Source organism: Pseudonocardia sp. DxW, assembly GCF_058448985.1.
Map to the genome: position 1 here is coordinate 56,476 of NZ_JBZFLK010000013.1, position 55,130 is coordinate 111,605.

The 55,130-nt window shown below is 73.9% G+C and carries 57 protein-coding genes (2 of these 57 only partly in view); 27 read left to right on the forward strand and 30 right to left on the reverse strand.

All coding sequences use genetic code 11. The annotated features are described in order from the left end of the window. The 3 genes in view from ACVJO7_RS20600 to ACVJO7_RS20610 are tightly spaced (at most 49 nt apart) and all read left to right on the forward strand, a layout consistent with a single transcriptional unit that may run on beyond the window. On the forward strand, positions 1-803 hold the 3' portion of the coding sequence (locus tag ACVJO7_RS20600; RefSeq protein ID WP_491674237.1) for an HpcH/HpaI aldolase/citrate lyase family protein. Its footprint begins 22 nt before the window's first position; only the last 803 of its 825 coding nucleotides appear in the window; the start codon falls outside the window, past its left edge; it ends in the stop codon at positions 801-803. A 49-nt stretch (positions 804-852) separates the two neighbouring features. Continuing rightward, positions 853-1,773 carry a LysR family transcriptional regulator gene (locus ACVJO7_RS20605; RefSeq protein ID WP_491674238.1) on the forward strand — a complete coding sequence of 307 codons (921 nt, stop codon included), beginning with the start codon at positions 853-855 and terminating at the stop codon, positions 1,771-1,773. A gap of 37 nt (positions 1,774-1,810) precedes the next feature. After that, positions 1,811-3,040, forward strand: coding sequence for a CoA transferase (locus tag ACVJO7_RS20610; protein WP_491674239.1), 1,230 nt, complete (start codon positions 1,811-1,813; stop codon positions 3,038-3,040). A gap of 96 nt (positions 3,041-3,136) precedes the next feature. Here the strand turns inward: ACVJO7_RS20610 and ACVJO7_RS20615 are convergent, their stop codons facing one another. The 7 genes from ACVJO7_RS20615 to ACVJO7_RS20645 form a co-directional block, all read right to left on the reverse strand. Further along, the gene (locus tag ACVJO7_RS20615) at positions 3,137-3,511 is read right to left on the reverse strand and encodes an Lsr2 family DNA-binding protein (protein WP_344017883.1); all 375 of its coding nucleotides are present in this window, start codon (positions 3,509-3,511) and stop codon (positions 3,137-3,139) included. An 18-nt stretch (positions 3,512-3,529) separates the two neighbouring features. Beyond that, on the reverse strand, positions 3,530-4,075 hold the full coding sequence (locus tag ACVJO7_RS20620) for a hypothetical protein (protein WP_358486014.1): 546 nt from the start codon (positions 4,073-4,075) through the stop codon (positions 3,530-3,532). A gap of 260 nt (positions 4,076-4,335) precedes the next feature. Continuing rightward, positions 4,336-4,881, reverse strand: coding sequence for a 2Fe-2S iron-sulfur cluster-binding protein (locus ACVJO7_RS20625; protein ID WP_491674336.1), 546 nt, complete (start codon positions 4,879-4,881; stop codon positions 4,336-4,338). A gap of 2 nt (positions 4,882-4,883) precedes the next feature. After that, entirely contained in the window at positions 4,884-6,353 is a 1,470-nt protein-coding gene (locus tag ACVJO7_RS20630) for a phenylacetate--CoA ligase family protein (protein ID WP_491674240.1), read from the reverse strand. Then, on the reverse strand, positions 6,350-7,165 hold the full coding sequence (locus ACVJO7_RS20635; protein WP_344017887.1) for an SDR family NAD(P)-dependent oxidoreductase: 816 nt from the start codon (positions 7,163-7,165) through the stop codon (positions 6,350-6,352). Before ACVJO7_RS20635 ends, ACVJO7_RS20630 begins: the two co-directional genes overlap by 4 nt. A gap of 74 nt (positions 7,166-7,239) precedes the next feature. Further along, complete coding sequence (locus ACVJO7_RS20640; RefSeq protein WP_344017888.1) at positions 7,240-8,004, reverse strand: SDR family NAD(P)-dependent oxidoreductase; 765 nt, start codon at positions 8,002-8,004, stop codon at positions 7,240-7,242. A 3-nt stretch (positions 8,005-8,007) separates the two neighbouring features. Continuing rightward, positions 8,008-9,117, reverse strand: coding sequence for an LLM class flavin-dependent oxidoreductase (locus ACVJO7_RS20645; RefSeq protein ID WP_344017889.1), 1,110 nt, complete (start codon positions 9,115-9,117; stop codon positions 8,008-8,010). Positions 9,118-9,417: 300 nt separating this feature from the next. Between ACVJO7_RS20645 and ACVJO7_RS20650 the strand changes: the two genes are divergently transcribed. Genes ACVJO7_RS20650 through ACVJO7_RS20665 form a run of 4 tightly spaced genes read left to right on the forward strand, consistent with a single transcriptional unit; the run spans position 9,418 to position 13,318 of the window. After that, entirely contained in the window at positions 9,418-10,560 is a 1,143-nt protein-coding gene (locus ACVJO7_RS20650; RefSeq protein ID WP_491674241.1) for a thiolase family protein, read from the forward strand. Continuing rightward, entirely contained in the window at positions 10,557-11,807 is a 1,251-nt protein-coding gene (locus tag ACVJO7_RS20655; RefSeq protein WP_491674242.1) for a cytochrome P450, read from the forward strand. Before ACVJO7_RS20650 ends, ACVJO7_RS20655 begins: the two co-directional genes overlap by 4 nt. Further along, positions 11,804-12,592, forward strand: a complete 789-nt coding sequence (locus tag ACVJO7_RS20660; RefSeq protein ID WP_344017894.1) for an SDR family NAD(P)-dependent oxidoreductase — start codon at positions 11,804-11,806, stop codon at positions 12,590-12,592. Before ACVJO7_RS20655 ends, ACVJO7_RS20660 begins: the two co-directional genes overlap by 4 nt. 54 nt (positions 12,593-12,646) lie before the next feature. Further along, positions 12,647-13,318, forward strand: coding sequence for a TetR/AcrR family transcriptional regulator (locus ACVJO7_RS20665; RefSeq protein WP_344017895.1), 672 nt, complete (start codon positions 12,647-12,649; stop codon positions 13,316-13,318). 13 nt (positions 13,319-13,331) lie between these two features. Here the strand turns inward: ACVJO7_RS20665 and ACVJO7_RS20670 are convergent, their stop codons facing one another. Then, on the reverse strand, positions 13,332-14,645 hold the full coding sequence (locus ACVJO7_RS20670) for an aspartate aminotransferase family protein (RefSeq protein ID WP_491674243.1): 1,314 nt from the start codon (positions 14,643-14,645) through the stop codon (positions 13,332-13,334). A gap of 92 nt (positions 14,646-14,737) precedes the next feature. Here ACVJO7_RS20670 and ACVJO7_RS20675 point away from each other — a divergent pair, with 92 nt between their 5' ends. Beyond that, entirely contained in the window at positions 14,738-15,658 is a 921-nt protein-coding gene (locus ACVJO7_RS20675; RefSeq protein WP_491674244.1) for a LysR family transcriptional regulator, read from the forward strand. A gap of 4 nt (positions 15,659-15,662) precedes the next feature. Here the strand turns inward: ACVJO7_RS20675 and ACVJO7_RS20680 are convergent, their stop codons facing one another. From ACVJO7_RS20680 to solA, 5 genes are all read right to left on the reverse strand, one after another. After that, the gene (locus ACVJO7_RS20680; protein ID WP_491674245.1) at positions 15,663-16,829 is read right to left on the reverse strand and encodes a GDSL-type esterase/lipase family protein; all 1,167 of its coding nucleotides are present in this window, start codon (positions 16,827-16,829) and stop codon (positions 15,663-15,665) included. Positions 16,830-16,959: 130 nt separating this feature from the next. Then, positions 16,960-17,388, reverse strand: a complete 429-nt coding sequence (locus tag ACVJO7_RS20685) for a PPOX class F420-dependent oxidoreductase (RefSeq protein WP_491674246.1) — start codon at positions 17,386-17,388, stop codon at positions 16,960-16,962. Next, on the reverse strand, positions 17,385-17,891 hold the full coding sequence (locus tag ACVJO7_RS20690) for a MarR family winged helix-turn-helix transcriptional regulator (RefSeq protein WP_491674247.1): 507 nt from the start codon (positions 17,889-17,891) through the stop codon (positions 17,385-17,387). The genes ACVJO7_RS20685 and ACVJO7_RS20690 overlap by 4 nt, the downstream gene beginning before the upstream one ends. A 57-nt stretch (positions 17,892-17,948) precedes the next feature. Next, positions 17,949-19,178, reverse strand: a complete 1,230-nt coding sequence (locus ACVJO7_RS20695; protein WP_491674248.1) for an aromatic ring-hydroxylating oxygenase subunit alpha — start codon at positions 19,176-19,178, stop codon at positions 17,949-17,951. Beyond that, positions 19,171-20,364 (reverse strand): N-methyl-L-tryptophan oxidase, encoded by a 1,194-nt coding sequence (gene solA / locus ACVJO7_RS20700; protein WP_491674249.1) that lies wholly within the window; start codon positions 20,362-20,364, stop codon positions 19,171-19,173. Before solA ends, ACVJO7_RS20695 begins: the two co-directional genes overlap by 8 nt. 115 nt (positions 20,365-20,479) lie before the next feature. Between solA and ACVJO7_RS20705 the strand changes: the two genes are divergently transcribed. Beyond that, complete coding sequence (locus tag ACVJO7_RS20705; protein ID WP_344017903.1) at positions 20,480-21,373, forward strand: LysR substrate-binding domain-containing protein; 894 nt, start codon at positions 20,480-20,482, stop codon at positions 21,371-21,373. A gap of 23 nt (positions 21,374-21,396) precedes the next feature. Here the strand turns inward: ACVJO7_RS20705 and ACVJO7_RS20710 are convergent, their stop codons facing one another. Beyond that, the gene (locus tag ACVJO7_RS20710; RefSeq protein ID WP_491674250.1) at positions 21,397-22,302 is read right to left on the reverse strand and encodes an enoyl-CoA hydratase-related protein; all 906 of its coding nucleotides are present in this window, start codon (positions 22,300-22,302) and stop codon (positions 21,397-21,399) included. A 56-nt stretch (positions 22,303-22,358) separates the two neighbouring features. Between ACVJO7_RS20710 and ACVJO7_RS20715 the strand changes: the two genes are divergently transcribed. Next, positions 22,359-22,973, forward strand: a complete 615-nt coding sequence (locus ACVJO7_RS20715; RefSeq protein WP_344017905.1) for a TetR/AcrR family transcriptional regulator — start codon at positions 22,359-22,361, stop codon at positions 22,971-22,973. Positions 22,974-22,981: 8 nt separating this feature from the next. On the opposite strand, the gene ACVJO7_RS20720 is transcribed toward ACVJO7_RS20715, so the two are convergent. From ACVJO7_RS20720 to ACVJO7_RS20730, 3 genes are all read right to left on the reverse strand, one after another. Next, a complete protein-coding gene (locus ACVJO7_RS20720) occupies positions 22,982-24,268 on the reverse strand; it encodes an acyl-CoA dehydrogenase family protein (protein WP_491674251.1) in 1,287 nt (428 codons plus the stop codon). Between the two features lie 14 nt (positions 24,269-24,282). Further along, the gene (locus tag ACVJO7_RS20725; RefSeq protein ID WP_491674252.1) at positions 24,283-25,347 is read right to left on the reverse strand and encodes a phosphotransferase family protein; all 1,065 of its coding nucleotides are present in this window, start codon (positions 25,345-25,347) and stop codon (positions 24,283-24,285) included. A 119-nt stretch (positions 25,348-25,466) separates the two neighbouring features. Further along, the gene (locus tag ACVJO7_RS20730; RefSeq protein WP_491674253.1) at positions 25,467-25,709 is read right to left on the reverse strand and encodes a hypothetical protein; all 243 of its coding nucleotides are present in this window, start codon (positions 25,707-25,709) and stop codon (positions 25,467-25,469) included. A 236-nt stretch (positions 25,710-25,945) separates the two neighbouring features. Between ACVJO7_RS20730 and ACVJO7_RS20735 the strand changes: the two genes are divergently transcribed. Beyond that, positions 25,946-26,986, forward strand: coding sequence for a LacI family DNA-binding transcriptional regulator (locus ACVJO7_RS20735; protein ID WP_491674254.1), 1,041 nt, complete (start codon positions 25,946-25,948; stop codon positions 26,984-26,986). Here ACVJO7_RS20735 and ACVJO7_RS20740 read toward each other — a convergent pair. Continuing rightward, the gene (locus ACVJO7_RS20740; protein ID WP_491674255.1) at positions 26,934-27,620 is read right to left on the reverse strand and encodes a response regulator; all 687 of its coding nucleotides are present in this window, start codon (positions 27,618-27,620) and stop codon (positions 26,934-26,936) included. The genes ACVJO7_RS20735 and ACVJO7_RS20740 overlap by 53 nt on opposite strands. Next, complete coding sequence (locus ACVJO7_RS20745; protein ID WP_491674256.1) at positions 27,605-28,795, reverse strand: sensor histidine kinase; 1,191 nt, start codon at positions 28,793-28,795, stop codon at positions 27,605-27,607. Before ACVJO7_RS20745 ends, ACVJO7_RS20740 begins: the two co-directional genes overlap by 16 nt. 159 nt (positions 28,796-28,954) lie before the next feature. Between ACVJO7_RS20745 and ACVJO7_RS20750 the strand changes: the two genes are divergently transcribed. The 5 genes from ACVJO7_RS20750 (at position 28,955) to ACVJO7_RS20770 (ending at position 35,753) form a co-directional block, all read left to right on the forward strand. Continuing rightward, the gene (locus tag ACVJO7_RS20750) at positions 28,955-29,650 is read left to right on the forward strand and encodes an ABC transporter ATP-binding protein (RefSeq protein WP_491674257.1); all 696 of its coding nucleotides are present in this window, start codon (positions 28,955-28,957) and stop codon (positions 29,648-29,650) included. Then, complete coding sequence (locus tag ACVJO7_RS20755) at positions 29,647-30,948, forward strand: ABC transporter permease (protein WP_491674258.1); 1,302 nt, start codon at positions 29,647-29,649, stop codon at positions 30,946-30,948. The genes ACVJO7_RS20750 and ACVJO7_RS20755 overlap by 4 nt, the downstream gene beginning before the upstream one ends. A gap of 488 nt (positions 30,949-31,436) precedes the next feature. Then, positions 31,437-33,485 carry a DEAD/DEAH box helicase gene (locus ACVJO7_RS20760; RefSeq protein WP_491674337.1) on the forward strand — a complete coding sequence of 683 codons (2,049 nt, stop codon included), beginning with the start codon at positions 31,437-31,439 and terminating at the stop codon, positions 33,483-33,485. Positions 33,486-33,701: 216 nt separating this feature from the next. Further along, positions 33,702-34,628: a dicarboxylate/amino acid:cation symporter gene (locus ACVJO7_RS20765; RefSeq protein ID WP_491674259.1), complete on the forward strand. Its 927-nt coding sequence runs from the start codon at positions 33,702-33,704 to the stop codon at positions 34,626-34,628. A gap of 129 nt (positions 34,629-34,757) precedes the next feature. Then, positions 34,758-35,753, forward strand: a complete 996-nt coding sequence (locus ACVJO7_RS20770) for an LLM class flavin-dependent oxidoreductase (RefSeq protein ID WP_491674260.1) — start codon at positions 34,758-34,760, stop codon at positions 35,751-35,753. A 27-nt stretch (positions 35,754-35,780) separates the two neighbouring features. Here ACVJO7_RS20770 and ACVJO7_RS20775 read toward each other — a convergent pair whose 3' ends face one another. Beyond that, positions 35,781-37,181 carry an APC family permease gene (locus ACVJO7_RS20775; protein ID WP_491674261.1) on the reverse strand — a complete coding sequence of 467 codons (1,401 nt, stop codon included), beginning with the start codon at positions 37,179-37,181 and terminating at the stop codon, positions 35,781-35,783. Positions 37,182-37,471: 290 nt separating this feature from the next. Here ACVJO7_RS20775 and ACVJO7_RS20780 point away from each other — a divergent pair, with 290 nt between their 5' ends. Then, a complete protein-coding gene (locus tag ACVJO7_RS20780; RefSeq protein WP_491674262.1) occupies positions 37,472-37,930 on the forward strand; it encodes a hypothetical protein in 459 nt (152 codons plus the stop codon). Positions 37,931-37,932: 2 nt separating this feature from the next. Continuing rightward, entirely contained in the window at positions 37,933-38,157 is a 225-nt protein-coding gene (locus ACVJO7_RS20785) for a helix-turn-helix transcriptional regulator (RefSeq protein WP_491674263.1), read from the forward strand. A gap of 5 nt (positions 38,158-38,162) precedes the next feature. Here ACVJO7_RS20785 and ACVJO7_RS20790 read toward each other — a convergent pair whose 3' ends face one another. The 4 genes from ACVJO7_RS20790 to ACVJO7_RS20805 all read right to left on the reverse strand — a co-directional run bounded on the left by ACVJO7_RS20790 (position 38,163) and on the right by ACVJO7_RS20805 (position 41,706). Further along, positions 38,163-38,885, reverse strand: a complete 723-nt coding sequence (locus tag ACVJO7_RS20790) for a TetR/AcrR family transcriptional regulator (protein ID WP_491674264.1) — start codon at positions 38,883-38,885, stop codon at positions 38,163-38,165. Positions 38,886-38,919: 34 nt separating this feature from the next. After that, on the reverse strand, positions 38,920-40,149 hold the full coding sequence (locus ACVJO7_RS20795; RefSeq protein WP_491674265.1) for an acyl-CoA dehydrogenase family protein: 1,230 nt from the start codon (positions 40,147-40,149) through the stop codon (positions 38,920-38,922). 65 nt (positions 40,150-40,214) lie between these two features. Continuing rightward, positions 40,215-41,117, reverse strand: coding sequence for an SDR family oxidoreductase (locus tag ACVJO7_RS20800; RefSeq protein WP_491674266.1), 903 nt, complete (start codon positions 41,115-41,117; stop codon positions 40,215-40,217). A 142-nt stretch (positions 41,118-41,259) separates the two neighbouring features. Next, positions 41,260-41,706 (reverse strand): SDR family NAD(P)-dependent oxidoreductase, encoded by a 447-nt coding sequence (locus tag ACVJO7_RS20805; RefSeq protein WP_491674267.1) that lies wholly within the window; start codon positions 41,704-41,706, stop codon positions 41,260-41,262. A gap of 306 nt (positions 41,707-42,012) precedes the next feature. On the opposite strand from ACVJO7_RS20805, the gene ACVJO7_RS20810 reads away from it, so the two are divergent. After that, on the forward strand, positions 42,013-42,585 hold the full coding sequence (locus tag ACVJO7_RS20810) for a TetR/AcrR family transcriptional regulator (RefSeq protein ID WP_491674268.1): 573 nt from the start codon (positions 42,013-42,015) through the stop codon (positions 42,583-42,585). 80 nt (positions 42,586-42,665) lie between these two features. On the opposite strand, the gene ACVJO7_RS20815 is transcribed toward ACVJO7_RS20810, so the two are convergent. Continuing rightward, entirely contained in the window at positions 42,666-43,289 is a 624-nt protein-coding gene (locus tag ACVJO7_RS20815) for an NAD(P)H-dependent oxidoreductase (RefSeq protein ID WP_491674269.1), read from the reverse strand. Between the two features lie 195 nt (positions 43,290-43,484). Here ACVJO7_RS20815 and ACVJO7_RS20820 point away from each other — a divergent pair, with 195 nt between their 5' ends. Continuing rightward, entirely contained in the window at positions 43,485-44,369 is an 885-nt protein-coding gene (locus ACVJO7_RS20820) for an alpha/beta fold hydrolase (protein ID WP_491674270.1), read from the forward strand. A 203-nt stretch (positions 44,370-44,572) separates the two neighbouring features. On the opposite strand, the gene ACVJO7_RS20825 is transcribed toward ACVJO7_RS20820, so the two are convergent. Continuing rightward, positions 44,573-45,640, reverse strand: a complete 1,068-nt coding sequence (locus tag ACVJO7_RS20825) for an AraC family transcriptional regulator (protein ID WP_491674271.1) — start codon at positions 45,638-45,640, stop codon at positions 44,573-44,575. Between the two features lie 255 nt (positions 45,641-45,895). Between ACVJO7_RS20825 and ACVJO7_RS20830 the strand changes: the two genes are divergently transcribed. Continuing rightward, a complete protein-coding gene (locus tag ACVJO7_RS20830) occupies positions 45,896-46,339 on the forward strand; it encodes an SRPBCC family protein (protein WP_491674272.1) in 444 nt (147 codons plus the stop codon). A gap of 43 nt (positions 46,340-46,382) precedes the next feature. Here ACVJO7_RS20830 and ACVJO7_RS20835 read toward each other — a convergent pair whose 3' ends face one another. Next, positions 46,383-47,894, reverse strand: coding sequence for an amidohydrolase family protein (locus ACVJO7_RS20835; protein ID WP_491674273.1), 1,512 nt, complete (start codon positions 47,892-47,894; stop codon positions 46,383-46,385). Positions 47,895-48,002: 108 nt separating this feature from the next. Here ACVJO7_RS20835 and ACVJO7_RS20840 point away from each other — a divergent pair, with 108 nt between their 5' ends. The 3 genes from ACVJO7_RS20840 to ACVJO7_RS20850 are packed head-to-tail and all read left to right on the forward strand — an operon-like array spanning position 48,003 to position 50,750. Beyond that, on the forward strand, positions 48,003-48,881 hold the full coding sequence (locus tag ACVJO7_RS20840) for a LysR family transcriptional regulator (RefSeq protein WP_344017960.1): 879 nt from the start codon (positions 48,003-48,005) through the stop codon (positions 48,879-48,881). A gap of 31 nt (positions 48,882-48,912) precedes the next feature. Then, entirely contained in the window at positions 48,913-49,809 is an 897-nt protein-coding gene (locus tag ACVJO7_RS20845) for a fumarylacetoacetate hydrolase family protein (protein ID WP_491674274.1), read from the forward strand. Further along, positions 49,806-50,750: an MBL fold metallo-hydrolase gene (locus tag ACVJO7_RS20850; protein WP_491674275.1), complete on the forward strand. Its 945-nt coding sequence runs from the start codon at positions 49,806-49,808 to the stop codon at positions 50,748-50,750. The genes ACVJO7_RS20845 and ACVJO7_RS20850 overlap by 4 nt, the downstream gene beginning before the upstream one ends. Positions 50,751-50,914: 164 nt before the next feature. Here ACVJO7_RS20850 and ACVJO7_RS20855 read toward each other — a convergent pair whose 3' ends face one another. Next, entirely contained in the window at positions 50,915-51,424 is a 510-nt protein-coding gene (locus tag ACVJO7_RS20855; protein WP_491674276.1) for a hypothetical protein, read from the reverse strand. A 157-nt stretch (positions 51,425-51,581) separates the two neighbouring features. After that, positions 51,582-52,916 carry an SLC13 family permease gene (locus tag ACVJO7_RS20860; RefSeq protein WP_491674277.1) on the reverse strand — a complete coding sequence of 445 codons (1,335 nt, stop codon included), beginning with the start codon at positions 52,914-52,916 and terminating at the stop codon, positions 51,582-51,584. A gap of 218 nt (positions 52,917-53,134) precedes the next feature. On the opposite strand from ACVJO7_RS20860, the gene ACVJO7_RS20865 reads away from it, so the two are divergent. Genes ACVJO7_RS20865 through ACVJO7_RS20875 form a run of 3 tightly spaced genes read left to right on the forward strand, consistent with a single transcriptional unit; the run spans position 53,135 to position 54,630 of the window. Continuing rightward, positions 53,135-53,638, forward strand: a complete 504-nt coding sequence (locus ACVJO7_RS20865) for a DPP IV N-terminal domain-containing protein (protein ID WP_491674278.1) — start codon at positions 53,135-53,137, stop codon at positions 53,636-53,638. A gap of 55 nt (positions 53,639-53,693) precedes the next feature. After that, complete coding sequence (locus ACVJO7_RS20870) at positions 53,694-54,209, forward strand: transposase (RefSeq protein ID WP_491674279.1); 516 nt, start codon at positions 53,694-53,696, stop codon at positions 54,207-54,209. Then, positions 54,157-54,630, forward strand: coding sequence for an IS30 family transposase (locus ACVJO7_RS20875; RefSeq protein WP_491674338.1), 474 nt, complete (start codon positions 54,157-54,159; stop codon positions 54,628-54,630). Before ACVJO7_RS20870 ends, ACVJO7_RS20875 begins: the two co-directional genes overlap by 53 nt. Before the next feature lie 345 nt (positions 54,631-54,975). Here the strand turns inward: ACVJO7_RS20875 and ACVJO7_RS20880 are convergent, their stop codons facing one another. Further along, positions 54,976-55,130, reverse strand: the end of a protein-coding gene (locus ACVJO7_RS20880; RefSeq protein ID WP_491674280.1) for an ABC transporter ATP-binding protein. Its footprint extends 667 nt past the window's final position; 155 of the gene's 822 nt are visible here — the last part of the coding sequence; the start codon falls outside the window, past its right edge; its stop codon occupies positions 54,976-54,978.

A 55,130-nucleotide genomic window follows, 5' to 3' on the forward strand; every position in this document is an offset into this window, starting at 1 on the left:
GCGGGCCCGCCCTGCTGTTCTGCCCGGGCAACCGCCCGGACCGGTTCGCGAAGGCGGTCGCCGCCGCCGACACGGCGATCCTGGACCTGGAGGACGCCGTCGGCCCGGACGACAAGGCCGCCGCCCGCACCGCCGTCGTCGGCGCACTCGCCGACCTGGACCCGGCCGCGGTGCTGGTGCGGATCAACGCGCCCGGCACCCCCTGGTACGACGACGACGTGCGCGCACTCTCCGGCCACCCGCAGGTCGCGCTGATGCTGCCGATGGCCGCCCGGGCCGCCGACGTCGAGGCGCTGGCCCCGCACCCGGTGGTCGCGCTGTGCGAGACCGCCCGCGGCGTCCTCGCCGCACCGGAGATCGCGGCCGCGACCGGCTGCGCCGGCCTGATGTGGGGCAGCGAGGACCTGGTCGCCGATCTCGGCGGCCGGGCCGGCCGGGCGCCCGGCGGCGGGTACCGGCCCGCCGTCGAGGAGGCCCGGACCCGGATCCTCTACGCCGCCCGCGCCGCCGGTGTCACCCCGGTCGACACCGTGCTCGTCGACATCGACGACCGGGCGACGCTGCGCTCGGACTCGGCGGCCGCCGTCGCCGCCGGGTTCGCGGCGAAGGCGTGCATCCATCCGGCGCAGGTCGCCGTCGTCCGGGAGGCGTTCCGGCCCACCGACGACGAGGTGGCCCGGGCCCGCGCGATGCTCGCCGCCGCCGAGGCGCACTCCGGCGGCGTGTTCCGGCTGGACGGCCGGATGGTCGACGCGCCGCTGCTGGCGCACGCCCGGGAGGTGCTCCGGCAGGCGGCGCCCTGACCCGCGGTGATGCGACCGGGACATCGTTGCGGGTGACATGATGACCCGGGTGACGACCGTGGACGAGCTGGAGTGGTTCGTGGCGCTCGCCGAGACCGAGCACATGACGCAGGCCGCGCAACGGCTCTCGCTGGCCCAGCCGACGCTGTCCCGGGCGCTCGGCCGGCTGGAGCGGCGGGTCGGCGCGCCGCTGTTCGACCGGGTCAACCGCAGGCTGCGGCTCAACCCCTACGGCGAGATCATGCTGGAGCACGCCCGGCGCGGCCTCGCCGAGCTCGCCGCCGCCGAGGAGCGGATCGCCGCGCTGCGCGATCCGGGCCGCGGCACGGTGCGGCTCGCGTTCCTGCACTCGATCGCCGCCGGGCTGATGCCCGAGGTACTGCGCGCGCACCGCGCCGAGTCCCCCGGCGTCACCTTCGAGCTCACCCAGGCCGTCGGGCACGAGATCGTCGAGCAGGTGCGCGCCGGGCGGGTCGACCTCGGGCTGACCGCCCCGCGCCCGGACGACGACGCGATCGCCTGGACCGACCTGCACCGGGAACGGCTGTGCCTGGCCGTCCCGGCCGGGCACCGGCTCGCCGGCCGCGACCGGGTGGCGCTCGGCGAGGCGGGCGACGAGCCGTTCGTGACGCTGCGCGAACCGATCGGTTTCCGCCGGCTCTCCGACGAGCTGTGCACGCGGGCCGGGTTCGCGCCGCGGATCGCGTTCGAGGGCACCGAGATCGGCACCCTGGAGGGCTTCGTCGCGGCCGGCCTGGGGGTCGCGATCGTGCCCGAGCCGCGGCCGCACCGCGCCGAGCCGGGGGTCAGCCACCTGCAGCTCACCGACGCCGCCGCGCACCGGATGATCGGCCTGGCCCGGCTGCGCGACCGGCCCCACCCGCCGGTGGTGGCCCGGTTCGCCGAGTTCGTCGTTGCCCGGTTCCGGGACGACGGTCCGGCCGCTCCCCCGGCTACCCTCGGACCGTGATCATCCACGCACAGCGACCCGAGGGGCCCGGCCGGACGTGACAACGACCTCCCAGCAGCACACCGGCCGCCCGCTGGACGGCCTGCGGATCGTGGAGTGCGCGAGCTTCGTCGCCGGCCCGACCGGCGGGATGACCCTCGCCCAGCTCGGCGCCTCGGTGATCCGGATCGACCCGCTCGGCGGTGGGCCGGACCACGGCCGCTGGCCCGCGGCGGGGCACGGCACCGGCGACTCGTACTACTGGGCGTCGCTGAACAAGGGCAAGCGGTCGTTCGCGGTGGACCTGCGCTCGGACGAGGGCCGCGAGCTGGTCGTCGCGCTGGCGACCGGCGCCGGCGAGGACCGCGGCGTGCTCGTCGACAACGTCGTCGGCCGCCGCTGGATGGCCAACGAGGTGCTCACCGCGCGCCGCCCCGACCTGATCCACGTGCGCGTCCAGGGCTATCCGGACGGGCGGCCCGCGGTGGACTACACGGTCAACGCCGAGGTCGGCATCCCGCAGATCACCGGCAGCGAGGAGGGCGCCGCGCCGGTCAACCACGTGCTGCCCGCCTGGGACCTGGTCACCGGGCTGACGGTGTCCACCACCGTGCTCGCCGCGCTGCACCAGCGCGGCCGCACCGGGCGCGGCGTCTACTCCGAGATCGCGCTGTCCGACGTCGCGCTGGCCGGTGTCGCGAACCTCGGCTGGCTGTCCGAGGCCGCCGAGACCGGCCACGAGCGGCCCCGGCACGGCAACCACGTCTTCGGCAGCTTCGGCGTCGACTTCGCCTGCTCCGACGGGCGGCGGGTGATGGTCGTCGCGCTCACCCCCGGCCAGTGGAACGCGCTGATCACGGTGACCGGCACCGGCGCCGTGTTCGCGGCGCTGGAGACCGCGCTGGGCGCCGACCTCACCGACGAGACCGAGCGCTACCGGCTCCGCGAGACCATCGCCGCGGTGCTCCGGCCGTGGTTCGGGGCCCGCGACTCGGCGATCGTCGAGGCCGAGCTGAACCGGGCCCGCGTGCTGTGGGGGCGCTACCAGGGGATGACCCGGGTGGTCGAGCAGCACCGGGCCGGCGCGCATCCGCTGCTCACCGACATCGTGCTGCCGAGCGGGACGGCCGCGGTCACCGCCCGCTCCCCCGTCCGCTGGGACGGCGCGCACGGCGAGGCCGGGGACGCTCCCGAGCTCGGCCGGGAGACCGAGGAGATCCTGACCGGCGAGCTCGGCCTGTCGACCGCCGAGATCGGCGCGCTGCGCGACCGCGGCGTGATCGGCTGACGGCACTCACCCCGCCGGGACCACCCGGAACTGCTGGTCGCCGGGATCGTGGCCACCGCCCCGCGGGGCGGTGGCCCGAGCTGATCCCGGCACCCGTCACTCCTCCTCGGCAGGCACCTCGTGCGCCTCCCGCCAGCGCTTCACCAGCGCCTGGCTGAACCGGTTGTTCGACGGAACCTCGATCCCGTTCTCCTCCGCCCACTGGCGCAGCTCCTGGCGCTGCTCAGCGGTCAGACCGGAGGTGGTGCGCCGGCGCGGCTCGTTACGCCGCGACGCCATCGACGAACCGTCCGGCACCGACGCCTCGATCCGCCCGGCATCCATGTAGGGACGCAACACCGTCAGCAGCTTCTGGTACTCGCCCGCGGCCAGGTCGATCGCGATCCGCATCTGGTCGAGATGGATCTCGTGCGACTCGACGCCGTCCTCGGTACCGGTGAGATCGCAGTACCGGATCTCTCGAACACCCACGTGTCAGCCTCCGTCCGCTCAGCCCTGTGTGTCCGACGCGTCGCGCGAGCGGGCGGCCCGCTCGGCCCGCTCCTCCTTCTGCGCACGCTCGGCGGCCTTGCGCAGCGACGCGAGGGTCTGCCCGGACAGCGCCTTCGACGCCACCGAGTCACCGATCTGGCGCGGGGTCATGTGCCCGCGGCCGCTGGGCGCCAGGTACTCCTGGCCGTCCTTCCCGGTGCGGTACTCCAGCCCGGACGCGACCCGCTGGAACCGGGTCCGGCCGCCGCGACGGGCGCCCTCCCACTTCTCCACCCGGACCGCGAGCTCGCAGCAGGTGCACACCAGACGGCGCAGCAGCAGGCCGTCGTCGTCGACACCGGTGAAGTGGATGCCCGCCTGCCGGATGGTCGGGAACAGGTGCCTGCCCCGTTCCCGGCAGGCCAGCACCTCGTCGGTCACCCGGTCCACGTAGAGGTCGACGTCCTCCTCGGAGGCCCTGACCCAACCCGTGTCCTGCTGCTGCTCACCCTGGATCGACTTCGCGGACACCGGCTCACCGGCGCCGCCTGAGATCTCGGCCAACCCCGTCTCCCTTCACCCGGATGCCTGCGGCATCCCGCGATCGTCGAACCGATCGCGGACCACCGCCGCACCACCCTCACCGTCATCGTCTGCCGAGCGGGATCGACGTTGCCACGCCGACTACCGTTCCGCCTGATCGGTGGGATTGTAGGAACACCGGTGTAACTCCGATCAAGGTGTGGTGAGCCCGGTCTCCGGAGGACGCCGCCCGGTGCCCTCCGGTGCGGCCGTCCGGGTGTACCGCAGCGCGGCACCGGGGATCAGATGTCGAGCACCGGCCGCGGTCCGCGGGACCGGGACACGCACACCATCATCATCTCGCCGGAGGCGCGCTCGACGTCGTCCAGGACGGTGTCGCGGTGGTCGGGTTCGCCCGCGAGCACACCGGTCTCGCAGGCGCCGCACACCCCCTCCCGGCACGACGAGTTGACGATCACCCCGCCGGCCTCCTCCAGCGCGTCGAGGATCGAGACCCCCGGCGGGACCCGCACGGTGACGCCGGAGGCGCGGCACTCGACGTCGAACGCCGTGTCCGCGCCGTCGCCGGCGCCGGGTGCGGCGGTGAACCGTTCGACGTGCAGGGTCCCCGAGCCGGCGCCGCGCGCGGTCATCGCGTCGATCAGCCCGGCCGGGCCGCAGCAGTAGACGAGCGCGCCCGGCTCCCAGCGCGGCAGCGGGCCGCCGTCGTCGGCCACCAGCTCGACCGCGACGACGCCGTCCGCGACCGGCACGGTGGTGCGGACGACTGTGGTGCGGACGACGGTGTCGCGCGTGCCGACCGTCCCGGTGGCGCCCGGCGGGTGCACGGTCAACGGGCGTCCTCCGCGCGGGGCCGCTCGTCGACCACCCGGCGGGCCTTGAACGTCGTCTCCGGCAGGGTGCCCGGCTCCAGCAGCCGGACCGGCACGCCGATGTTGACGGCCCGGCGCAGCGCCGCCTCGGTCCGCGCGACGACGTCGGCCCGGCCCGGCCCGTCGGCGGGCAGCACCGCCGCGGCCTCCCGGCCCAGCTCGGCGAGCACGGTGATCTCGTCCAGCGCGCCGGGCCTGCTGACCCGGATCCGGAACTCGGGGCCGAGCTCGGGGACGGTGCGCAGGCCGGTCTCGATCGCCGACGGGTAGACGTTCGCCCCGCGGATCACCAGCATGTCGTCCAGCCTGCCGAGCACGCCCTCCGGCAGCCGCGGCCAGGTCCGCCCGCAGGGGCAGGGCTCGGTGGTCAGGTAGCTCTCGTCGCCGGGCGCGAACCGGATCATCGGCTGGGACTCGCGCCAGAGGTGGGTGTAGACGATCGCGCCGCGCTCACCGGCCGGGATCGGCGTGTTGAGGTCGCCGGAGGCGACGATCTCGGTGTGCACCTCGTCGGCGATCAGGTGGGTGCCGGTGCCCGCCGGGCAGCCGACGCTCGTCTGGAACGGGTACATCTCGGAGGTGGAGCCGGCGTCGACGACGGTGGCGCCCCAGCCGCGCTCGATGATCCGGCGGGTCCCGGGCAGGGAGCCCCCGGGCTCGCCGCCGACGAGCAGCGTGCGGACGGTGCCCGCGGCGAGATCGACGCCCATCCGCTCGGCGACCGAGAGCAGGTGCACCGCGTACGACGGCGTCGCGGTGAACACCGTCGAGCCGAGCCGGGTGATGAGCTCGATGTGCTTCTCCGAGTCGGTCACGCCGAGCGGGAACACGGTCGCGCCGATCCGTTCCAGACCCTGCAGCACCCCCCAGCCGCCGAAGAACAGCCCGAACGGGAAGCCGACCTGGGCGATGTCGTCCGGCCGGATCCCGGCGCACCACTGGGCCATCGCGTGCACGTCGGCGGCGCGGTCCCAGTCGGGATTGGACACGGCGTAGAGGGTGGGCGTCCCGGAGGTGCCCGACGAGCCGTGGATCCGGGCGATCCCGCCGGGCGGGTGCTGCGGGGTGTAGCTGCCGAACGGCGGGTGCTCGGCCTGGTCGGCGACCAGCATCCGCTTGGTGATCACCGGGACCTTCGTGGTGAAGTCGGTGAGCGAGCGGACCTGGTCGGGATGGAAGCCGTGCGCGTCGTAGTGCCTGCGGTAGAACGGCAGCTCGGCGTAGACGTAGTGCAGCTGGTGCCGGATCCGCTCCAGGATCAGCTGCTCGCGCTCGGCGTGCGGGCGGGTCTCGCGGGCGACGTCCCAGAACCGCGGGAAGCCGCGCTCGTCGGAGTCATCGAAGTTCTCAGGGGCGCCGAGGTTGTCAGGAGCGCCGACGTTCTCGGGGGCGCCGAGGTCGTCCCCGGCGCCGGTCACCGTGCTCACGGGCGGCTCACCAGGCCCTGCGCCTCGGCGACGTCCCAGTACGAGTGCAGGCCGCGGACGTGCTGGCCGCCGTCGACCGGGACGAAGTGCCCGGTGATGCGTCCGGCGGCGGGCGACATCAGGAACAGCGCGACGTCGGCGATGTCCTCGGCCTCCTGGTGCCGGGGCGGCGCGACGAGCGTCCGGTCCAGGAACTCCTGGCCGATCCGGCCGACGGTGAACCCGGCGCCGAGCGGGGTGTTCACCGTGCCCGGCCCGATCGCGTTCGCCCGGATCCCGTGCCGGCCCAGCTCGCCGGCGGTGACCTGGGTGAACTGGGCGACGCCCGCCTTCGCGGCGCAGTAGTGGCCGAGGCCGTCGGTGGCGGCGACCGCGTTCAGCGAGGAGATATTGACGACGGTTCCGCCCTCGCCGGCCTCGATCGCCTGCCGGGCGAACGCCCGGGTGCACAGGAACGTGCCCTTGAGCAGGGTGTCGACAATGAGGTCCCAGTCGTCCTCCGAGCAGTCCCGGATCAGCGCCAGCGATGCGGTGCCCGCGTTGTTGACGAGGTGGTGCACGGTGCCGAACCGCTCTGCGGCCAGCGCGAACGCGGCGTCGACGTCGGCGGCGACCGCCACCGAGCCCTCGTGCCAGGCGAGCCGGTCACCCCCGTCGAGCTCGGCGTCGGCGGCCGCGATGTTCGCTGCGGACAGTTCCAGCACCACGACGTTCGCGCCGCGCGCGAGCAGTGCCGCGGTGATCGCCTTCCCGATGCCGCTGCCGCCCCCGGTGACCAGTGCGGTCCGGCCCGCGACTCCGTCGTCGCTCATGTACCCCTCCTCGTTGTGGTCGGTGCAGGTGCCCGGCCGGGCGGGCTCGGCGGTCCCGCCCCGCCGGGGAGCCGTCAGCCCGCGCTGCCCTTGGTGTTCCAGCCGCCGTCCACCGGGAGGATCTCGCCGGTGCAGAAGCTCGCGTCGTCGGACAGCAGGAACGCCGCCGCCGCCGCGATGTCGGCGGGCGTGCCCAGCCGCGGGATCAGGTGCGCCGCGGTGAAGTTCTTCCGCATGTCGTCGGTGATGCCGGCCAGGATCGGGGTGTCGATCGTACCGGGGCAGATGCAGTTCACCCGGATCCCGCGCGGGCTGTACTCCATCGCGACCTGCTGGGTGAGGCTGACGACGCCGCCCTTGGCCGCGGAGTACGCGGCCAGGTTCTCCAGGCCCTTGAGCGCTGCCATCGACGCGATGTTCACGATCGACCCGCCGCCGCCGTCGAGCATCCGCGGGATGACCGCCTGCATGCCGAGCCAGACGCCCTTCAGGTCGGTGTCGACGACGTGGTTCCAGCCGGCCTCGGTCAGCTCGACGACGTTGTCCGGGCCGAGCGTGTTCGTCACCCCGGCGACGTTGCCGAGCACGTCCACCCCGCCGAAGCCGCCGACCGCCTCGTCGACCAGGCGCTTCCAGTCGCCGGGCCGGCGCACGTCCATCACCACGTGCGCGGCCCGCCCGCCGTCGGCGACGATCCGCCGGGCGGTCGAGTCGTCGTCCTGCAGGTCGCCGATGACGACCGCGGCGCCCTCGGCCGCCAGCCGCAGGGCGATGCCCTGCCCGATGCCCTGCACGCCGCCGGTGACGACGGCGATCCGGCCCTCGAACCGCGCGACCACGGCTCAGTCCCGCCCGAGCGCGACGTTCGCGAGCCGGTTGCGGCGCGCCATGTTCTCCCGCGGGGTGAACTGCGGCATGACGTAGCGGGCGAACAGCTCCAGCGAGCGGTTCCACTTGTCGGTGGTGACCCAGTCGCGGGCGTTGATCAGGAAGGTGCCGAAGCCGCCGGTGCCCTCCTCAAGCTCGCGCAGCTGGCGGACGCAGTCCTCCGGGCTGCCGATGATCCAGGGGATCTCCTCGGCCATCCACTCGAAGGTGAGGTCGGCGTCGTCCATCCCCTCGCCCTTCTTCATCAGCGCGCCGAGGCCGAGCCCGAGCAGGTACTCGTAGGAGCGCTTGACGCCCTCGCGGATCTCGTTCATCGCCTGGTTGCGGCTGTCGGAGACGTAGACCTCGCGGCTGACCCGCCAGTTCCGGCGGGCGACCGCCGGATCGAGTCCGGCCGCCTCGGCCGCGCCGACCAGGGCCTTGCCGTGCGCGAGCAGGTCGGGGGCGCCCTCGTAGCCGCGGTTGTCGATCGGCGAGAAGTAGACCGACAGCGCCTTCCAGCCCTTGGCGCCGCAGCGGGCGTAGTTGTGCGTGCCGGTCAGGCCGGCCACCGCGAACGGCGGCACCTCCTGGTACGGGCCGACCTGCAGCTGGCGGTTCTCGTACTTCCAGTAGACGCCCTCGTAGTCGACCGGGTCGTCGGAGGTGAGCAGCAGCTCGATGATCTCCAGCGCCTCGTTGGTGCGCGGGGCTGCCTCGGACCGCTCCAGGCCGAACAGCGCCTGGTCGGTGGGCAGCCCGCCACCGCCGAAGCCGTAGTCGAGCCGGCCGTGCGTGAGGTGGTCGAGGAAGGCGAGGCGCTCGGCGACCTGGAACGGGTCCTGGTAGGGCAGGTTCACCACCCCGGTGCCGAGCCGGATCCGGCTGGTGACCGCGGACGCCTTCGCGATCATGTACTCGGGGACCGGCACGTTCTCGAAGCCGCCGGTGTGGTGCTCGCCGATCCAGTACTCGGAGAAGCCGAGCTTCTCGGCCAGCACGATGTCGTCGATGTCGCGGTCGTAGGACAGCGTCCAGTTCTCGATCGGGGGGTGCTCGGGCATGGCGAACAGGCCGAACTGCATCGGTCGGATCCTCCTGGCTCGTGGGGTGGGAGCAGAACCACCCGCACGTCCAGATGTTGGCAAACCGCGGGTAGTTATCGCTGTCGGCGTACAGTGACCTGGTTCACCGCCGCTGTCAAGATACGAGGTCGAACGCCCCGCTTCGCGATCCGCAGAGAGTCGACCTGTGGTTGATTAACTACCACGTGTTTGTTTACATCCTGGGGCGAGACCCAGCCCAGCGACGCTCCGGAGGCCCCGTGCCCGCCCCACCGCTCCCCCAGCCCGCACCGGCGGCCACCCGTGCCCGGTGGTGACGCCGTGACCGGCCGGGTCGCCGTGCTCGGCGTCGGCACCTCGCACTTCGGCCGTCAGCCCGGGCACGATCTCGTCGCACTCGCGTACGCCGCCGTCACCGAGGCGCTCGCCGACGCCGGCTCCACCCGGCCCGACCCGCCGATCGACGCCGTCTGGGCGGGCACCGTGTTCGGCCCGCCGGGGGTGACCCAGCGGGTGCTGCGCGCCTGCGGGATCACCGGCATCCCGGTGATCACCGTGGAGAACGCCTGCGCAAGCGGGACCACCGCGTTCGTCGAGGCGCACGAGGCGGTGCGGACCGGCCGGTACGGCCGGGTCCTCGCGCTCGGCCTGGAGCACATGAGCAGCGCGTTCTCCGGGGCGATCACCCCCGAGCCGACCGATCCCGAGCAGCGCAGCGGGCTCGCCCTGCCCGCGCTCTACGCGATGGGCGCCGGCCGCTACCTGCACGAGGGCCTGGTCACCGCGGAGCAGCTGGCCGCGGTGTCGGTGAAGAACCACGCGCACGCCCTGCACAACCCGCGCGCCCAGTACTCCGGCCGCTACACCGTCGCCGAGGTGCTCGGATCGCGGATGATCGCCGATCCGCTCACCGTGCTGCAGTGCTGCCCCACCTCGGACGGGGCGGCCGCCGCCGTGCTCGGCCCGGCCGGCCCGGAGCCGGCGGTCACCGTCCGGGGGGTCGCGCTGCGCAGCGGGGCCCCCTGGGACGACCGGTCGCCGCACGTGTGGGGACACGACATCGTCCGGGACACCGCCGCCGACGCGCTCGGCGCGGCCGGTCTGGACTCGGTGCACGATCTCGACGTCGTCGAGGTGCACGACGCGTTCACCATCGGCGAGGTCGTCACCACCGAGGCGCTCGGCATCGCCGCACCCGGCGAGGGCGGCCGGCTGGCCGCCGAGGGCGGCACCGCCCTCGGCGGGTCGCTGCCGGTGAACCCGTCCGGCGGGCTGCTCTCCCGGGGGCACCCGCTGGGCGCGACCGGGCTGGCCCAGGTCGCCGAGATCGTGTGGCAGCTGCGCGGCCGGGCGAACGGCCGCCAGGTCGACGGCGCCCGCCTCGGCCTCGTCGAGACGATGGGCGGCGGGGTGTCCGTGCTGGACGGGAACGCCTGCGCCGTCGCCGTTCTGGAGGCACCGTGACCCCGACCGCCACCGACGTCGCCGACGCCGATCTGCTCTCCCCCGAGGCGGTCGCCGATCCGTACCCGCTGCTCGCCGCGATGCGCGAGCACGACCCGGTGCACTGGAGCGAGCGCTTCCGGTCGTGGTTCGTCACCCGCTTCGACGACGTCAGCACCGCGCTGCGCGATCCCCGGTTCTCCTCCGACCGGATCACCCCCTACCGGCGGGCGAAGCTGGAGGGCCCGGACGCCGATCCGGCGCTGCGGGCCGCGTTCGGCGTGCTGGGCGAGTGGATGGTGTTCAAGGACCCGCCCGACCACACCCGGCTGCGCAGGCTGCTCAGCCGCAGCTTCACCCCGCGCGCGGTCGGCCGGATCGCCCCGCGGATCACCGAGCTGGTCGACGAGCTGCTCGACGCGGCGCCGCCCGGCCGGATCGACGTGGTCCGTGACCTCGCCTACCCGCTCACCGCGTCGGTGATCGCCGAGATGCTCGGGGTCCCGCGGGGCGACCAGGAACGCTTCAAGGAGTGGTCGGACCGGATCACCGGCCTGGTGTTCGGCGGCCTCTCCGACAGCGACCGGCACCGCAGCGGCGCCGAGGGCATGGGCGAGCTCACCGGGTACCTGACCGAGCTGGTCGCCCGCCGCGAGCGCGAGCCGGCCGACGACCTGCTGTCCGGGCTGATCACCGCGCGGGACGAGCAGGACGCGCTGACCCACGACGAGGTGATCGCGACCGGCGTGCTGCTGCTGTTCGCCGGGCACGAGACCACCACCAACCTGATCGGCTGCGGGGTGCGGGCGATGCTCGCCCATCCCGGCCAGGCGGCCCGGATGGCCGCCGACCCGGCGCTGGTGAACGGGGCCGTCGAGGAGATGCTGCGGTTCGACGGCCCGGCCAAGACGGTCGTGCGGCTGATGGCCGACGACGTCGAGCTGCGCGGCCGGGTGCTGCGCCGCGGGCAGCGGGTCTTCCTCAGCCCGTCGGCGGCGAACCGGGACCCGGCGGCGTTCGACGACCCGGACACCTTCGACATCACCCGGCGGCAGGGCCGCCAGCTCGGCTTCGGGGTCGGGATGCACTACTGCCTGGGCGCCCCGCTGGCCCGGCTGGAGACGGCGATCGCGGTGCCGCGGATCCTGGAGCGGCTGCCGGGCGCTGTCCCGGCGGGCGAGCCGCACTGGGCGCCGGTGCTGCTCTCCCGCGGCATGGAACGCTTCCCGCTGCTGGCCGGCGGGGCCGGCGGGGCCGGGGCCGGATGAGCGCGCCGGCCGGTGATCCGGGCGCCCGGTTCCGGCTGGACGGGCGCACCGCCGTCGTCACCGGGGCCTCGGCCGGGCTCGGGGCGCACTTCGCGGTGCTGCTGGCCCGGGCCGGAGCCGATCTCGTGCTCGGCGCCCGCCGGGTCGCCGAGCTGGAGGCGGTCGCCGACGCGGTGCGCGGTCTCGGACGGCGCTGCGTCGCCGTGCGGACCGACATCGCCCGGGTCGAGGACTGCCGGGCGCTGGTCGCGGCCGCCGTCGAGCTGGGCGGGCCCGACGTGCTGGTGAACAACGCGGGCACCGGTTACGCCGCCCGCGCCGAGGACGACGACCCGGAGCGCGCCGCCCGGCTGCTGGAGACCAACCTGCTCGGCACGCTGCGGATGTGCCAGGCGGCCGGCCGGGCGATGATCGACGCCGGGCGCGGCGGCTCCATCGTCAACATCTCCTCGGCGCTCGGGCTGAGCACCGGCACGGTGCCGCAGGCCGCGTACTCGGCGTCCAAGGCCGGCCTGCTCGGGCTGACCCGCGATCTCGCCCAGCAGTGGTCCGGACGGCACCGAATCCGGGTGAACACCCTCGCACCCGGGTACGTATCAACCGACCTGACGGCGCCGCTGCTGCACGATGAGGGCGCGCATGCCCGCGCGCTCACCCGGATCCGGATGGGCCGGATCGGCGAGCCGGACGAGCTGGACGGGCCGCTGCTGCTGCTCGCGTCCGACGCCGGCTCGTACATCACCGGGAGCACCCTGTGCGTCGACGGCGGCTGGGCCATGCACTGACCGTGCACCGGGCAGCGGCGCCACACCGGGCGTGGAGGAGAACGGAGGGAACCGATGCCCCGCAAGAACCGGTGGGCCGATCTCGTCGCCGCGGCGGGCGAGGAGTTCCGCGAGCACGGCTACGACAACGCCACCCTCGAGGGCATCGGCGCGCGGGTGGGCATCCTGAAGGGCAGCGTCTACAACTACGTCGGGAGCAAGGAGGAGCTGCTGCTCGCCGTCGTCGAGGGGCCGGCCCGCGCCCTGCTCGACGAGCTGGAGCTGCTGAGCCGGGACCACACGAGCAGCGTCGCGGTGCGGCTGCGCGAGCTGATCCGGATCCAGGTCCGGGTGTTCGCCGACCACTACCCGGCCGCGTTCGTCTACCTGCAGCACGTCGGCCGGGCCCGGACGCCCGCCTTCGCCTTCTTCGACGACATGGACCGGCGCTACACCGCGGCCGTCGAGACGCTGCTCGCCGAGGGCGCCCGCACCGGCGAGCTGTCGCTGCCGGCCAGCCCGCGGATCGCCACCCGCGCCGTCGTCGGCATGCTCGACTGGATGCAGCACTGGTTCACCCCGCGCGGCGCCGACGCCGACCGGGAGCTGGCCGACCAGCTGTTCGCGATGGTGCTGGGCGGGTTGCTGGCCGGGGGCGGGGTGCGCGGGCTGTCCGGTGCGCTGCCGTCCACCTCGACCGGCCCGGCCGCGGCGCCGGCACCGGCCCGGCGGCCGCGCGGGGGCTGACCGCCCGGTCGGGTCAGCGGGTGACGTCGGTGAGCGCGGTGTCCAGGATCTCCAGGCCGCGCCCGATCTCGGCCTCGGTGGCGGTGAGCGGCGGCGCGATCCGGAACGTGCCGCCCATCCCGGGCAGCTGAACGATGTTCATGTGCAGGCCCAGCTCGGCGCAGCGGCGGGTGACGGCGGCCCCGAGCGCGTCGGCGCTCTGCGCGCCGGTCCCCTGCGCGCCGGTCCCCTGCGCGTCGGTCCCGTGCGGCCCGACCAGCTCCAGCCCGACCAGCAGGCCGCGGCCGCGGACGTCGCCGATCACCGGATGCCGGTCGGCCAGCTCGCGCAACCCGCCCTGCAGCTGCGCGCCCAGCTCGCGGGCCCGCTCGTCGAGCCGGTCCCGGACCAGCACGTCGAGCACGGTGTTGCCGACCGCGGCCGGCAGCGGGTCGTTGACGTGCGTGGTGAGGAACAGGAAGCCGCGGTCGTGCGCCTCCTGCTCGATCTCGGCGCTGGTCAGCACGGCGGCCAGCGGCAGTCCCGCGCCGAGCGTCTTGGACAGCGTCAGGATGTCCGGGACGACGCCGTCGCGCTCGTGCGCGTACCAGTCGCCGGTCCGGCACAGGCCGGTCTGGGCCTCGTCGAGGATCAGCAGCATCCCCCGCTCCCGGCACTTGTCGCGCAGCCCCGCCAGGTAGCCGGGCGGGAGATCGACCACGCCGCCGGAGCTGAGGATCGGCTCGACGAGGCAGGCCGCGAGGCTGCCCGACGACTGGGCGTCGATCAGGTCGAAGCCGAGATCGAGCTGGCGGCGCCAGTCCAGGTTCCCGTCGGCGTCGACGATCGAGGGCCGGAACCGGTCCGGCACCGGCAGCGCGAAGTTGCCCGGCGCGGCGGGCCCGTAGCCGGACCGGCCCGCGACGTAGGTGGCGCCCGCGGCGCCCTGGGTCATGCCGTGCCAGGACCGGGCGAACGAGACGATCTCGTGCTTCCCGGTGACCAGCTTCGCCATCCGCAGCGCCGCCTCGTTCGACTCGGCGCCGGTCGTCAGCAGCATCGCCCGGTCCAGCGGATCGGCGAGGGTCCCGGCGAGCCGCCGGGCGAGATCGAGCACCGGCCGGGACAGCATCCCGCTGTAGAGGTGGTCGAGCCGGCCGACCTGGTCGCGGATCGCCTCGACGATCGCCGGGTGCGAGTGGCCGAGGATCGCGCTCATCTGCCCGGAGGTGAAGTCGAGCAGCTCGCGGCCGTCCTCGGTGAAGATCGACGTGCCCTTCGCGCGGTCGACGATGCCGTGCGTGAAACCGCCGGCGTAACGGATGAGATGGCTGGTGGCGTCCGGCATGCGGTCGAGGCTAGGAACCACCGGCGTGCACGTCCATCACACGATTCCGACGCTGCTGTTCGGTTCCGGCGCACAGGCGGCACACTGCCGGGATGCTGAACCCCTGGCGGCTGCGGATGCTCGCGCTGCTCGACAGCCTGGGCACCGTCCGCGCGGTCGCCGAGACGCTGCACCTGAGCCCGTCGACGGTGTCCCAGCAGCTCGCCGTGCTGGAGACCGAGACCCGCAGCACGCTGCTGGAGCGGTCCGGGCGCCGGGTCCGGCTGACCCGGACCGGGATCGCGCTGGCCCGGCGCGGCCGGGAGATCCTGGACCGGATGGCCGAGGCCGAGGCGGAGCTGCGCGCGCTGAACGACGAGCCGATCGGCACCGTGCGGCTCGGCGTGTTCCAGAGCGCGATCCATCCGCTCGCCGTCCCGGCCGCCGCCCGGCTCACCGGGTCGCATCCGCACCTGCACGTCGAGCTGGTCGAGGCCGAGCCGCACGAGAGCGGGCCGGCGCTGCGCACCGGCGAGCTGGACGTCGTCGTCACCACCACCGACTTCGTCGAGTTCCCGTGGAGCCCGGACCTGGAGATCGTGCCGCTCGGGGTGGACCCGGTCGTGCTGGTGCTGCCGGCCGGCCACTCGCTGGCCCGGCGCCGGGTGGTCGATCTCGCCGCCTGCGCCGGCGAGCTGTGGGCCTGCGACCGGCCGGGCTCCTACATGGACGAGCTGACCCGGCGGCTGTGCCGGGAGTCCGGCTTCGAGCCGCAGGTGGCCTGCCGGTTCGGCAACTACCTGCTGACCCTGCAGCACGTCGAGGCGGGCCGCTCGGTGGCCCTGCTGCCGGCGCTCGCGGTGACGGCGGGCCACGGCGTCGTCACCCGGGAGCTGACCACGCCGGTGCAGCGCAACGTGGCGATCGTGCGCCGCCGCGGGACCGCGCTGCGGGCGGCGGTGGACGCGGTCGTCGAGGCGCTGCTCGACCATCCCGACATCCCGGCGCTGGCCGCCCCCGGGCCGCACCGCTGAGCGGTCAGGCCGGCGATCGCACCGCGCGCAGCCGCGCGGCGAACCGTTCGCCCATCTGCAGGTGGGTGGCGGCGTCCGGGTGCAGGTCGTCGGGCAGCGGGTGCGCGACGGCGTCGTCCGGGCCGTAGAGCGACAGCCCGTCGACGTGGTGCAGGTCCGGGTCGTCGGCGCTGCGCTCGGCGACGATCCGGGCCAGCTGTTCGCGCACCACGCGCAGGGTGAGCTTCCCGGCGGCGACCTCGGCCGGGTCGCCGGTCGCGACGAACCGCAGCTCGCCGCGGGCGAGCGCGGCCGGGTCGAACGCACCCGGCCCCGGCGTGTCCTCGTGGATCGGGCAGTGCACCGGCGAGACCACGACCAGCGGGGTGTCCGGGTGCCCGTCCCGGATCGTGTCGAGGAACCCGTGCACGGCGGGGCCGAACGCGCGCAGCCGCATCAGGTCGGCGTTCACCAGGTTGATCCCGATCTTGATGCTGATCAGGTCGGCCGGGGTGTCCCGGATCGTGCGGGCGATGAACGGGTCCAGCAGCGCGCTGCCGCCGAAGCCCAGATTGACCAGGTCGAGACCGGCCGCGGTGGCGGCGACCGCGGGCCAGGTGCCCAGCGGGTGCTCGGCGCCCGAACCGTGGCTGATCGAGCTGCCGTGGTGCAGCCACCGCGGGCGCCGGCCCGGGGCGGGATCCAGCGCGGCGTCGACCCGCAGCCCGGCGATCTCGACGGTCTCGTTGTGCGGCAGCCAGATCTCCACCAGCTTGCGGCCGGCGGGGAGATCGTCGAACACGATCGTCGCGGGCTCGGCGGTGCTGGTCTCCCGGGTGCCGGTGGCGGGATCGACGGTGACCGTGGTGGCGGTGTCCGGGATCGACCGGGCGACCGGGCGGCCGTCGACGACCAGCTCGAACACCCCGGGCGGCCGCGCGGGCAGCCCGCGGAACCCGAACCGGGTCGTGAGCACCGTCAGCTCGACGCTGCGCGCCCCGGTCTCCGCGACCAGCCGGACGCCCGACGGCTGCGCCTCGGCCATCGCCAGCTGCGGATCGCCGCCCCGGGCCAGCGCCGCCGCCGGCAGCCGGTGCGGCCGGATCCCGACCGGGGTCCGCTCCAGCTCCAGCGCGCCGTGCACCAGCTCCGAGGTGACGGGGGTGCCGACCGGTCGCGCGGTACCGCGCATGCTCCTACCTCCCACGGGACGGCGCCCCCGTCCGGGTGCGCTCGGCTCCGAGCACACACCGTGCCGCAGCGGCACGGTCAACCGGACCGGCGGGTGCTCCGGATCACCGGCCGGAGCGGCCCCCGGGAGGTCAGCCGGAGAGGTCGGTGCCCACGACCCGCCGCGGCCGCAGGGTGACGATCGAGCGGGTCTCCCCGGGCCGGTCGTTGGCCCGGAAATCCTGCCCGTACTTCGCGCCGGCGCGGGCGCAGAAGGCGAAGTCCGGGTCCGGGGCGAACTCCACGTCGGCCCGCACCTCCAGGGTCCGCCCCGGGTTCTGCGGGTCGACGACGAACAGCGTGGCGTGCGGGTCGCGGCGCATGTTGCGGGTCTTCTGCCGGGTGTCGTTGAGCGAGATCTTGATCAGGTCGTCGTCCTCGTCGTGCAGGAACGCGACCGCGGTGACCTGCGGGCATCCGCTCGCACCGTTGGTCGCCAGGGTGGCGAACGGGGCGGCGAGCAGATCGCGGAAGCCGTCGGGGACGGTGCGGCCGTCGTTCGCGGTGCCGGTCGTGGTCATGGTTCCTCCGGTGCGGTTCGGGCGGTGTGCGTGGGGTTCGGCTCCGGCCGGACGGCCCGGCCGACCGCGTCGGCGATCCGGGTCAGCTGCCGGACCTGGGCCGGGGTGAGCCGGTCGAGGACCAGCCCGCGGACGTGCTCGACGTGACCGGGCGCGCTGCGCTCGACGACGGCGCGGCCCTGCGCGGTCAGCACGGCGAGGGTGTAGCGGCCGTCCGACGGGTCGGGTGTGCGGGTGAGCCAGCCGCGCTGCTCGAACCGGTCGAGCACCTTGGACACCCGGGGCAGCGCACCGTTCGCGAGCACGGCGAGATCGCTGATCCGGGCCCGGTCCCCCGGGCTCATCGACAGCTGGGCGAGCAGCGCGTACTCGAAGTGCGCGAGCCCCGCGTCCCGGCGCAGCTGCGCGTCGAGCGCGGGCGGGAGCCACATGATGACCCCGAGCAGGGCCCGCCACGCCTGCATCTCCTCGGCGGAGAGCCAGCGCGGCGGTTCCTCGGTCACCACCGGCACACTACGCCCGCAATGACTTGCCGTGGCAAGTGATCGACAGGAGTGTGATCAGCGGAACGCGCGCTCGTACCAGGCCAGGAACGCCTCGACCGAGGACTCGACGACCGGGGACAGCGGCCCCGGCCGGTAGCCGCGGGAGGCGATCCCGGCATACGCCTGCTCGCACAGCGCCCAGTCCTGCTCGGAGGTGGCGCGCCAGACCGCGGTGAGGGCGTCCACGTCGACGGCACCGGCGTCGGCGCGCACCAGGAAGCACAGCTCGACGTCGGTCGTGCCGGCGTCGACCGGGGTGAGCCGGGTGGTCACCGCGTAGTCGCTGTTGGCGTGCGCCCACATGTCGGGCAGCCCGACCACGCGCAGGCTGCCGGCGTCGGCCTCGCCGAGCCGGCCGAGGAACGGCGCCACCGGGCGGCCGTCCAGCGACTCGGTGACGAACCCGTCGCGCAGCGGCAGCCGGGCGACCCTGTACCAGGCGCCGTCCGGGAAGCTGACCTCCGCCGAGGGGAGCCCGCGCCGGGCCCAGCGGGCGTGCGCCCGCGCGCGGGCGGCGTCGTAGCGCGGGTTGGTGCGGAGGTCGCCGTTCACCCCGAGATCGAAGTTCGACAGCGTGAACTCGGGATGGCTGCCCGCGCAGTGGTAGCACTCCCGGTTGTTCTCCACCAGCGTCTTCCAGTTGGCGGCGACCCGGTAGTGCAGCCGGGTCTCGATCCGGGCGTCGGCGAGCCGGTGCGGTGCGAGCTGCGGGCCCAGCGCGGCGGCGAACCCGGAGATGTCCGGCGGCTCGTCGGCCGGGCAGACGAACACCAGCCCCTCGATCTCGGCGACGGCGACCGGCGCGAGCCGGTGCCCGGCGACCCCGAAGCCCTCCCCCATCAGCCGGGCCGAGCGCAGCGAGCCGTCGGTGCGGTAGACCCACTGGTGGTACGGGCAGACGAAGGCGCGCACGCAGCCGCGGTCGGCGGTGGTGAGCCGGGACCCGCGGTGCGCGCAGACGTCGTGGTGGGCGTGCAGGGCGCCGTCGTCGCCGCGGACCACGATCACCCGGTCCCGGCCGACGTCGCGGGTGAGGTAGTCGCCGGGGCCGGCCAGCTCGCAGGTGTGCCCGGCGAACAGCCAGCCGCCGGCCCAGACCCGCTCCAGGTCGGCGTCGAACACGTCCCGGTCGGTGTAGGCGGCCTGCGGCAGCGACCAGCCGGGCCGCCGGAGCAGGACGGTGGTGACCGTGGCGGACCGAGCCGTGCCGGACCGGGCTGGGCCGGAGAGCGCTGTGTCAGACATGGAACGACCTCGGGAAGGCGGGATCGGTGAGCGCCGGGCGGTCGGGCGCGAACGCCCCGACCGGGTAGCCGGTGCGGCCGGAGAGTGCGAGCTCGGCCAGGATCCGGCCGAGCAGCGAGGCGAACTTGAACGCGTGCCCGGCGCCGACCGCGACGCTGACCCGCGGCGCGCCCGGCACCGGACCGAGGACCAGATGCTGGTCCGGCGGGATCGTGTAGAGGCAGGTCTTCGTGTACAGCTCGGGCCCCAGCATGCCGGGCACGTGCTCGACGAGGAACTCCTCCTGCCGCTTGCGGCGCAACGGGTCCGGTTCAAAGGTCCGGGAGTCGGCGGTGACCTCGGGGCCGCCCATGTGCTGGCCGAGCTTGGTGGCGACCTCGCCGTACACGCCGAAGCCGTAGTAGTTCTCGGCGCCGTGCCACATGAACACCGGGAACCGCCCGGGTGCGAAGTCGAGCAGGTTCGGGGTGGCGTAGTAGGTGACCTGCTCCTGGGTGACGGTCAGCGGGAGGGCCGGGACCAGGCCGTCGAGCACCTCGTTGGTGCGCGCGTCGGCGGCGACGACGACGTGCTCGGCCCGGTAGATCTCGTCGTCGGTGACGACCTCGACGTACCGGCCCGCGTCGTGCAGCGCCCGGACCGGGCTGTTCTCCCGGACCTGCGCGCCGTACCCGCGGGCCAGCGCGATGTGCGTGGCGTTCGCCCGGCGGGCGTCGAGGATGCCGGACCGCCGCTGGTACAGCGCCCGCTCGGTGCCGTGCAGCCGGAACTGGGGCCAGCGCGCGGTGAGCGCGTCCGCGTCGAGCAGCTCGACGTCGACGCCGTGCCGGGCGGCGACCGCGGCGTAGCCGTCGATGTCGCGTCCGGCGGTGTCGAGCCCGCGGCGGGACTGCACGTCCTCGATCACCAGCCCGCCGGTCTCGGTCACCAGGGTCTGGCCGGACAGGCTCTCGATCTGCCGCCAGGTGCGGTAGGCGTGCGGGGCGAGCGCGGCGTAGACGTCCTGGTGCTGGGCGAGCCGGATGATCCGGCTGTGGTCCTGGCTCGCGCCGTGGTCGTGGCCGAGGGTGTGCCGCTCCAGACCGAGCACGCGGGAGTACGGCGCGGCGGCGCGGGCGAGCCAGAACAGCGCGGCGGAGCCGATGCCGCCGCACCCGACGACGACGAAGGGATGGTCGGTGTTCACTGTGGATCTCCCGGGGGTAGGTGCGCCCCCACCCTGACCCGGCCGGCGCCGCCGTGGGGCCGATCCGCGATCGGGCGTCCCGATGCTGGGATAAGGAGAGCCTTATGATTCGACGATGGACGTCGAGCTGCGTCAGCTGCGGGTGTTCCTGACGGTCGCCGCGGAGCTGCACTTCAGCCGGGCCGCGGCCCGGCTGCACGTCAGCCAGCCCGCGCTGAGCCAGCAGATCCGGACCCTGGAGCGGGCCGTCGGGGCGACCCTGTTCGACCGCACCAGCCGGGCGACCGAGCTGACCCCGGCCGGGCGGGTGCTGCTCGACGCCGCACCGCGGGTGCTGTTCGAGGCCGAGCGCGCCGGGGTGCGGGTCCGGCAGGCCGCGGAGGGCGCCAGCGGGCTGCTCGTCGTCGGCTCGGTCGGGACCGCACTCGCCTCGATCGCACCGCGGATCCTGCGGACGGTCCGCGGCCGGTTCCCGGACCTGCGGATGGAGGTGTCCCAGCACGACACCGCCGCCCAGATGGTGATGCTCGCCGAGGAGCGGCTCGACGTCGGGCTGGTCCGCTCGGCGGCGCCGACGAACGCGGTGGTCGTCGAGGAGCTGGTCACCGAACCGCTGCTGGTCGTGCTGCCCGGCGACCATCCGCTGGCCCGGCACGACACGGTGGACGCCGGTGCGCTCGCCGACGAGCCGTTCGTGCTGTGGCCGCGGCCGCTGGGCGCCGAGTTCTTCGACATCATCACCGGCTACTGCCGCGACCACGGGTTCACCCCGCGGATCGTCGCCGAGGGCGCCGACATCGAGACCCAGCTCAGCCTGGTCGCGGCCGGGATCGGGGTGTCGCTGCAGCCGTCGTACTACGCCAACCTGCGGCCGCCGGGCGTCGCCTTCCGGCCGCTGTCCGGCGAGGTGCCCTCGGTCGCGCTGCAGGTGGCGTGGCGCCGGCGCAACCGCTCCCCCGCGGTCGGCCACTTCGTCGGCGCGGCCCGGGAGTGCGCGGGCACGGGATGACCCGGCCCGGCCTGCGGCGCCGCTCAGGTCGTCCCGTCCGGCCGCTCCGGCCAGCCCGGGACGACGCCGAGCCGGTCGGCGACACGGTCCGGGAACTGCGGCGGCCGTTTCTCCAGGAACGAGGAGACGCCCTCCCGGGCGTCCGCCCCGCGGCCGAGCTCGAGGATCGCGGCGGAGTCCAGCCGGTGCGCCTCCCACGGCGACGACGCCCCCAGCATCGACCACAGCAGCCTGCGGCTGAGCGCGACCGACACCGCGGAGGTGTTGTGCGCGATCTCGTCGGCGAGCGCCCGCGCGGTGCCGATCAGCTCGTCGTCCGGCACGACCCGCGAGACGAGACCGCCGGCGAGCGCCTCGGCGGCGTCGAACACCCGGCCGGTGGCGACCCACTCCATCGCCTGCGAGATGCCGACCACCCGGGGCAGGAACCAGCTCGACGCCGCCTCCGGCACCAGGCCGCGGCGGGCGAACACGAACCCGAAGCGCGCCGACGCGGCCGCGATCCGGACGTCGGCGGGCAGCATCATCGTCGCGCCGATGCCGACCGCCGGGCCGTTGACGGCCACGACCACCGGTTTCACCGACGCCGCGATCCGCAGCGAGACGACACCGCCCGCGTCCCGCGGGGCGCCGCCGACGGTGCCCAGGTCGCCGCGCTCGGCGGCCCGGGCCGCGTCGTCGGCGTCGAAGGAGCGCTCCCCGCGGCCCAGGTCGGCGCCCGCGCAGAAGCCGCGCCCGGCGCCGGTCAGGATCACCACCCGGACCGACTCGTCGGCGTCGGTGGCGTCGAACGCGGCGACCAGCTCGCGGGCCATCGTGCCGGTGAAGGCGTTGAGCCGGTCCGGGCGGTGCAGGGTGATCGTGGCCGTGCCGGAGCCGGAGCCGGTACCGGTCGGGAGGTCCAGCCGGATCTCGCTGTGGTCGCTCATCGCACCGTCCGCACGCCGCCGGACCGCGCACCCGCCCGATGGGCCATGCTGACCCGATGAGCACCGCCGAGGAGATCCACCCGGGTGCGCCCCGGCGCGGCGGCGGCCGGGAGGCGATCACGGCGGCCGCCCGGGAGAGCTTCGCCGAACGCGGGTACCACGGCACCTCGATCCGGGACATCGCCCGGCGGGCCGGGCTGTCGCTGTCCGCGCTCTACTACTGGCACCCCAGCAAGCAGCACCTGCTGGCCGCGCTGATGGAGGAGATCACCCACGACTACTTCGGGCGGTGCGACCGCGCGCTGCGCGGGATCGGCGACGATCCGGCGGAGCGGCTGAGCGCGCTGGTCCGGGTCACCGTGGAGTACCGGGTGAGCCGGCGGGTGGAGAGCAACATCGCCGCCCTGGAGTGGCGCAACCTGGAACCCGCGAACCGGGAGCGGCTGGCCGGGCTGCGCCGCGCCGCGACCCGGCTGTGGGCGGACATCATCGACGACGGCGTCGCCCGCGGGGTGTTCGGCTGCCCGCACCCGGACGACGCCCGGCGGGCCGTCGTCGCCGCGTGCAACGCGATCGTGCAGTGGTACGAGCCGGGCGGCGGCATCACGCCGGCCGAGCTGGCGGAGCGCTACACCGGCATCGCGCTGCGGATCGTCGACCACCGCGGCTGAGCGGCCGCTCACGAGCCGACCGACATCGTGTCGAGCAGCTCGGCGAACTTCGCCCGGGCGGCCTCGCGCCGGGTCGGCACGTGCTCGGTGGGGACCTCGCGGGGCGGGTAGTCGCGCAGCACCCGCCGGGCGACCGTCACCTTGTGCACCTCGTCCGGGCCGTCGTAGATCCGGGCCGCCCTGGCGTGCCGGTACATCGACTCCAGCGGCAGGTCGGTGGTGTAGCCGAGCGAGCCGTGCGCCTGCACCGCCCGGTCGATCACGTTGTACAGCACGCCCGCGCCGTAGAACTTGATCATCGCGATGTCGGTCAGCGCGGCCGCCGTGCCGCCCCGGTCCATCTTCCAGGCCGCCTGCAGCGTCATCAGCCGGGCCGCGGTCATCTCGGCGGCCGAGGTGGCGATCCAGTCCTGCACCATCTGCTTCTCGGCGAGCACCGAGCCGTGCGCGTACCGGGAGACGGCCCGCTCGCAGAGCATGTCGAAGGCCCGCTGGGACTGGCCCAGCCAGCGCATGCAGTGGTGGATGCGGCCGGGCCCGAGCCGCTTCTGGGCGAGCAGGAAGCCGTCGCCCTCCGCCCCGATCAGGTTCTCGGCGGGCACCCACACGTCCCGGTAGTGGATCTCGGCGTGCCCACCGGGGCGTCCGAAGTGCTCGTGCGGGTCGCCCATCGTCGGCACGTCCCGCAGGATCTGCACGCCCGGCGCGTCGGCGGGCACGACGAAGATCGACGCCCGGCGGCGCGGCGGCGCGTCCGGATCGGTGACGGCCATCAGGACGAGGATGTCGGCGACCGACCCGTTCGAGGTGAACCACTTGTGGCCGTTCACCCGGTAGCCGTCGCCGTCCCGCTCGGCCCGGGTGGTGAGCAGCGTCGGATCGGCCCCGGCGCCGGGCTCGGTCATCGAGAACGCGCTGCGCAACGTGCCGTCGAGCAGCGGCTCCAGCCAGCGCCGCTTCTGCTCGGCGTTCGCGCCGACGGCGAGCAGCTCGGCGTTGCCCGAGTCGGGGGCGTTGTTGCCGAACACGGCGGGCGCGTACACGCAGCGGCCGAGGATCTCGTGCATCAGGCCGAGCCGGACCTGCCCGAAGCCACCGCCACCCAGCTCGGGCGGCAGGTGTGCGGCCCAGAGCCCACGCGCCCGCACCTCCGCCTTGAGCGGCGCCGTCAGCCGGTCCAGCTCGGCGGGTTCCAGGTCGAGCGTCTCCAGCGGGATGATCTCGTCGCGGACGAACCCGCGCATCCACTCCAGCTTCTCCTCGAACTCCGGTTCGGTCGAGAAATCCCAGGCCATCGCCGTTCCCCTCGTCAGATTCCCGCGTCCCGCAGGGCGGACCGGGCGGACCGGCCCAGCTGCGTCACGTGCTCGGCGCGCGCCCGCGCCTCGATCAGGTGGCCGTCGTCGGCCATGTGGCCCGCCAGGTAGCGGGCCTGCACGCCAGCGCTGATGCAGGCAGCCCGCCAGCGGGCGAACGCCGTCCAGTACGGCAGGTCCGCGACGTCGCGGCCGGACCGGTCGGCGTAGCGGCGGACGAGCTCGGCGCGCCGCGGGAAGCCGGGCGCGGTGCTCGGGCCGGACGTGGTGGGCACCAGGCCCTCGCCCGGGTCCGGCCAGCCCGAGGTCAGCCAGGCGAGATCGGCCATCGGGTCCCCGGTGGTGGCCAGCTCCCAGTCCAGTACGGCGCGCAGCGTGCCGTCCGGGCCGAACACCGCGTTGCCCGGCCGGTAGTCGCCGTGCACGATCCCGGCGCGCTGCGGCGGGACGTGTGCGAGCAGCAGGTCGTGCACCTCGTCGAGCAGCGCGAGATCGGCGGCGAGCTGGGGCAGCCGGTCCGCCGAGGCGTGCAGCTGGGCGTGCCAGCGCCGCAGCTGGCGCTGCAGGTAGCCGGTGCGGCGGACCAGGTCGCCGAGCCCGGTCCGGGCCGGGTCGAGCGCGTGCAGCTCGACCAGCACGTCGACGGTCTGCTCGCCGGCCCGGGCGCAGGCGGCGGGGCCGAGCGTGGCGCCGGCGCCGGCGCCGGCGAGCACCACGCCCTCGACGAACTCCATGACGTAGAACTCCGCACCGGTGACGTCCGGATCGGCGCAGAAGGCGACCGGCCGCGGGACCGGCACCGGGGTCGGGGCCAGCGCGGTCAGGAACCGCCACTCGCGCGCCATGTCGTGCGCGGTGGACAGCACCCCGCCGGTGGGCGGGCGGCGTAGCGCGTACCCGGTGCCAGCGGCGTCGGCGACCCGGAAGGTCAGGTTGGAGCGGCCGCCGGCGACCAGCTCGAACCGGACCGGACCGACCAGCCCGTCGACGGTGCCGGTGAGCCAGCGGGCGACCCGCTCCGGATCGAGCCCGGCCACCCGGTCGGGTTCGCTGCCCATCACCCGTCCTCACGTCAGCGCTGAACGATCGTTAAGGCAGCATGGCACCCGGGCGGTGGACGGGGAAAGGGTGCGGCGACCCGGGAGCCGGTGTCACCGACCCGGACCGGCCGCCGGGCTCACGACCAGTCCGGCCCGCCGTCGAGGCCGGGCCGGTCGCCGCGGTCGACCGCGAGCTTGTCCAGGTCCCCGACGTGCTCCGGGCACACGTCGATGTCCGCGTGGTGCTGCCAGCCGTGTTCGCTGCAGCGGGCGCGGAGCAGCGGATCGAAGCCGCCGGTCGCGACCGTGACGTCGTGGGTGATCGGTGGCGTCCAGCAGCCCTGGACGTCGCAGTACACCCACCCCTGGGTGACGATCATCCGATTCCACTCCTCCCGATCGGGTCCGGTCCCGGGCCGGCGGATCGTGGCCGGTGCCGCCGGTGGACGGCTGCGGCCGGGCCGGAACGCACATCGGGCAGCGGGAAGGGGCGATGGTGCCCGACGAACCACCCGGTGCCGAGGTGCAAGTTGCTGATTAATCGATTAATCTAAGGCTAGGAGCTTGGCGAGGGGCCCGTCAACCCGATCCGACAAAGACGCACGAAAATTGATGCATGAGCGAGGAGGAGGACCGGGAGATGGCGCGCAGAGCCGTCCAGCTGAGCGACGTCGCGGGGCGGGCCGGGGTGTCGGTGGCCGCCGCGTCGTACGCGCTGTCCGGGCGCGGCCGGGTCTCGGCGGAGACCAGGGCGCGGGTGCTGCGGGTCGCCGAGGAGCTCGGCTACCGGGTCAACGCGACCGCGCGCAACCTGCGGCGGCGTCGGCACGGCGTGCTCGGCGTGCACCTGCCGCACCGGGCGACCAGCCACGAGTTCTACATGGAGTTCGTGTTCGGGGCGGTCGAGTCGTGCGACGAGGCCGGGATGTCGGTGCTGCTGCTCGGCGAGCACGGCGCCCGCGACGTCGGACTGGACGCCGCCGTCGTGCTGGACGTGACCGCGGACGACGCCGTCGCGCGTGACCTGCTGACCGGTGGGGCGCCCGTCGTCGCGGCCGAGGAGGTCCCGGACGGACTCCCCCGGCCCGCCGTGACGGTCGCCGTGGACCACGCCCGGCACGCGACGGCGGTGCTGGACGCGCTGGCCGCGCGCGGGCACCACCGGATCGCACTGCTCGCCCCCGGCTCGGGCGCCGGCTGGGCCCGCGCCCTGCAGCGCGCCTACCGCGACTGGTCCGCCCGGCTCGACCGGGAGCCGATCGTCACCGAGGTGCTGTTCACCGAGCACGAGCGGGTGCAGGACCTGCTCGGCCCGCTGATGGCCGCGCAGCCGGACGTGCTGCTGGTCGGCACGGACAGCACCGCCGGCTCGGTCGCGACCTGGCTGCGCGAGCACGGCCACCACGACACCGCCGTCGCCGCCTACATCCGCTCCTCGGTCACCGACGCGCTGGGCGCCGAGGTGCTCGCGCTCGACCTGCGGCCGCGCGAGTTCGGCCGGGAGTGCGCTCGGCGCGCGCTCGGGCTGGTCGGCCAGGAGCCGCCCGCCGAGCCGGTGACCGTCGAGTTCACCGGGCCGCGCCTGGCCGGGGAGACCCGCCGGGTCACCCCTGCGGCGGCGACGGGACGACCAGCCCGCTCTCGTAGGCGTAGATGACCACCTGTGCCCGGTCGTGCGCCCCGATCTTGGTCATGATCCGGTTGACGTGCGTCTTCACCGTCAGCGGCGAGATCACCAGCTCCGCGGCCAGCTCCTGGTTGGACCGGCCCCGGGCGACCAGCTCCAGCACCTCCCGCTCGCGCGCGGTGAGCGTCTCCAGCGGCGGCCCGGTGTGCCCGCCGGGTTCCTGGTCCGCGGCCCGGCTGACGGTCAGGTACTTCTCGATCAGCGCCCGGGTCGCCGCGGGCGACAGCAGCGCCTCGCCATCGTGGATCGCGCGGACCGCGCGCGGGATGTCGTCCGGCTCGGCGCCCTTGCCGATGAACCCGCTGGCGCCCGCCCGCAGCGCGGCGACCACGTAGCCGTCCTCCTCAAAGGTGGTGAGTACCAGCACCCGGATGTCGGCGAACCGGTCGTCGGCGCACAGCGCGGCGGTCGTCCGGATGCCGTCGAGGCGGGGCATCCGGATGTCCATCAGCACCACGTCCGGCCTGGTCGCGGCGATCACCTCCAGCGCCTCGACGCCGTCGCCGGCCTCACCGACCACGGTCACCTCCGGGTCGGCGTCGAGCAGGCCGCGGATCGCGGACCGGATCAGCGGCTGGTCGTCGACGATCACGACGTCCGGCATCGGTTCCCCTCCCCCACCGCGGCCGGGACGGGCAGGTGCACGTCCAGCCGGAAGATCCCGTTGCGCTCCTCGGCGCTGACCCGGCCGCGGACCGACGCCGCCCGCTCCCGGATCCCGTTCAGACCGTACCCACCGGTCCCCGGGCGGCCCGCCGGACCGGCGTCGGACACCGGATTGGTGACCAGCAGCCGCAGCGTGTCCCGGCCGGCCGCGACCAGCACGTGTGCCCGGGACTCGCTGCCGTGCTTGAGCACGTTGGTCAGCGCCTCCTGCAGCACCCGGTAGGCGACGACGTCGGTGGCCGGCGAGAGCGTCGGCGGGATCTCGCCGGTCCGCCGGACCGTCACCTCCAGCCCGGACACCGACAGCGACTCGACGAGCTCGGGCAGCTGGTGCAGGCCCGGGCGGGAGACCGGTGGCTGGTCGTCGTCGGCCCGCAGCACGGCGAGCAGGTCGCCGATGTCGCCCAGCACCCGACGGGCCGCGGACCGGATGGTGGCCAGCGCGTCGGTCGCGGCGGGCGGCCCGCCGTGCAGGTTCGCCGAGGCGACGCCGGCGTTCAGGCTGATCACCGCGATCTGGTGGGCGACGACGTCGTGCAGGTCGCGGGCGATCCGCAGCCGCTCCTCGGTGACCCGGCGGACCGCCTCGATCTCCCGGGTCGCCTCGGCGTTCTCGGCGCGCGCGGTGATCGAGGCGATGTAGTCGCGGCGGCTGCGGGTGCTGTCCCCGAGCGCCGCGGCGAACCCGATCGTCACCGCGATCTGGATCGTCAGCGGCGGGTGCCCGGAGCCGATCGCGGCGACGAGCGTCGCCGGCACGACGACGGCCAGCACGGCGAGGTACGCGGCGACGGTGAACCGCCGCCCGTGGTGGTCGGCGCAGGCGAACATCGCGACGGCGACCGCGAACACCGACAGCGGCGTGATCACCGCGGTGAACAGCGCGCCGACGAAGCACGCCGTGCAGGCGGCGAGCACCGCCACCGGGTACCGGCGGCGCAGCCAGAGCAGCACGGCCGGCAACGCCTCCAGCGCCGGGCCCAGCGGGCTCACCTCGCCGAACCGGCCGGCCACCGGGGCGAACGCCGCGCCGAGCACCAGCAGGGTCACCGCCACGTCGGTGAGCCACACCGGGATCAGCCGACGCGGCGGTCCGATCACGGTCCCGGGCACCGGCCCATTGTCCACCCGGCGGGCGTCCGGGCCCTCCCCCGCCGGTTGTGCATCCGGGTACTGCGGTTGCGGTACACGGGAAGACACCCACGGGCCGATGCCCGGCGCGCACGTCTGCGGCGAGGCTGTGCCGACCAGCCACGGAAGAGAACGGACACCATGAACGAGGCCATACTGTCCGCGCGCAACGTGCGGAAGACCTACCGGAGCGCGGTCGGCGGCTCGGAGGCACTGCGCGGCGTCTCGATGGACGTCTACGAGGGCGAGAGCCTGGCCGTCGTCGGCCGCAGCGGTTCCGGCAAGTCCACCCTGATGCACCTGCTCGCGCTGCTGGACGAGCCGACCGACGGCACCATCCTGCTCGACCACCGCGACACCTGGGAGCTGCGCCGGTCGCGGCTGAACCGGGCGCGCAACAAGACGTTCGGCTTCGTCTTCCAGCAGTTCCTGCTCTCCCCCGACCAGACGGTGCTGGAGAACGTGATGCTGCCGCTGAAGATCGCCGGGCTGGCCCCGCGGGTCCGCCGGGAGCGCGCGATGGCGACCCTGGAGCAGCTGGAGCTCGCCGACAAGGCGTCCAGCCGGGCCACCGACCTGTCCGGCGGGCAGAAGCAGCGGGTGGCGATCGCCCGGGCGATCGTCGGGAACCCGCGGATCGTCTTCGCCGACGAACCCACCGGCAACCTCGACGGGGTGACCGGCGGCGTCGTCGAGGACCTGCTGTTCACGCTGAACCGGGAGCAGGGCATCGCGCTGGTGATCGTCACCCACGACGACAAGCTGGCCGCCCGCTGCGACCGCACGCTGCAGCTGCGCGAGGGCCGGATCGTCACCGGCGAGGTGGCGGCGGCATGAGGACGCGCGACCTGGTCCGCACCGCGGCCGGCAGCCTGTTCCGGGCCCGGGCGCGGACCCTGCTGACCGTGCTGGCGATCTTCGTCGGCGCCTTCACCCTCACCCTGACCAACGGCGCCGGGACCGGCATCAACCGGTTCATCGACAGCACCGTGTCCTCGCTGGGATCCAGCGAGGTGATGACGGTCGTCAAGCGCTCCGACGCCGACGTCGCCACCGAGACCGACGGGCCGCCCGTCTACGACCCGGACGCGGTCACCTCCGACCAGCCCGGCCCGCCGACCACGACGACCGTGATGACGCAGGCCGACATCGACACCCTCGCCGGCATCGACGGGGTCGAGGACGCGGCGCCGATCCGGTCGCTGGCCGTCGACTTCATCCAGTACGGGTCCGGCACCCGCTACGCGACGGCCGCGTCGACCCTGCTCCCCGGCCAGACCCAGGAGCGCACCGAGGGCACCGCCCCGGACGGCACCGGCGACGCCCGCCAGCTCACCATCCCGCTCGGCTACGTCGATCCGCTCGGCTTCACCGACGCCGCGGACGCGATCGACAAGACCATCACGCTCGGTCTCACCGACGGCGCCGGTGCCGAGCAGACCGTGCAGGGCACGATCGTCGGCGTCACCGAGGACACCCTCGCCGGGCCGGCCGCCCCGGGCGTGACGGTCAACGACGCACTGTCCGACGCGGTGTACGACCTGCAGCAGGTCGGCCTGCCCGCCGACCAGGTGGACCGGTGGTCCCAGGCCACCGTGCAGTACGCCGCGGACATCACCCCCGAGGAGCTCACCGCGCTGAAGGACCGGCTGGTCGACGCCGGGTTCGAGGGCCGGACGATCGAGGACCAGATCGGCGCCTTCACCTCGGTGATCGACACGATCGTGCTGGTGCTGAACGCGTTCGCCGGGATCGCACTCGTCGCCGCCGGGCTGGGCATCGTGAACACGCTGCTCATGTCGGTGCAGGAACGGACCCGCGAGATCGGGCTCATGCAGGCGATGGGGATGGGCCGCGCCCGGATGTTCGCCCTGTTCAGCCTGGAGGCCGGGTTCCTCGGGCTGCTCGGCAGCATCCTCGGGGCGGTGATCGCGATCGTGGCCGGTACCGCGATCAGCGCGGCGCTCGCCGGGTCGCTGTTCGCCGACCTGCCCGGGTTCACGCTGATCGCCTTCGCCCCCGGCACCGTGTTCGCGGTGATCGCGGTGATCGTCGCCGTCGCGTTCCTCGCCGGTACGCTGCCCGCGCTGCGGGCCGCCCGCAAGGACCCGGTGGAGGCGCTGCGGCACGAGTGACGTGCCGGCGGACCAGGGCCTGCTCCCCGACGGGCAGGCCCTGGTCCGCGCGGTGCCGACGGACCGGGCCACCGGCCGCCGGAGGTTCGGCTCGTGCCTGCTGCCGGCCGTGCCCGGCCCGCCGGGCTCCCCCGTCACCCCACCGGCGCACCGGCGCCGCTCGTCGGCCGCGGCCCGTCGGGTTATCATCGACGGAGGGCGTCCGGGATGCCCGTCGTGGCGCCCAGCTCCGTGTTCGGACTGTTCGGCCCTGCGACGGCGATCTCCCACAGACCTACGGGTCGGGTCGCATCGGGGATGGGCCATCCGGCTCCTCCTCCCGCGACGTCCGCCACCCCGACCGCAGCAGCATGCGCGGCGGGGCCGCTGCGGTGGTCCCGCCGGGTACTCCGGAGGAGGAGTTCTTGGCTCGACAAGGCCGGCCGCAGACCAGGGCGCGCCGTGACGCCCCGCGGGACCGCCGTCGCGGCCGCGACGGCGGGGACATCATGTCGGTGCTCGCGCGCTCGGTCCGTGAGGTCCAGGCCGCTCGGCGGAACGGTCGGGTGACCGCCGAGACCCGCACCAAGTTCCAGGCGATCGCGCTGTTGCTGCGCAACGAGCGGGCCCGGGTGCTGGGCGACCAGAAGTCCACCGAGGCGCAGCGGGCCGAGCAGCTCAAGCGGCTCGACACGATCGCGACCAACCTGGCCTCCACCGCGGTGCGCGACGCGGCGCTGCTGGCCCTGCTCTCCGAGGACGCGGTGGTGTCCGACGAGGCCCGCTCGATGTCCCGCGAGGTGCTGCGCTCGGTCGGCGTCGAGGAGGCGACCGAGGAGGTCGCCGAGCCGGTGCCGGCTCCGCCCGAGCCGACCCGGCCCGGGGTCGTGCCGCAGGCGGTCGTGTCCCGGCAGCTGGCGAACCCGTTCCTGGCGCCCGACTTCTCGGCGCCCCGGCCGGCCGGGCCGCGGCCGACGCCGCTGTCGGGCTGGGAGCTGCTCGAGCCGCTGCTGCGGTCGTTCGAACGGGCCGCGACCGGCGCGTCGACCTGCATGGAGCTCCCCGAGCCGCCGGAGCACACCGGGCCGGAGGGCCCGGCGCTGATGGCACACCAGGCCCGCCTGGTCGCATCCGCGGCCGCCGGGCACCGCACGTTCCTGCTCGCCGACGAGCCGGGGCTGGGCAAGACCGCGCAGGCCCTGCTGGCCGCCGAGGCCGCAAACGCCTATCCGCTGCTGGTCGTCGTGCCCAACGTCGTCAAGACGAACTGGGTCCGCGAGGCCCAGCGGTGGACCCCGCGCCGCCCGGCCACCGTGATCTACGGCAACGGGGACTCGATCGACGGATTCGCCGACATCGTCGTCGTGAACTACGAGATCCTGGACCGGCACGTCGGCTGGCTCGGCGAGTTCGGCTTCCGCGGGATGGTCGTCGACGAGGCGCACTTCATCAAGAACAAGAGCTCCCAGCGCTCGCAGCACGTGCTCGCGTTGTCCGACCGCATCCGCGCCGTCACCACCCGGCCGCTGATGATGGCGCTCACCGGGACGCCGCTGATCAACGACATCGAGGACTTCCTCGCCATCTGGCAGTTCCTCGGCTGGATCGACGAGAAGAAGCCGCGGGCCGAGCTGATGGACGCGCTCACCGCCACCGGCATGACCCCGGCCGACGCGCGGTTCGAGCCCGCCGCCCGGCAGTGCGTCGTGGACATGGGCATCGTGCGCCGGCGCAAGATCGACGTGGCCGCGGACATCCCGGCCCGCCGGATCGCCGATCTCCCGGTCGAGCTGGACGGTGCCGACGGGCGCTCGATCCGGGCCGCCGAGCGCGATCTCGCCCGGCGGATGGTGGCCCGCTACTCCGAGGCGCTCGCCAACCGCAGCTCCCGCGCCGTCGTCGAGGGCATCGACCACGACCTGGTGCGCCAGGTCGCGAAGTGGGAGCAGAAGGACGCGATCGGCTCGAAGTCCGGCGACAACGTGTTCGGCATGATGCGCCGGATCGGCCGGGCCAAGGCGGCGCTCGCCGCCGACTACGCCGCCCAGCTCGCGCGCAGCGCCGGCAAGGTCGTCTTCTTCGCCAAGCACGTCGACGTGATGGACGCCGCCGAGCAGACGTTCGCCCGAGCGGGCCTGCGGATCGCCTCGATCCGCGGCGACCAGACCTCCGCCGCCCGGCAGCGCAACATCGACGCCTTCACCGGCGACCCGGGCGTCTCGATCGCGGTGTGCTCGCTGACCGCGGCGGGGGTCGGGATCAACCTGCAGGTCGCGTCGAACATCGTGCTCGCAGAGCTGTCCTGGACCGCCGCCGAGCAGACCCAGGCGATCGACCGCAGCCACCGCATCGGCCAGGACCAGCCGGTCACCGCCTGGCGGATCATCGCCGCGCAGACGATCGACGCCCGGATCGCCGAGCTGATCGACAGCAAGGAGGGGCTGGCCGCGCAGGCGCTGGACGGCATCGAGAACGACGGCCCGTCCTCGGCCGACGTGCAGCTCGAGGCCCTGGTCGCACTGCTCACCGACGCCCTGTCGGAGGTGCGGCCCGGTTGAGCGCCCGCCGTCCCGCAGCACCGTCGGCTCCCCCGGGTAACACGGGGACATCCCACCGAGCCGCGGTCGCAACATCCCGTCGTTGGCGTCGCCCGGATCCATGATCCACACGCCGGACCGGGCGACCGGCCGGCGACGAAGGGACGACATGACGCTCTCCGCCCTGAGACATCCCGCGGCCCGGATCGCCGTCGCCGCCGTCGTGTGCCGCTCGTCATGACCTCGATCACCGCCACCGGGTCGATGAGCGGCGCCGGGACCGGGCGGGTCGCGGCCCGGACCTTCGGCTGGATGCTCGGGCTCTCCGCGGTGTCGGCCGTGGTGGCGGTGGTACTCGGCCTGCTGCTCCGGCCCGGCGCCGGGATGGTCGGCCTCGGCGCCGTCGATCCCGCACCGGCGGACCCGGACGCGCACCCGGCGGGCTGGCAGGACACCGTCCTGGGCTTCTTCACCACCAATACCGTCGAGTCGATGGCCGAGGCCGCGATGGTGCCGATCATCGTGTTCTCGCTGCTGTTCGGGGTCGCGCTCAACCGGCACGTCCGGGCCACCGGGAACGCGCTGGCGCTGAACGTGATCGACCAGCTCCAGCAGATCCTGCTCGGTCTCATCCGGATCGTCATGTACGTCGCGCCGATCGGCGTCTTCGCGCTGCTCGCCGACCTGTCCGGCAGGGTCGGGTTCGCGGTCGTCGGCTCGGCGCCGGCCTACCTCGGGACGAACCTGCTGGGCGTCGTCGCGCTGACGGTGCTGTTCGTCGCGATCGTCGCGCTGCGGACCCGGCTCAGCCGGTGGCGGCTCCCGCGCAAACTCGCCGAGCAGACGGCCGTCGCCGTGACCACGACGAGCTCCGCCGTCGCCTGTCCCACCGTGCCTGCCGCTGGAGGCGGCCGGGCTGCTGATCGCCGTCGACTGGTTCACCGGGATCCTCCGCACGTTCCTCAACGTCAACGCGGACACCCTGGTGGCGATGCTCGTCGCGCACCCGGACGACGCGATCGACCGCGACGTCTACCACGACCGCGCCGCGGCCGGCGGGACCGCGGTCACCCCGGCGGGCGGGGCGGAGCCGGCGGCCGGAGCCGGGCCCGACGGGACGGCGGCCGGCGAGCGGCCGTGAAGTGCCGCCGTCGGCGCCCGTGATCCGGACGCCGACGGCACCGGTGTTGCGAGCAGCACATTCCGGGTACGGGTGCGCCCGGGGACGGAAGGTCGCGGGCATCCCCGTTGTTGTCCGGAGGGTCCTCCCCTTCCGCGACGAGAGGTGTCCCCGTGTCCCTTCCCCTGCCGCTGTCGATCCTGGATCTCGCCACCGTCGCCAGGGGCGAGAGCGTCGGCCAGGCACTGGAAGCCAGCACCACGCTCGCGCAGCGCGCGGAGCAGTGGGGTTTCCGGCGCATCTGGTACGCCGAGCACCACAACATGGGGTCGATCGCGTCCGCCGCGACCAGCGTGCTCATCGCGCACGTCGCCGCCCGCACCGAGCGGATCGTCCTCGGCTCCGGCGGCGTGATGCTGCCCAACCACTCGCCGCTGCAGGTCGCCGAGCAGTTCGGCACCCTCGCCGAGCTGCACCCCGGACGGATCGAGCTGGGGCTGGGCCGGGCGCCGGGCACCGACCAGGAGACCGTCCGCGCGCTGCGCCGTGACCCGCGGGCGTCCGAGCGCTTCCCGCAGGACGTCCAGGAGCTGCAGGCCTTCCTCGGGGACGACACCCTGGTGCCGAACGTGCACGCCTACCCGGGCCGCGGCACCGGCGTCCCGCTGACGATCCTCGGGTCCTCGCTGTACGGCGCCCAGGTGGCCGCGGCCCTCGGCCTGCCCTACGCGTTCGCCTCGCACTTCGCGCCGGACGCCCTCGAGCAGGCCGTCGCGCTCTACCGCCGGGAGTTCCGGCCGTCCGCCCAGCTCGCCGAGCCGCACGTGCTGGCCGGGGTGAACGTGATCGCGGCGGACACCGCCGAGGAGGCGCAGCAGGTGCTGCACGAGACCCAGCGCGACCGGGTCCGCCTGCTCACCGGGCGGCGCGGGCGCTCGCTGACCGACGCCGAGGTCGACGCCGTGCTCGACGGCCCCGGCGGCGAGCAGGTCCGCACGATGACCCGGTGCAGCGCCGTCGGCACGCCGGACACCGTCGCCCGCGAGCTCGCCGAGTTCACCACCCGGGCCGACGCCGACGAGCTCGTCGTCACCGTCCCGGCACCGCGCCGGGAGAGCTGGTGGCGCAGCTGGGAGCTGCTGGCGACGAAGGTCCAGGGCGCGAGCTGAGCCGGCGGCCGGACCCGCGCGACCCGCTCACCCGCGCCGCTCCCGCCGCCGGGCGGCGAGGGCCCCGGCCAGACCCGCCACCAGCACCACCAGCGGCATCGCCGCGACGACGGGTGAGTCGCTGCCGGTCACCTCGGCGTAGTTGGTGGCGATCACCACCAGGATCCCCAGGAGGCCGGAACCGGCCAGTACCGGTGCGACGAGGGTCGACCAGGCCGAGCCGGTGACGGTCCCACGCAGCCGCGCGACGACGACGCTCACGCAGCAGCCGGTCATCAGCCCGATCAGCGAGATCGAGGTGATCCCGGAGACCGCCGGGAACAGGTTGACCAGTGGATCGGCCCCGGCCACCACGAACGGGGTGAGCATGACGACCGATGCGACCGTCACGACGATACACCCGACGTAGGGGGTCTGGTAGCGGCCGTGCGTCTTGGCCAGCGCCGTCGGGAGCATGCCGTCCCGGCCGAGCGTGAACAGGTACCGGATCGCCAGGTTGTGGAAGGCGACCGCGGCGGCGAGGAAGCTGATCGCGATCAGGACACCCAGCAGCGGGCCGGACCACGGCCCCAGGTAGCGGTCGGCGGCGGTCAGGACCAGCGCGCCCGGGTCGTCGGCGGCGGAGGTGCGGACGTCGTCGAAGGCCGCGACCAGGGTCCAGGTGCCGAGCACGAACACCCCGAGCAGCAGCCCGAGCGCGGCGTAGGTGGCGACGGTGATGCTCCGCCCCGGCGCGTCGGTCTCCTCGCCGTAGGCCGCCGTCGCCTCGAACCCGGCGAACGACAGCAGGCAGAACACCAGGGTGAGGGCCAGTCCGGGGCCGAGGGCCGCCGTCGGGGACAGCGTCCCGGCGTTCAGCCAGCCCTCGGGCCGCTGCACGAGCACCGCCACCGCCAGTAGCGCGATGATGCCGAACTGCAGCACCGACACCGCCGTCGTGACCCGCTGGGCGATCTCCACCCCGCGGATGCCGAGCGCGGCGGTCAGCAGCAGCGCCCCGGTCGCGTACAGCCACCACGGCAGGTCGACGCCGGTGAGCGCCGAGACGGCGAGGCCGGTGAAGTAGCCGGTCGCCGCGACCATCCCGCCGGCGGCGAGGGTGTAGGCGAGGGTGGCGACGAACGCCACGCTCCCGCCGGCGCGGCGCCCCAGACCGAAGGCGACGAACGCCTGGTAGGCGCCGGCCGACGTCACGTACCGGGCGAGCACCAGGTAGCCGGCGGCGAACACCGCCAGCAGCGCCCCGGTCAGCACCATCACCAGCACGACGGCCGGTCCGGCACCCATCCCGAGGCTGAGCGAGATGTTGGACGACATCGCCGTCAGCGGGGCGGTGGCGGCGACCACCATGAAGACCATCGCCGGCACCCCGACGACGCCCGCCTTCAACCGGCCCTGCTGCTCGCCGGTCCCGAGACGGGCGGTCATCGCGCCACCGCCGGTACTGCGACCGCCGGCACCGGGGTACTCGATCTCGGACACGACCACTTGCCGTCCATGGGACCCCTAAGGATGCTAACTATCCTGAATTGGATGCAATAACCATGACAGCGGTGCACACGCACTGTCAACGACGTCACACAGCGGTTACCGGGTCGTTCGCCCGGCGACGGCGGACCACCGGCCCGGGAACACGGCCCCGGCACGTTGCGTGACGTCTGCCGTGCATGTAGAACTCGCGAGACATGTCAAGTGAGCTGTACATACGGGCGACGACCATGGACGACGACGCACCCACCCGCTGGGGCCGCACCCGGTTCGGCAACGGGACGGTGCCCACGATGTGGCTCGCGGCGCCCGCCGGTGCGGTGCTCGCCGCCGGGCTCGGCGCCGCCGCGGTGCTGTCGGATGCCGCCGGCCCCGGCCCACTGGTGGGCGGCGCCGTCGTCGCGCTGGTCTCGTTCGCCGGGCTCGCCGGGCTGGTGTGGGCGTTCCTGGTGGACCGGCGCACCCTGCGCGGCGCGACCGCGCGGCCCGAGGAGCCCGTCGAGTCGGCGTGGTTCGACGACGCCGCCCGCGGCGCGTTCACCGACACCGTGACGGTCACCGGCCTCGCCCTGGCGGTCCTCGCGGTGACCGGCGCCGACGTCCCGGGGATCGCCGCGCTGACCGGCACCGTGGTGGTGGCGCTGGTGTCGGTGTCGGTGCGCAACGTCGTCGCCCGCAGGCGGGGATGACGGTGCGCAACACCCTCCCCGAGCTGCGCCGCGAGCACGGCTGGTCCCAGCAGCGGCTGGCCGACGAGCTCGGCGTCACCCGGCAGACGGTCATCTCGATCGAGAAGGGGCGATTCGACCCGTCACTGCCGCTCGCGTTCCGGCTGGCGGCGGTGTTCGGCCGCACCATCGAGGACATCTTCAGCCCGGACCCGGAACCCGGCCCTGGCGCGACGACCGGGGCCTGAGCGGCTCACCGCGCGGGCCGCCCCGAGCTGTCGGTGAGCCGCAGCCCGTTGATCCACAGCCGGGTCAGCACGGTGACCAGCTCCTCCAGGTCGGTGCCCTCCCCCACCAGCTGGTCCATCGCCATCCGGCTCACCATCCCGGACAGCGCGTAGGACGCCTGCAGCGGATCGATGCCCGGATCGGCCTGCCCGCGCTGCTGCAGCTCCGCGATCCGCCGGGCGTTGCGCTCGGCGAACGCGCGGCCCCGGCGCCGGCGCAGCTCCCGGAACGCCGGATCGACCGCGGCCACCTGGTGCATCAGCGCCATCAGCTTCGCGTTCCGCCGGAAGGCGACCAGATAGGCCCGGTTGCTGGCCTCGATCACGGCGGCCGGGTCGTCGTCGTCGGCGACGTGCGGCATGCCGGGATGCAGCATGTCGTCCTGCGCGGCCTCGAGGACGGCGGCGAAGATCTCCTCCTTACCGGCGAAGTACGTGTAGAACGTGCCGATCGAGCAGCGTGCCTCCGCGGTGATGTCGCTGAGCCGGGCCGCCAGGTAGCCGTCGCGCTCGAAGACCGTCCGGGCGGCCGTCACCAGCGCGGCCCGGGTGCGCGCGCCGCGGCGGGTGCTCGGCGCGCGGATACCCGAGGTGTCCGCGAGCGGCGGCACGTCGTCGATCGGGCCCTCGGTGCGCGCTGCGCCGGAACCGGTCGTGCCCCGGTGTCCACCCGCGCCGGAGCCGGTCATGCCCGCGCGCCCCGGCCGGTCAGGTGCACGGCCATCAGCGCCGCCCGGCGGACTCGACGCGGCGCAGCTCCATCCGGGCGATGGTGCGCTTGTGCACCTCGTCCGGGCCGTCGGCCAGCCGCAGGGTGCGCTGGTGGGCGTAGAACCCGGCCAGCGGGAAGTCCTCGGTGACACCGGCACCGCCGTGCACCTGGATCGCCCGGTCGATCACCCGCAGCGCCACGGCCGGGGCGGCGACCTTGATCGCCGCGATCTCGGTGCGCGCCTCCCGGTTCCCGACGGTGTCCATCAGCCAGGCCGCCTTCAGCGTCAGCAGCCGGGTCATCTCGATGTCGATCCGGGCCTCGGCGATCCAGTCCTGGATGTTCGAGCGCTCGGCGACCGGGCTGCCGAAGGTCACCCGCTCCCGGGCCCGCGTGATCATCAGGTCCAGCGCCCGCTCGGCCGCACCGATCGAGCGCATGCAGTGGTGGATCCGGCCGGGCCCGAGCCGGGCCTGGCTGATCATGAAACCGTCGCCCTCGCCGGCGAGCAGCGCGGACCGCGGCACCCGGACGTCCTCGAAGAGGATCTCGGCGTGCCCCTCGCGGTCCAGGTAGCCGAACACCGGCAGGCCGCGCACCACCGTGATCCCAGGGGTGTCCAGCGGCACCACCATCATCGACTGCTGGCGGTGCGGGGCCGCCCCGGGATCGGTCTTGCCCATCACGATGAGCACCCGGCAGTGTGCGTGCAACGCGTTCGAGGCGAACCACTTGCGCCCGTTGAGCACATAGTCGTCGCCGTCGGGCAGCATCCGCAGCTCGATGTTGGTCGCGTCCGAGCTCGCCACGTCCGGCTCGGTCATCGCGAACGCCGAGGCGATCTCCCCGGCCAGCAGCGGCTGCAGCCACAGCTCCTTGTGCTCGTCGGTGCCGAAGAGCTCCAGCACCTCCATGTTCCCGGTGTCCGGGGCGTTGCAGTTGGTCGCCTCCGGGGCGAGCAGCGGGCTGCGGCCCATGATCTCGGCCAGCGGGGCGTAGTCGAGGTTGCTCAGGCCGGGGGCGCCCCAGTCCGGGCGCTCGTGCGGGTGGAACAGGTTCCACAGACCCCGGCTGCGGGCCTGCGCCTTGAGCTCCTCCAGGACCGGCGGGTGGAAGTTCGGGTTCCCGGACTCCGCCATCTGCCGCGCGTACACCGGCTCGGCGGGGTGGACGTGCTCGTCCATGAAGGCCAGCAGGAGCTTCTGGTACTCCAGGGCGCGCGGGCTGGGGGCGAAGTCCATGGTGCGTCTCCGTCGGATCGTCGGTGATCGGGTGGTCTGCTGGTCGACGGCCCGGTGGCCGGGGCTCAGCCGAGGCTCTGCTGGTAGCGCCGCATCCCGGCGAGCCAGCGGTCGTGGTCGGCGGCCTTGCGCCGGTGGAACTCGCCGACCTCCGGGTGCGGGAGCACGAGGAACCGCTCGTCGCGCAGTGCGGCCAGCAGAGTGTCGGCGACGTCGAGCGGGTCCAGCACCCGGCCGGCCCCGGTGACGGCGGCCAGCGCCCGGCGCAGCGCCTCACCGTCACCGGGCTCCGCGGCACCGGGCTCGGCGCCGCCGCTGTCGGCGCCGCCGCTACCGGTGCTGCCGCTGTCGGCGCCGCCGCTGCCTGTGTTGCCGCTGTCGGTGCCGCCGCGCAGCATCGCGGTGTCGACACCCATCGGGCACAGGCAGCTCACCCCGATCCCCCGGTCGCCGTAGGTGACCGACAGCCATTCGGCGAAGCCGACCGCGGCATGCTTGGTGACCGTGTAGGTCGGCGACCCGATCTGGGTGAGCAGTCCGGCCGCGGACGCGGTGGCGACGAAGTGCCCGCGGCCGCGCTCCAGCCAGCCGGGCAGCAGCAGCCGGGCCGCCCGGACGTGCGCGAGGACGTTGACCTCCAGTGCGGCGGTCCACTCCGCGTCCGGGGCGTCGATCCCGGAGACCGGGCCGATCCCGGCGTTGGCGACGAAGAGATCGACCGGCCCGAACCGGCGGTCCGCCTCGGCGAGCAGCCCGGCGAGATCGGTCTCGTCCGCACAGTTGCCGACGTGTCCGGCGATCCGGCCCGGGGCGAGGACCTCCAGCTCCGCGACGACCTGGTCGATCCGGCCGGCGTCGAGATCGGAGACCAGCACCCGGGCGCCGTTCTCCACGAGTCGCCGGGCGATCGCGCGGCCGATGCCGCCCGCCCCACCCGTGACCGCCGCGACCTGCCCCGTGACGTCCATGCGTTCCCTCCGGCGGACCGGGAGCCGTCGGTGGCTCCCCTCGCCGAGGGACGCTAGTTGAATCCGTGCTCAGGTTCAATTGTGGGCCGTGACGTGCGAATCACACCCGTCGTCGGGCGACGGATCCGCCGGCTCCGGGACGTCAGGAACTCGCGATGGCCGCCGGATCGAACGGGCGCGGGGGCCCGGAGAGGGCGGCCTTCGCCTCGGCGCTCTGCCGGTCGAGGATCTCGATCTCGCCCGCCTCGATGCCGTCCAGCGCGAGCCGCGCCAGCTCGTCGGGCTCGTTCACCACGCCGGACGGGAGCTCGATCCCGGCGTCCCGCATGGCCTCGCGCAGCGTCCCGGTGCCGATGATCCCGGCGAACAGCCCGGAGACCAGGGTGCCCTGGTCCGCAAGCTCGAGCCGGACACCGTTGGTGAGGCCCCACTGCGCCGACTTGGCGGCGGCGAGCGCGGTGTTCGAGGCGATGCTGGTCCATCCCACGAGCGACAGCACGTTCAGGACGGCGCCGCCGCCGTTGCCTGCGAGCACCGGGGCGAACGCCCGGATCATCGCCAGGGTGCCGTGGAAGTGGGTGTCCATCATCCGCCGGACCACGTCGGGAGCCCGGATCGGTGATGTCGAGCCGCAGCGGACGCACCCCGGCGATGTCGATCAGTTCCGGACGGCGGGCGGCGGCGTACACCGTCGCGCCACGCGTCACCAGCTCCACGGCCAGCTGACGGCCGGAACCCCGGTTCGCACCGGTCACGAGCGTCGTCGCGCCACGCAGTTCCATCTGGGTCCCTCCGGGTCGGGAGCCGGGCCTGCCCGGCCCCTAAGATGACCTACCGGTCATCTTCAACCGGACGCACAAGATGACCAGGCGGTCAACTTGATAGGGTCGCGACCGTGCCTCCCCCCGCCCGCCCGCTCCGCGCGGACGCGGTCCGCAACCGCACCTCGCTGCTCGCGGCCGCCGAGATCGAGTTCGCACAGCGCGGGTCCGACGCCTCGATCGCCGACATAGCCGAGCGGGCCGGCGTCGCGAAGGGCACCGTCTTCCGGCACTTCGCCACGAAGGACGATCTGGTCGCCGCCGTCGTCGGTGGACGGTTCACCCGGCTCGCGGCCGTCGCGGACCGGCTGCTCGACTCGCCCGATCCCGGAGCGGCGCTGCTGGAGTTCCTGTCCGCGACCGCGGAGAGCCTGCACCGGCAGGACCTGGCGTTCCTGCAGACGGTCAGCGAAGGCGATCCGGGCGTGGCCGGGATCCGGGAGCGGCTGCACGCGGCCGCCGAGGCGCTGGTCGCCCGCGCCCGCGACGCCGGCGCCGTGCGGCCCGACGTCACCGGCACCGACGTCCTGCTGCTGGTCTGCGCGACCGTCCACACGGTCCACCCCGTGCCGGATCCGGCACCGGACCTGTTGCGCCGGAACCTGGAGATCATCGCCGACGGGCTGCGGCCACCCGCCCGGCCCTGACACGCCCGCTGCCGAGCGTTACGAGATGGCTGTCGCGGCCGCCATCTCGCAACGCTCGGCTGCGGTAACCCGTCGGCTGATCAGGTTCTGGCTACGGCGGTTTCCGGGACGGCCGCGGCGAGCGACTCCATCTCGGCCGCGAAGGTGTCCGCCGTCGTCGCCTCCGACTCGAAGATCGTGGTCGCCGAGCCGACGGTCGCGCCGCAGAACCCGAAGATCCCGCTCTCGACCTGCACCCGGAGCGCCTCGGTGTAGCCGTGCCGCCGGTACCCGTCGGCGTCCCCGCCGGCGATCGGGACCAGGTGCGCGGTGGTACCGGTCAGCCGGGGCGTGACCCCCTGCTCCACCGAGTGGTCGAACGCCCAGCCGTTCACGAAGACCCGGTCGATCCAGCCCTTCAGCAGGGCCGGCATCGACCACCAGTACACCGGGAACACCAGGACCAGCCGGTCGGCGCGGTCGATCCGCCGCTGCTCGGCGACCACGTCGGCCGGGGCGGGGGCGGCACCGTGGTAGTGGCGGACGTCGTCGATGGTGAACGCGGGATCGAACCGCTCCCCCGCGAGGTCCGCCGTCTCGACCGACCCGCCCGCGTCCTCGGTCGCCCCGGCGATCTCCCGGGCGACCGCGTGGGTCAACGACCGGGGATCGGGATGAGCGACCACCACGAGGGTGTGCTGCCGTGCCTGCTCTGCTCTGCTCACGTGGTCGATCGTCGCCACCCGGGTCCCGCCGGGACATGGGCCGGACACCGGAGTTGCTGTCCCATCGTCTGCGCGGGCCGGGGCGCCCGGCTCGTCCGGTCCCCCACCCGTCGTGGCAGGTCGGGCCCTGGGGCGGAGGTGGCGGGGTGCGGTCCACTCGGTGTCCGCTTGTTCGCCTCATGAGGAGACAGAGCCATGGGACTCATCACCGTCGGTACCGAGAACAGCACCCCGGTCGAGCTGTACTACGAGGACCAGGGGGACGGGCAGCCCGTCGTCCTCATCCACGGCTACCCGTTGAACGGGCACAGCTGGGAGCTCCAGACCCGCGAGCTGCTCGCCGCCGGATACCGGGTCATCACCTACGACCGGCGGGGCTTCGGGCGCTCGTCGAAGGTCGGTACCGGCTACGACTACGACACGTTCGCCGCCGACCTGAACACCCTGCTGGAGACGCTCGACCTGAGCGACGTCGTCCTCGTCGGGTTCTCCATGGGCACCGGCGAGCTGGCCCGCTACGTGTCCCGGTACGGCGACGGCCGGGTCGCGAAGCTCGCGTTCCTGGCATCCCTGGAGCCGTTCCTGGTGGCCCGCGACGACAACCCGGACGGCGTGCCGCAGGACGTGTTCGACGGGATCGAGGCCGCGGCGAAGGGCGACCGGTACGCCTGGTTCACCCAGTTCTTCGACAACTTCTACAACCTCGACGAGAACCTGGGCAGCCGGATCAGCCAGGAGGCCGTCACCGGCAGCTGGAACGTCGCGGTCGGCAGCGCGCCGGTGGCGGCGTACGCCGTGGTCTCCTCGTGGATCGAGGACTTCCGGGCCGACGTCGAGGCGGTCCGGGCCGGCGGGAAGCCGGCCCTGATCCTGCACGGCACCGCGGACCGGATCCTGCCGATCGACGCCACGGCGCGCCGGTTCCGGCAGGGGCTGCCCGGCGCGCAGTACGTCGAGATCGACGGCGCCCCGCACGGCCTGCTCTGGACCCACGCCGCCGAGGTCGGCACGGCGCTGCTCGGCTTCCTCGGGTCGGCCGCGCAGGACCGCCCCGCGGTCGCCGCGGCGTCGGCCCGCTGACTCCGGAGGTCTCCGTCCGCGGTCGCGCTCGGCGGCATCGGTGTCCACCCGGCCGTCCGTCGCCCTGACCGGCGTCGGCGTCCCTGTCCGCGGCCGGGTCACCGCCGCCCGGGCCGCCGCCCCGGCTCCCGGGTGCGGCGCACCCGTACCGGCACCACTGGGGAGCGGTGCCGGTACGGCGTGCGGCGGTGGGTGCGGACCGGTCAGCCCGCGGTGCGGACCGGACCGGCGGCGGCCCCGCCGTCCTGCCGCGCCCGGGACGGGGTGCGGCCGGTCCAGCGCAGGTAGGCCCGGCGGAACTCGCGGGCGTCGCTGAACCCGACCTCGGCCGCGACCGCGCTGATCGGCACCGACGACCGGGCCAGCAGGAGCGTCGCGCGCCGCTCGCGGACCCGGTTCGCGATGTCGCGGAACCGCACGCCCGACTCGGACAGCCTGCGGTGCAGGGTCCGCTCGGTGACGTGCAGCCGTTCGGCGACGTCGCGCATGCTCAACGGTCGCCGGAGGTGCCCGGCCATCATCATCTCGATCGAGGCGACCAGGTCCGACGGCGGCTCACCCTGGGCCGACATCGTCCGGCACGCCTCGAGCGCCGCCCGCCGGGTCGGCTCGTGCGCGGTCGCGAGCCGCCTGCGTAGCAGCGCCGACGGCAGGACCAGGGAGTTCGTCGCGGACCGGAAGCCGACCGGGCACCGGAAGGTCCGCCGGTAGTGCGCGGCGTGGACGGGCGGCGGGTAGGTCAGGGCGACCCGGGACGGCGCCCAGGACGGCTCCCCCAGCATCGACCGGATCATGACGAGGGTGCTGGTGAGCGCCTCCTCGCACAGGAACGCCACCAGGTCCGGGTCCGGCCAGCGTTCGCGGAACCGGATCGCGGTGCGCTCCCCGAGGTCCTCCAGTTCCATGTCGAGCAGGCTGCCCGCCGTCTGGTGCAGCTCCTCGGCCAGCGCGAGCGCCTCGCCGAGGGTCCCGGAGGCCCGCATCGCGACGCCGAGCAGCCCGAACGACAGCAGCGCGTCCCGCTCACCGATCTCGATGCCCAGCGGGCCCCGGTCCAGCGCCGGGAGTGCCCGGCGCAGCACCGTCCGGACCTGGTGCAGGGACACCAGCACGCCCGGGGCCTGCAGCAGGCCGGGTTCGAGGCCGGTCCCGGAGAACCACGGGATGACCGACGATCCCTCCCGGCGCCCGACGTCGAGGACCCCGGTGAGGACCGTCGGGGGGATCACGGCCCTGCCCGCGGGATCGAGCACTGCATCGACCGACGTCATCGGTGTCCTTCCTGTTCGTACGGCCCACGACGGGCCGGACCGGCGGAGCGGGGGTACTCCGCGCCGACGCCAGCGTCGTCGGGGAGCCGGTGGAGCCGCGTCGGTAGAACCCACGTAGGTGCCCCGCCGGCCGCACCGGTCCGGTCCGCCCCCCGCCGTGACCGGTCGCGCCCTGGGTCCGACGGCGCCCCGGATCGTCTACTCGTGCCGGTTCACCGACGACGGCCGCGGCGACCGGATCCCGAGAGGACCCCCATGCCCACCATCCTCAGCCACACGATCGACATCCAGGCTCCCGCCGACCGGGTCTGGGCGGTCCTCACCGACACCGCCGCCTACCCCACCTGGAACCCGTTCATGACCAGGCTCGAGGGGGATCTCGTCGTCGGCGCGCGGCTCGCGGTGACCGTCGTCCCGCCCGGCGGGAAGCCGAACAACTTCTCCCCCACCGTCACCGAGGTGGAGCCCGGACGCAGGCTCGCCTGGCTCGGCCGGCTGCTCGCCACCTGGATCTTCGCCGGCGCGCACTCGTTCGAGGTCCGCCCGCTCGGCCCCGGCGCCACCCGGTTCACCCAGTCCGAGCGGTTCTCCGGACTGCTCGTCCCGCTGCTGCGCAGCACGTTGCGCTCCACCGAGGCGGGCTTCGCGGCGATGAACACGGCCCTGGCCGAGCAGGCCGAGACCGGCGTCCGCCACTGACCCGGTCCGCAGGCCGGTGTCCCGTGGGGCCGTGACCGGCCGGTCAGGCCCGGGCGGCCTGCACGGCCCGGACCGCCTCGTCGTGCCAGCCGCGGGCGATCGGCTCCAGCGCCTCGAAGGCGCCCGGCGGGGTCCCGGGCAGCTCCCGGCCGGCGTCCCGGATCCGGCCGAGCACCGCATCTGCGGCCGAGTCCGCCTCGGCGGTCAGCGCCGGCAGGTCCACCCCGGTCAGCACGCCGTCGCGCTTGACGATCCGGCCGTCCACCAGCACCGTCCGCACGTCGGCGGCGGTCGTCTGGAAGGCGAGCGTGGCGTACGGGTCGATCCGCGGGTGCTGCTCGACCGCTCCCCCACCGACCAGCTGCAGGTCGGCCCGCTTGCCCGGGGTCAGCGAGCCGATCCGGTCGCCGAGCCCCAACGCGTCGGCGGCGTTCACGGTGACCCAGCGCAGGGCCTCCTTCGCGGTGGTCGTGACGGCCTCGGGCATCGCGTTCGCCCGGTTCACCGCCTCGGTGGCGTCCCAGCGGTCGAAGCCCAGCCCGAACCGCAGCTCGTGCCAGAGATCGCCGGAGTTCAGCGAAATGACGTCCGCGGACAGCGTCGGGGCGAGTCCGTGCCGGCGGCACCGCTCGAAGACCGGCCGGCCCATGCCCATGTTCAGCTCGGTCTCGACCGAGATCGACACCTTGCCGCCGCTGCGGGCCAGGGCACTCCACTCGTCGTCGTCGAGGGTGTTGCAGTGCACGTGCACCATGTCCGGGCCGAGCAGGCCGAGCGCGTCCAGCTCGGTGACGCCGCAGGTCAGGACACTGCCCCAGACGCAGCCGGTGTGGTTGACGATCAGCGCCCGGCGCTCGCGGGCGGCGGCCAGCTCGGCGACCGTCCGGTCCCACGGGAGGCCGAACAGTTCCGAGAGCGAGACCCCGAGCGTGAGCAGCCCGTCGGAGGCGAAGTAGGTGTCGGCGATCCGGTGGAAGTCGACGAGCCGCGCGGCGTGGTCGCCGAACCGGCTGGCCTCGGGGGAGCTCTCGAAGAACCCGTAGCAGAACGCCGCGCGGATCCCGGTGTCCTGCAGCCCCAGCACCGCCGCGTCGGAATGGTCGGGCGTGTTGTTGCAGTGCGAGAAGTCCAGCAGGGTGGTCACCCCGGCATTCAGCGCGTCGAGGGCGCCGAGCCGGTTGCCGAGCCGCACGTCGTCGGCGGTGTACGCGGGCGAGATCGCGAGCCGGATCCCGAAGTAGTAGTCGCCGAGCGTCCAGTCCCCGCAGATCCCGCGGACCAGCGACTGCCAGGTGTGCCGGTGGGTGTCCACCAGGCCGGGCAGCACCAGATGGCCGCTCGCGTCGATCACCTCGGTGTCGATCAGCTCGGTGTCGATCAGCTCGGTGTCGATCAGCTCAGTGTCGATCAGCTCAGTGTCGATCACCTCGGGAGCCGCCGACGGGACGACGGCGACGATCATCCCGTCCTCGACGAGGACGTCGCCGGTGGGCAGGTCGCCGAGCGCGGGATCCATCGTGAGGACGTGGCCACCGCGGATCAGGGTGCGTGTCATCGGGCCAGCGTGGCCGCGGGCCGGGCGCCGAGCATGTGCCGAAGAGGTTGCGATCCGGACGCCCGGGCGTCGTACCATCGCGCGAGGGTTGACGAGGTGGTGAGGGACATGGACGTCCGCGCTCTCCGGTACGCGGTCACCCTGTCCCGCACGCTCCACTTCGGACGTGCTGCGCAGGCGCACTTCATCGCCGCGCAGCCGTTCGGCCGCCGCATCCAGGCGCTCGAACGGGAGATCGGCACGCCGCTGTTCGCCCGCACCAGCCGCCGGGTCACGCTGACCCCGGCCGGCGAGCATTTCCTGCCGCGGGCCGCCACCGTCCTCGCCCAGCTCGACGCGCTCGTCGAACAGGTGGAGGGCCCGCCGCACGACTCGACGCTGCTGCGGATCGGCGTGCTCGGGTTCGGGTTGGCCGACCTGTGGCCGACCGTGCGCGCGCTGGTCGAGGCCCGCTGCCCGTCGCTGGACCTGGTCAGCGTGGAGCTCGACTGGGAGAACCAGTACGACGCGCTGCGGTCCGGCGAGGTCGACGTCGCCCTCGTGCACGACGTGGGCGGGGCGGACGACCTGGTGCTCGACCGGGCGCTGCAGCTCGACCGGTTCGCCGTGGTGCCGGCCGGTTCCGAGCTGGCCGACGCCGAGCGGCTCACCTTCGCCGACGTCGCCGACCACCGCTGGGTCGCCCCGGTCGGTCCCCAGCCCGGGCTGGCCGACTGGGGGGCCGCCGGCGACGGCCGCGGGCGGGTGGCGGTGCGGTCCCCCTCGGGTGTCCCCACCGCGGTCGCGACGAGCGGGCGGCTGGGGCTGCACGCCGAACCCGCCCGCCGGTACTTCCCGCACCCCGGGGTCCGGTACGTACCGCTGGAGGGACCGAAGGCGGGCATCGCGGTCGCCAGCCGCCCGGCGGACCGGCGCGAGGCGGTGGCGGTGTTCCGGGCCGCGGCCCGCGCGGCGGCCACCGCGGATCGCAACCTGATCGGGCCATGATCCGGTGGGCGGTCCCGGCCAGAGTGGCGCCATGCGATGGAGCAGCTACGCCGAGGCGGACGGCACGGAACGCGCGGCGGTCTGGCGGGACGGCCGGCTGCACCCGGCGGACGCACCCCTGATCGACCTGCTCGGCAGGCTGGACGAGGCCGGCGCCCGGGCGCTGGCCGGGCCGGGGATCGACCCGGGCACCGTGCGGCTGCTGCCACCGGTGCCGCGGCCGCCGTCGGTGCGGGACTTCATGGCGTTCGAGGAGCACGTGGTCACCGCGAGCGCCGCGATCGGGCTGCAGGTCGATCCGCTCTGGTACCGGCAGCCGGTCTTCTACTTCACCAACCCGGCGGCGCTGCGCGGCGCGCACGACCCGGTGCCGGTCGCCCCGGGCAGCGCGGCGTTCGACTACGAGCTGGAGATCGCCGCCGTGATCGGCCGGGAGGGCGCCGACCTCTCCCCCGCCGAGGCGGTGGCGCACATCGCCGGGTACACGCTGTTCTGTGACTGGAGCGCCCGCGACCTGCAGGCCGAGGAGATGCGGCTGAACCTCGGGCCGGCCAAGGGCAAGGACTCGGCGTCCAGCTGCGGGCCGTGGATGCTGACCCCGGACGAGCTGCCCGCCGCCGCCGCGATGACGGCCGCGGTGAACGGCCGCCGGTACAGCGCGGGCCGGCTGGATGCCCTGTACTGGAGCTTCGGCGAGATGATCGCCTACGCCTCGCGCGGCACCCGGGTGCTGCCCGGCGACCTGATCGGCAGCGGCACCGTCGGCACCGGCTGCATCCTCGAGCTGTCCCGGGTGCACGGCGCCGACGCCTACCCCTACCTGGCCCCCGGTGACCGGGTCCGGCTCGAGATCGACGGGCTCGGCGCGATCGACGCACCCGTCGTCCCGGGCGCCCCGGTCCGTCCGCTGCGGAAGGAGCACGCATGAGTGCGCACACCCACGACATCACCGTCCCCGGCCCGCCACGGCTGGAGGAGGTCTCCGACGGCATCCACGCCTACGTGCAGCCGGACGGCACCTGGTGGATCAACAACACCGGCTTCGCGGTCGGCCCGCAGGGTGTGGTCGCGATCGACTCGTGCTCCACCGAGCGCCGCACCCGGGCCTTCGTCGACGCCATCGGCTCGGTTACCGCGGCACCGGTGCGGACCCTGGTCAACACCCACCACCACGGCGACCACACCTTCGGCAACGCGCTGTTCGACACCGCGACCATCGTCGCGCACGAGCGAGCCCGCGCGGAGATGATCGCCTTCGGGCCGCCGCGCGAGCTGCCGTTCTGGCAGAACCCGGACTGGGGCGACCTGCCGCTCGATCCGCCGTTCCTGACCTTCACCGACGGCGTCACGCTGCACCTGGGCGAGCTGCGGGCCGAGGTCCGCCACGCCGGGACGCCCGCGCACACCACCAACGACTCGCTGGTCTGGTTCCCCGAGCGCGGCACCCTGTTCTGCGGCGACCTGGTGTTCAACGGCGGCACGCCGTTCCTGCTGATGGGGTCGGTGGCCGGCGCCGTCGACGTGCTGGAGAACGTGGTGGCGCCGCTCGGCGCGACGACCACCGTCCCCGGCCACGGCCCGGTCTTCCACGACCGCGGCCCGCTCGACGACACCCTGGACTACCTGCGGTTCGTGCTCGATCTGGCGGCCAGGGGACGGGCCGCCGGGGTCACCCCGCTGCAGGCCGCGCGGGACACCGATCTGGGCCGCTTCGCCGGCTGGCCGGACGCCGAGCGGATCGTCGGCAACCTGCACCGCGCCTACGCCGAGCTCGGCGGTCTGGAGCGCGGCGGGGCGATCGACGTGTTCGCGGCGCTGGGCGACATGGTCACCTACAACGGCGGCGTACCCCTCACCTGCCTGGCCTGACGGCGATGCTGCGCTCCCGGCGAGATCTGCGCAGCCCGAGCGGCTGCACCCGCGCGAGACGCCGGGTGTCGCGACGGTTCATCGCAGTCCGCCGGGCCCAGCCGCGGGTGGGGGCACCGGCGATCGCGATCCGATGCCGGTCCGGCGGGTTGGAGGTGCGCGGCTCAGTCGACGGCGAGATCCTCACCGACCGGCGCGGAGCAGGCCGACGCGACCTCCCGGACGATTCCGGTGCCCTCACTCGCCAGCTCCGACAACGTCGGCAGGTCCCCACGCGTCGCCGCCGCCGCGATCATCTCGTACTGGGCGGTCAACGCCCGCCCTGCATCGTGGACCCGCTCGTCGTTCGCCAGGATCGGCACCTCGGACATACTGTTCATCGCCGTCCGAGTAGCCGTTGCGAACTCCGGCAGCCCTACCTCACCGGTCGTGAGGCCCTGGGCGGCCGTATTCCACTCGCCCATCACCTCACCGGCCCGAACGCACGCCGCGACGTCCGCCGGGTCCACCACCACCGCCGCCTCTTGCTCCACCGGGGCGTCGACCACCGCCGGGGCCGCCACCGCAGCGTCATCGCCGTCCGTCGAACCGTCGTCGTCTCCCCCACCGCCGAACACCGTCACCAGGCCGATCAACGCGAAAACGCCCACCACGCCGAGGCCGACCTTCTTCATCGAGGATGTAGGCCGGGACTGCCTGCGCAACCGAGCAGGCGCGGATCGTCACGTCCGGGGACGGCCGCGCACGACATCCGTCGCCCGTACCGACGACCGGCGACACGGGGTGCAGATGGACGCCGACGTCCGCTGACCGGGCTGGCCCCGCCGCCCGTCAGAGCACCACGAACAGCATCGACAGGAGCGGCCCGATCACGATCATCGCGATCGCCCAGGCCAGCAGCCACCGGAAGACCTTCGCCCGGTCCTCCTCCGGGGTCGCGGCGACCGTGAGCGCACCGACCGAGCTGAACGGGCTGGTGTCGGTCAGCTTGATCGACAGGCAGATGGCGATCACCACCCCGGTCGCCGGCAGGCCGCCGACGGCGATCAGCGGGATCGCCAGGGTCACGCCGGTACCGATCGCGGCCGGGCTGGCGGCGAACATCGAGATCAGCGCGAGCCCGAGGCAGATCACCAGGATCGCCAGCAGCGGCGAGCCGATCCCGCCCAGCGCGTCGCCGAGCCGGTCGAACGTGCCGACCCGCTGCATCACGCCGATGTAGGTCATCAGCCCGCAGACCAGCAGGATGATCGGCCAGGCGATGCCGTCCGTCGAGTTCGGACGCGGGAACAGCACGTGCAGCAGCAGGCCGACGCCCAGCGCCAGCGCCCCCAGGTCGAAGCCGAGGCCCAGCGCGCCGACCAGGACGACGGCGAGGCCGGCCAGGGTGCAGGCCACCGGCAGGTCGATCGGAGCCCGGGCCGGACCGGCGGTGTCGGCCCCGGCGGCGGCGTCGGCCAGGTCGGGACCGTCGGCCCGGTCAGGACCGTCGACGCCGGCCGTGCCGACCCCGCCCACCCCGACCGCCACCGGCCGGGGCGCCTCGACCGGCGCCCGGCGCCGGAGCAGGACCGCCTGCACCGCGACGACCGCGCCGGCGATCACCGTGTTCCCGACGACCATGCCGGCGAACAGGCCGAGCGGATCCGGCTCGATGCCGCCGTTGGCGAGGCTCTCGTTGGCGATGATCGCCAGGACGTTCACCGGCGAGAAGCTCCCCGCCCCCACCCCGAGCAGCATCACCAGACCGGTGGTGAACGAGGGGATGCCGCACTCCCGGCCGAGCCTGATCGCGACCGGGGCGAGCACTGCGATCGCGGCCTGCGACGGCGCCCCCAGCGCGGTCAGGAACACCGCACCGGTGTACGCGCCGACCGGAACCGCGAGGCCCCGGCCCTGCACCAGTTTCGACGTCGCACCGACCAGCCAGTCCATCGTCCCGTTGCTGCCCACGACCGAGAACAGGTAGGTGACGCCGAGCAGCAGCAGGAACAGCGAGATCGGGAACCCGGACAGCAGCTCGGGGACGTCCTCGTCGCGCAGGTAGAGGCTGCCGAGCAGGAAACTGGCCAGCAGGCCGAGCGCCCCGATGTTCGCCTTCGTGGTGGTCCCGATGACGAACACCGCCAGCAGCAGCAGGCTGCTGACCAAGTCCACGGTGGTCATCGCGAACACCCCGGGCGTCGGGCGGGGAGCGGGTCCAACGGCATGCGGTCCTCCTTGACGGCGATGCTCCGTGACACGGTCCGCGGCTACGGAACCGTGGGGTGCGCGTCGGTCGACGGCGCTGCGGGCGCGCATTAGTTTGTATACGTACGATCGACGTCGAAGCTAGAGACCCCACCCGGTGGACGTCAAGTGCCCCGCCCGCCTGCGCCGGATGCTTGCAGTGCGACGGCTGGGGCCATCTGTACCGCCACTCCGCCGACGGCGAGCTGCTCGGACGGATCTCCGGCGGGCAGTGGCTGGTCCGCCGGGTCCTGTGGGTCGACGAGGACCGCCGCCGGGTGTGGTTCCCGGCCTGCGGACCGAACGGCGTCCCCTGCCTCCGCCAGATCTGCCGGGTTCACCTCGACGGCGGCGGGTTCGTCCGGATCACCGACGACGATCTCGACCACGACGCGGTCGCCCCGCCCCGGGGCGAATACCTCGCCGACCGTGCTTCGACCGTCAGCGTGCCGCCCCGCGCGCGGGTGCTCGGCGACGACGGCCGGGTGCGCGTCGAGCTCGAGGCCCCGGACACCGCCGCGCTGGAGGCGGCCGGGTGGAGCCCGCCGGAGCGGTGCCGGACGACCGCGGCCGACGGACGTACGCCGATCCGCAGGCTGCTGTGGCGCCCGCACGGTTTGGTGCTATCCCGTCGTCGACCAACGGGCGGAGTCCAGTAGTCGTTGGGAATCCCGACGATGGAGGATTCGTATGCCGAGATGCGCCTCGAACAAGATGTCGGTCGAGGTCGAGCGCCGCTATTTCGAACTGATCCGGCCCGGGGTCCGGGGCTCGGTCGCAGCACGAGAGGTCGGCGTGTCGCTGAGCTTCGGCTCGGTCTGGTTCGTCGAAGCTGGTCGTGTGCACCTTATTGACCGACCAATCAATCGTCGCTTCCTGAACCAGGACGACCGGATCGAGATCGCCGAAGGGTTGACAGCCGGGGAATCGGTAAAGAGGATCGCCCGCCGGATCGGGAAGAGCTACCAGTCCGTGTATCGTGAGATCGCGAAGGACCGCAAGGAGGATGGCACGTATCAGCCGTGGTACGCGCACAATCAGGCACATCTGCGACGGAAACGCCCGAAGCAGCCTCGCCTCGCCACCAACAGCGCGTTACGCGATGCTGTCGCGGCGAAGCTCGACCAGCGGTGGTCGCCGGCCCAGACGTCCGATCACCCAGCGGCGTTCACCGCTACTGCGCACGGGCCGAACCTACCGACGACGCCGTGGTCGCGGCCGCTCCCGTGACGGCACGCTCAAGCAGTGCACGAAGATGCGATCGATCCACGACCGTCCTGCTGGTGTCGGCTCCCACCGCGAGATCGGCCACTGGGAGGGCGACCTGATCCACGGGTCTGCCCGAGGCACCGCCGCCGCCACACTGGTCGAGCGGAAGACCCGGTTCACGATCCTGGTCGCTCTCCCACCCGGCCATTCAGCGACCACCGTCGCCAACGGCCTCATCGTCACTTTCCGGACCCTTCCTGCGGGGCTGCGTCGCACGTTGCCCCGGGACCAGGGAAACGAGATGTTCCAGCACGCCAAGGTTGAACCCACCACCGGGCTGAAGATATACTTTGTCGACCCGCATTCACCCTGGCAACGAGGAACGAACGAGAACCTCTGGCGATCGCTGCGGAACTCAGTAGTCGCCCCAGACTATGCTTGAACGATCGCACTCCTGCTCAAAAAATCGACCGCTGGAAACGATGAGCGGCCACCGACACCATTCGCAACGATCACTAGAATACGCCCCTGGTATCCGAGCGAGAGCAGGTTCTCCGACAGGTAGGACCCGTCCTGGCCGGCGATCCCGGTGGTCAGTGCACGCCTGGCCATGTCACCCCTCACCTGCGTCGACGACTTGTGGAATTGCAGGACTTCGATGAGCGGACCGTTATTCGACACCACTCCGACAGCAACGCTGTCGAAGAAGGAGTGGGGAATTCCCGGGCGATCAGGCACGGGTCTCGCTCGCCGCGGCCAGCTTCCGGCCCAGCCGGTCGCAGACCGCTCAGCGGCGGCCCTGTTTCGCCTGCTGCACCAGCTCGTACACCTGCCCGCGCAGCTCCGCGAAGCGGGGCGCACCCCGGGTGGTCAGCTGGTCGCGCTCGGCGGGCAGGTCGACCGGCACGTCGGCCAGCACGACCGTCGGCGCGTGCGAGAGCA

Coding starts and splice junctions, on each gene's coding strand:
- ACVJO7_RS20725 (WP_491674252.1), bottom strand. CDS start 25,347: ATGGGCAGCGAACCCGACCGGGTGGCCGGGCTCGATCCGGAGCGGGTC.
- ACVJO7_RS20730 (WP_491674253.1), bottom strand. CDS start 25,709: ATGATCGTCACCCAGGGGTGGGTGTACTGCGACGTCCAGGGCTGCTGG.
- ACVJO7_RS20870 (WP_491674279.1), top strand. CDS start 53,694: ATGTCGGTCGAGGTCGAGCGCCGCTATTTCGAACTGATCCGGCCCGGG.
- ACVJO7_RS20675 (WP_491674244.1), top strand. CDS start 14,738: ATGCTGAACCCCTGGCGGCTGCGGATGCTCGCGCTGCTCGACAGCCTG.
- ACVJO7_RS20705 (WP_344017903.1), top strand. CDS start 20,480: ATGGACGTCGAGCTGCGTCAGCTGCGGGTGTTCCTGACGGTCGCCGCG.
- ACVJO7_RS20680 (WP_491674245.1), bottom strand. CDS start 16,829: ATGCGCGGTACCGCGCGACCGGTCGGCACCCCCGTCACCTCGGAGCTG.
- ACVJO7_RS20860 (WP_491674277.1), bottom strand. CDS start 52,916: ATGACCACCGTGGACTTGGTCAGCAGCCTGCTGCTGCTGGCGGTGTTC.
- ACVJO7_RS20830 (WP_491674272.1), top strand. CDS start 45,896: ATGCCCACCATCCTCAGCCACACGATCGACATCCAGGCTCCCGCCGAC.
- ACVJO7_RS20800 (WP_491674266.1), bottom strand. CDS start 41,117: ATGGACGTCACGGGGCAGGTCGCGGCGGTCACGGGTGGGGCGGGCGGC.
- ACVJO7_RS20645 (WP_344017889.1), bottom strand. CDS start 9,117: ATGCAGTTCGGCCTGTTCGCCATGCCCGAGCACCCCCCGATCGAGAAC.
- ACVJO7_RS20840 (WP_344017960.1), top strand. CDS start 48,003: ATGGACGTCCGCGCTCTCCGGTACGCGGTCACCCTGTCCCGCACGCTC.
- ACVJO7_RS20765 (WP_491674259.1), top strand. CDS start 33,702: ATGACCTCGATCACCGCCACCGGGTCGATGAGCGGCGCCGGGACCGGG.
- ACVJO7_RS20835 (WP_491674273.1), bottom strand. CDS start 47,894: ATGACACGCACCCTGATCCGCGGTGGCCACGTCCTCACGATGGATCCC.
- ACVJO7_RS20670 (WP_491674243.1), bottom strand. CDS start 14,645: ATGCCGGACGCCACCAGCCATCTCATCCGTTACGCCGGCGGTTTCACG.
- ACVJO7_RS20820 (WP_491674270.1), top strand. CDS start 43,485: ATGGGACTCATCACCGTCGGTACCGAGAACAGCACCCCGGTCGAGCTG.
- ACVJO7_RS20795 (WP_491674265.1), bottom strand. CDS start 40,149: ATGGACTTCGCCCCCAGCCCGCGCGCCCTGGAGTACCAGAAGCTCCTG.
- ACVJO7_RS20715 (WP_344017905.1), top strand. CDS start 22,359: ATGAGCACCGCCGAGGAGATCCACCCGGGTGCGCCCCGGCGCGGCGGC.
- ACVJO7_RS20760 (WP_491674337.1), top strand. CDS start 31,437: ATGTCGGTGCTCGCGCGCTCGGTCCGTGAGGTCCAGGCCGCTCGGCGG.
- ACVJO7_RS20695 (WP_491674248.1), bottom strand. CDS start 19,178: ATGTCTGACACAGCGCTCTCCGGCCCAGCCCGGTCCGGCACGGCTCGG.
- ACVJO7_RS20710 (WP_491674250.1), bottom strand. CDS start 22,302: ATGAGCGACCACAGCGAGATCCGGCTGGACCTCCCGACCGGTACCGGC.
- ACVJO7_RS20660 (WP_344017894.1), top strand. CDS start 11,804: ATGAGCGCGCCGGCCGGTGATCCGGGCGCCCGGTTCCGGCTGGACGGG.
- ACVJO7_RS20850 (WP_491674275.1), top strand. CDS start 49,806: ATGAGTGCGCACACCCACGACATCACCGTCCCCGGCCCGCCACGGCTG.
- ACVJO7_RS20665 (WP_344017895.1), top strand. CDS start 12,647: ATGCCCCGCAAGAACCGGTGGGCCGATCTCGTCGCCGCGGCGGGCGAG.
- ACVJO7_RS20720 (WP_491674251.1), bottom strand. CDS start 24,268: ATGGCCTGGGATTTCTCGACCGAACCGGAGTTCGAGGAGAAGCTGGAG.
- ACVJO7_RS20775 (WP_491674261.1), bottom strand. CDS start 37,181: ATGACCGCCCGTCTCGGGACCGGCGAGCAGCAGGGCCGGTTGAAGGCG.
- ACVJO7_RS20855 (WP_491674276.1), bottom strand. CDS start 51,424: ATGAAGAAGGTCGGCCTCGGCGTGGTGGGCGTTTTCGCGTTGATCGGC.
- ACVJO7_RS20750 (WP_491674257.1), top strand. CDS start 28,955: ATGAACGAGGCCATACTGTCCGCGCGCAACGTGCGGAAGACCTACCGG.
- ACVJO7_RS20740 (WP_491674255.1), bottom strand. CDS start 27,620: ATGCCGGACGTCGTGATCGTCGACGACCAGCCGCTGATCCGGTCCGCG.
- ACVJO7_RS20735 (WP_491674254.1), top strand. CDS start 25,946: ATGAGCGAGGAGGAGGACCGGGAGATGGCGCGCAGAGCCGTCCAGCTG.
- ACVJO7_RS20755 (WP_491674258.1), top strand. CDS start 29,647: ATGAGGACGCGCGACCTGGTCCGCACCGCGGCCGGCAGCCTGTTCCGG.
- ACVJO7_RS20685 (WP_491674246.1), bottom strand. CDS start 17,388: ATGACCACGACCGGCACCGCGAACGACGGCCGCACCGTCCCCGACGGC.
- ACVJO7_RS20845 (WP_491674274.1), top strand. CDS start 48,913: ATGCGATGGAGCAGCTACGCCGAGGCGGACGGCACGGAACGCGCGGCG.
- ACVJO7_RS20805 (WP_491674267.1), bottom strand. CDS start 41,706: ATGATGGACACCCACTTCCACGGCACCCTGGCGATGATCCGGGCGTTC.
- ACVJO7_RS20780 (WP_491674262.1), top strand. CDS start 37,472: ATGGACGACGACGCACCCACCCGCTGGGGCCGCACCCGGTTCGGCAAC.
- ACVJO7_RS20790 (WP_491674264.1), bottom strand. CDS start 38,885: ATGACCGGCTCCGGCGCGGGTGGACACCGGGGCACGACCGGTTCCGGC.
- ACVJO7_RS20635 (WP_344017887.1), bottom strand. CDS start 7,165: ATGAGCGACGACGGAGTCGCGGGCCGGACCGCACTGGTCACCGGGGGC.
- ACVJO7_RS20825 (WP_491674271.1), bottom strand. CDS start 45,640: ATGACGTCGGTCGATGCAGTGCTCGATCCCGCGGGCAGGGCCGTGATC.